The organism is Marasmitruncus massiliensis, from assembly GCF_900186535.1.
Taxonomy (GTDB): Bacteria; Bacillota; Clostridia; order Oscillospirales; family Ruminococcaceae; genus Anaerotruncus; species Anaerotruncus massiliensis_A.
The window spans coordinates 858,665-916,335 of sequence record NZ_FYDE01000005.1; the positions used below are offsets into that span (position 1 = coordinate 858,665).

General features: G+C 53.2%; 51 protein-coding genes (2 of these 51 running past the window's edge). 35 read left to right on the top strand and 16 right to left on the bottom strand.

From position 1 onward, the window contains the following. A protein-coding gene (locus tag C1A10_RS12215) for a fructose-1,6-bisphosphatase (RefSeq protein WP_101911653.1) crosses the window boundary here: on the top strand, positions 1 to 1,439 show its 3' portion. 544 nt of this gene lie to the left of the window's left edge; 1,439 of the gene's 1,983 nt are visible here — the last part of the coding sequence; its start codon lies off the left edge, out of view; it ends in the stop codon at positions 1,437 to 1,439. 48 nt (positions 1,440 to 1,487) lie between these two features. On the opposite strand, the gene C1A10_RS12220 is transcribed toward C1A10_RS12215, so the two are convergent. Next, a complete protein-coding gene (locus C1A10_RS12220) occupies positions 1,488 to 2,318 on the bottom strand; it encodes a DegV family protein (RefSeq protein ID WP_101910524.1) in 831 nt (276 codons plus the stop codon). 274 nt (positions 2,319 to 2,592) lie between these two features. On the opposite strand from C1A10_RS12220, the gene C1A10_RS12225 reads away from it, so the two are divergent. Beyond that, entirely contained in the window at positions 2,593 to 2,820 is a 228-nt protein-coding gene (locus tag C1A10_RS12225; RefSeq protein ID WP_101910525.1) for a FeoA family protein, read from the top strand. Further along, positions 2,820 to 4,826, top strand: a complete 2,007-nt coding sequence (gene feoB / locus C1A10_RS12230) for a ferrous iron transport protein B (RefSeq protein ID WP_101910526.1) — start codon at positions 2,820 to 2,822, stop codon at positions 4,824 to 4,826. The genes C1A10_RS12225 and feoB overlap by 1 nt, the downstream gene beginning before the upstream one ends. Before the next feature lie 221 nt (positions 4,827 to 5,047). Here feoB and C1A10_RS12240 read toward each other — a convergent pair whose 3' ends face one another. The 7 genes from C1A10_RS12240 to C1A10_RS12270 form a co-directional block, all read right to left on the bottom strand. Then, the gene (locus C1A10_RS12240; RefSeq protein ID WP_101910528.1) at positions 5,048 to 5,617 is read right to left on the bottom strand and encodes an ANTAR domain-containing response regulator; all 570 of its coding nucleotides are present in this window, start codon (positions 5,615 to 5,617) and stop codon (positions 5,048 to 5,050) included. A gap of 72 nt (positions 5,618 to 5,689) precedes the next feature. Beyond that, entirely contained in the window at positions 5,690 to 7,009 is a 1,320-nt protein-coding gene (locus C1A10_RS12245) for a glutamine synthetase family protein (RefSeq protein ID WP_101910529.1), read from the bottom strand. 73 nt (positions 7,010 to 7,082) lie between these two features. Next, positions 7,083 to 7,808 (bottom strand): GltB/FmdC/FwdC-like GXGXG domain-containing protein, encoded by a 726-nt coding sequence (locus tag C1A10_RS12250; protein WP_101910530.1) that lies wholly within the window; start codon positions 7,806 to 7,808, stop codon positions 7,083 to 7,085. Further along, positions 7,805 to 9,037: an NAD(P)/FAD-dependent oxidoreductase gene (locus C1A10_RS12255; RefSeq protein ID WP_101910531.1), complete on the bottom strand. Its 1,233-nt coding sequence runs from the start codon at positions 9,035 to 9,037 to the stop codon at positions 7,805 to 7,807. The genes C1A10_RS12250 and C1A10_RS12255 overlap by 4 nt, the downstream gene beginning before the upstream one ends. After that, on the bottom strand, positions 9,034 to 9,480 hold the full coding sequence (locus tag C1A10_RS12260; RefSeq protein WP_101910532.1) for a 4Fe-4S dicluster domain-containing protein: 447 nt from the start codon (positions 9,478 to 9,480) through the stop codon (positions 9,034 to 9,036). The genes C1A10_RS12255 and C1A10_RS12260 overlap by 4 nt, the downstream gene beginning before the upstream one ends. A gap of 14 nt (positions 9,481 to 9,494) precedes the next feature. Further along, positions 9,495 to 11,003 carry a glutamate synthase-related protein gene (locus C1A10_RS12265; protein ID WP_101910533.1) on the bottom strand — a complete coding sequence of 503 codons (1,509 nt, stop codon included), beginning with the start codon at positions 11,001 to 11,003 and terminating at the stop codon, positions 9,495 to 9,497. Then, on the bottom strand, positions 11,003 to 12,124 hold the full coding sequence (locus C1A10_RS12270) for a class II glutamine amidotransferase (protein ID WP_101910534.1): 1,122 nt from the start codon (positions 12,122 to 12,124) through the stop codon (positions 11,003 to 11,005). Before C1A10_RS12270 ends, C1A10_RS12265 begins: the two co-directional genes overlap by 1 nt. 370 nt (positions 12,125 to 12,494) lie before the next feature. Between C1A10_RS12270 and C1A10_RS12275 the strand changes: the two genes are divergently transcribed. The 3 genes from C1A10_RS12275 (at position 12,495) to rbr (ending at position 17,154) form a co-directional block, all read left to right on the top strand. Continuing rightward, a complete protein-coding gene (locus C1A10_RS12275) occupies positions 12,495 to 14,588 on the top strand; it encodes a glutamine synthetase III family protein (RefSeq protein WP_101910535.1) in 2,094 nt (697 codons plus the stop codon). A gap of 146 nt (positions 14,589 to 14,734) precedes the next feature. Beyond that, positions 14,735 to 16,447, top strand: a complete 1,713-nt coding sequence (locus tag C1A10_RS12280) for an ammonium transporter (protein ID WP_101910536.1) — start codon at positions 14,735 to 14,737, stop codon at positions 16,445 to 16,447. A 167-nt stretch (positions 16,448 to 16,614) separates the two neighbouring features. Next, positions 16,615 to 17,154: a rubrerythrin gene (gene rbr, locus C1A10_RS12285; protein ID WP_101910537.1), complete on the top strand. Its 540-nt coding sequence runs from the start codon at positions 16,615 to 16,617 to the stop codon at positions 17,152 to 17,154. Positions 17,155 to 17,203: 49 nt separating this feature from the next. Here the strand turns inward: rbr and C1A10_RS12290 are convergent, their stop codons facing one another. After that, a complete protein-coding gene (locus C1A10_RS12290) occupies positions 17,204 to 18,031 on the bottom strand; it encodes an Mrp/NBP35 family ATP-binding protein (RefSeq protein WP_101910538.1) in 828 nt (275 codons plus the stop codon). Between the two features lie 136 nt (positions 18,032 to 18,167). Here C1A10_RS12290 and hemW point away from each other — a divergent pair, with 136 nt between their 5' ends. The 12 genes from hemW (at position 18,168) to C1A10_RS12350 (ending at position 30,600) form a co-directional block, all read left to right on the top strand. Next, positions 18,168 to 19,277 (top strand): radical SAM family heme chaperone HemW, encoded by a 1,110-nt coding sequence (gene hemW / locus C1A10_RS12295; RefSeq protein ID WP_180951124.1) that lies wholly within the window; start codon positions 18,168 to 18,170, stop codon positions 19,275 to 19,277. Between the two features lie 30 nt (positions 19,278 to 19,307). Continuing rightward, on the top strand, positions 19,308 to 20,549 hold the full coding sequence (dinB, locus tag C1A10_RS12300) for a DNA polymerase IV (protein ID WP_101910540.1): 1,242 nt from the start codon (positions 19,308 to 19,310) through the stop codon (positions 20,547 to 20,549). Between the two features lie 154 nt (positions 20,550 to 20,703). Then, positions 20,704 to 21,264 carry a DUF3793 family protein gene (locus C1A10_RS12305; protein WP_101910541.1) on the top strand — a complete coding sequence of 187 codons (561 nt, stop codon included), beginning with the start codon at positions 20,704 to 20,706 and terminating at the stop codon, positions 21,262 to 21,264. 26 nt (positions 21,265 to 21,290) lie between these two features. Next, positions 21,291 to 21,722 (top strand): flavodoxin, encoded by a 432-nt coding sequence (locus C1A10_RS12310; protein ID WP_101910542.1) that lies wholly within the window; start codon positions 21,291 to 21,293, stop codon positions 21,720 to 21,722. Between the two features lie 467 nt (positions 21,723 to 22,189). Next, positions 22,190 to 23,140 (top strand): substrate-binding domain-containing protein, encoded by a 951-nt coding sequence (locus C1A10_RS12315; protein ID WP_101910543.1) that lies wholly within the window; start codon positions 22,190 to 22,192, stop codon positions 23,138 to 23,140. A 104-nt stretch (positions 23,141 to 23,244) separates the two neighbouring features. Further along, on the top strand, positions 23,245 to 24,123 hold the full coding sequence (gene pstC / locus C1A10_RS12320) for a phosphate ABC transporter permease subunit PstC (RefSeq protein ID WP_101910544.1): 879 nt from the start codon (positions 23,245 to 23,247) through the stop codon (positions 24,121 to 24,123). Continuing rightward, complete coding sequence (pstA, locus tag C1A10_RS12325; RefSeq protein ID WP_101910545.1) at positions 24,124 to 25,008, top strand: phosphate ABC transporter permease PstA; 885 nt, start codon at positions 24,124 to 24,126, stop codon at positions 25,006 to 25,008. It abuts the gene before it with no gap. 1 nt (position 25,009) lies between these two features. Further along, a complete protein-coding gene (gene pstB, locus C1A10_RS12330) occupies positions 25,010 to 25,762 on the top strand; it encodes a phosphate ABC transporter ATP-binding protein PstB (protein WP_101910546.1) in 753 nt (250 codons plus the stop codon). Between the two features lie 13 nt (positions 25,763 to 25,775). After that, the gene (gene phoU / locus C1A10_RS12335) at positions 25,776 to 26,432 is read left to right on the top strand and encodes a phosphate signaling complex protein PhoU (protein WP_101910547.1); all 657 of its coding nucleotides are present in this window, start codon (positions 25,776 to 25,778) and stop codon (positions 26,430 to 26,432) included. A 37-nt stretch (positions 26,433 to 26,469) separates the two neighbouring features. Next, positions 26,470 to 27,144 (top strand): response regulator transcription factor, encoded by a 675-nt coding sequence (locus tag C1A10_RS12340; protein WP_101910548.1) that lies wholly within the window; start codon positions 26,470 to 26,472, stop codon positions 27,142 to 27,144. A gap of 6 nt (positions 27,145 to 27,150) precedes the next feature. After that, on the top strand, positions 27,151 to 28,833 hold the full coding sequence (locus C1A10_RS12345; RefSeq protein ID WP_101910549.1) for a sensor histidine kinase: 1,683 nt from the start codon (positions 27,151 to 27,153) through the stop codon (positions 28,831 to 28,833). A 150-nt stretch (positions 28,834 to 28,983) separates the two neighbouring features. Beyond that, positions 28,984 to 30,600 (top strand): SulP family inorganic anion transporter, encoded by a 1,617-nt coding sequence (locus C1A10_RS12350; protein ID WP_101910550.1) that lies wholly within the window; start codon positions 28,984 to 28,986, stop codon positions 30,598 to 30,600. A 19-nt stretch (positions 30,601 to 30,619) separates the two neighbouring features. On the opposite strand, the gene C1A10_RS12355 is transcribed toward C1A10_RS12350, so the two are convergent. From C1A10_RS12355 to C1A10_RS12380, 6 genes are all read right to left on the bottom strand, one after another. After that, positions 30,620 to 33,181, bottom strand: coding sequence for a 3'-5' exonuclease (locus tag C1A10_RS12355; RefSeq protein ID WP_101910551.1), 2,562 nt, complete (start codon positions 33,179 to 33,181; stop codon positions 30,620 to 30,622). A gap of 195 nt (positions 33,182 to 33,376) precedes the next feature. Then, positions 33,377 to 34,342 (bottom strand): ABC transporter permease, encoded by a 966-nt coding sequence (locus C1A10_RS12360; protein ID WP_101910552.1) that lies wholly within the window; start codon positions 34,340 to 34,342, stop codon positions 33,377 to 33,379. Beyond that, on the bottom strand, positions 34,343 to 35,407 hold the full coding sequence (locus tag C1A10_RS12365; protein ID WP_101910553.1) for an ABC transporter permease: 1,065 nt from the start codon (positions 35,405 to 35,407) through the stop codon (positions 34,343 to 34,345). Beyond that, the gene (locus tag C1A10_RS12370; RefSeq protein ID WP_101910554.1) at positions 35,404 to 36,933 is read right to left on the bottom strand and encodes an ABC transporter ATP-binding protein; all 1,530 of its coding nucleotides are present in this window, start codon (positions 36,931 to 36,933) and stop codon (positions 35,404 to 35,406) included. The genes C1A10_RS12365 and C1A10_RS12370 overlap by 4 nt, the downstream gene beginning before the upstream one ends. Before the next feature lie 198 nt (positions 36,934 to 37,131). Beyond that, a complete protein-coding gene (locus C1A10_RS12375) occupies positions 37,132 to 38,349 on the bottom strand; it encodes a BMP family ABC transporter substrate-binding protein (RefSeq protein ID WP_101910555.1) in 1,218 nt (405 codons plus the stop codon). Positions 38,350 to 38,477: 128 nt separating this feature from the next. Then, the gene (locus C1A10_RS12380) at positions 38,478 to 39,056 is read right to left on the bottom strand and encodes a xanthine phosphoribosyltransferase (protein ID WP_101910556.1); all 579 of its coding nucleotides are present in this window, start codon (positions 39,054 to 39,056) and stop codon (positions 38,478 to 38,480) included. Positions 39,057 to 39,461: 405 nt separating this feature from the next. On the opposite strand from C1A10_RS12380, the gene C1A10_RS12385 reads away from it, so the two are divergent. The 17 genes from C1A10_RS12385 to C1A10_RS12465 all read left to right on the top strand — a co-directional run bounded on the left by C1A10_RS12385 (position 39,462) and on the right by C1A10_RS12465 (position 57,276). Beyond that, a complete protein-coding gene (locus tag C1A10_RS12385) occupies positions 39,462 to 40,010 on the top strand; it encodes a helix-turn-helix domain-containing protein (RefSeq protein ID WP_101910557.1) in 549 nt (182 codons plus the stop codon). A 47-nt stretch (positions 40,011 to 40,057) separates the two neighbouring features. Then, on the top strand, positions 40,058 to 41,737 hold the full coding sequence (locus C1A10_RS12390; RefSeq protein WP_101910558.1) for an AMP-binding protein: 1,680 nt from the start codon (positions 40,058 to 40,060) through the stop codon (positions 41,735 to 41,737). Between the two features lie 184 nt (positions 41,738 to 41,921). Next, entirely contained in the window at positions 41,922 to 42,410 is a 489-nt protein-coding gene (locus C1A10_RS12395; RefSeq protein ID WP_101910559.1) for a ribosome maturation factor RimP, read from the top strand. 47 nt (positions 42,411 to 42,457) lie between these two features. After that, complete coding sequence (nusA, locus tag C1A10_RS12400; protein WP_101910560.1) at positions 42,458 to 43,549, top strand: transcription termination factor NusA; 1,092 nt, start codon at positions 42,458 to 42,460, stop codon at positions 43,547 to 43,549. 24 nt (positions 43,550 to 43,573) lie between these two features. After that, complete coding sequence (gene rnpM, locus C1A10_RS12405) at positions 43,574 to 43,849, top strand: RNase P modulator RnpM (RefSeq protein WP_101910561.1); 276 nt, start codon at positions 43,574 to 43,576, stop codon at positions 43,847 to 43,849. Continuing rightward, positions 43,842 to 44,147 (top strand): L7Ae/L30e/S12e/Gadd45 family ribosomal protein, encoded by a 306-nt coding sequence (locus tag C1A10_RS12410; protein ID WP_180951126.1) that lies wholly within the window; start codon positions 43,842 to 43,844, stop codon positions 44,145 to 44,147. The genes rnpM and C1A10_RS12410 overlap by 8 nt, the downstream gene beginning before the upstream one ends. A 98-nt stretch (positions 44,148 to 44,245) precedes the next feature. Further along, the gene (gene infB, locus C1A10_RS12415; protein ID WP_101911654.1) at positions 44,246 to 46,717 is read left to right on the top strand and encodes a translation initiation factor IF-2; all 2,472 of its coding nucleotides are present in this window, start codon (positions 44,246 to 44,248) and stop codon (positions 46,715 to 46,717) included. Positions 46,718 to 46,780: 63 nt separating this feature from the next. Beyond that, complete coding sequence (gene rbfA, locus C1A10_RS12420) at positions 46,781 to 47,119, top strand: 30S ribosome-binding factor RbfA (RefSeq protein WP_101910563.1); 339 nt, start codon at positions 46,781 to 46,783, stop codon at positions 47,117 to 47,119. Positions 47,120 to 47,232: 113 nt separating this feature from the next. Beyond that, a complete protein-coding gene (locus C1A10_RS12425) occupies positions 47,233 to 48,204 on the top strand; it encodes a DHH family phosphoesterase (RefSeq protein WP_101910564.1) in 972 nt (323 codons plus the stop codon). Positions 48,205 to 48,259: 55 nt separating this feature from the next. After that, positions 48,260 to 49,159, top strand: a complete 900-nt coding sequence (truB, locus tag C1A10_RS12430) for a tRNA pseudouridine(55) synthase TruB (protein ID WP_101910565.1) — start codon at positions 48,260 to 48,262, stop codon at positions 49,157 to 49,159. Between the two features lie 5 nt (positions 49,160 to 49,164). Then, on the top strand, positions 49,165 to 50,151 hold the full coding sequence (ribF, locus tag C1A10_RS12435; RefSeq protein ID WP_101910566.1) for a riboflavin biosynthesis protein RibF: 987 nt from the start codon (positions 49,165 to 49,167) through the stop codon (positions 50,149 to 50,151). Between the two features lie 116 nt (positions 50,152 to 50,267). Further along, the gene (gene rpsO / locus C1A10_RS12440) at positions 50,268 to 50,534 is read left to right on the top strand and encodes a 30S ribosomal protein S15 (RefSeq protein WP_101910567.1); all 267 of its coding nucleotides are present in this window, start codon (positions 50,268 to 50,270) and stop codon (positions 50,532 to 50,534) included. Between the two features lie 189 nt (positions 50,535 to 50,723). Continuing rightward, positions 50,724 to 52,841, top strand: a complete 2,118-nt coding sequence (locus C1A10_RS12445; protein ID WP_101910568.1) for a polyribonucleotide nucleotidyltransferase — start codon at positions 50,724 to 50,726, stop codon at positions 52,839 to 52,841. Between the two features lie 221 nt (positions 52,842 to 53,062). Next, complete coding sequence (locus tag C1A10_RS12450) at positions 53,063 to 54,334, top strand: hemolysin family protein (RefSeq protein ID WP_101910569.1); 1,272 nt, start codon at positions 53,063 to 53,065, stop codon at positions 54,332 to 54,334. A gap of 10 nt (positions 54,335 to 54,344) precedes the next feature. Further along, on the top strand, positions 54,345 to 55,157 hold the full coding sequence (proB, locus tag C1A10_RS12455; RefSeq protein ID WP_101910570.1) for a glutamate 5-kinase: 813 nt from the start codon (positions 54,345 to 54,347) through the stop codon (positions 55,155 to 55,157). Positions 55,158 to 55,186: 29 nt separating this feature from the next. Further along, complete coding sequence (locus C1A10_RS12460) at positions 55,187 to 56,431, top strand: glutamate-5-semialdehyde dehydrogenase (protein ID WP_101910571.1); 1,245 nt, start codon at positions 55,187 to 55,189, stop codon at positions 56,429 to 56,431. Between the two features lie 17 nt (positions 56,432 to 56,448). Then, the gene (locus C1A10_RS12465; protein ID WP_145997737.1) at positions 56,449 to 57,276 is read left to right on the top strand and encodes a hypothetical protein; all 828 of its coding nucleotides are present in this window, start codon (positions 56,449 to 56,451) and stop codon (positions 57,274 to 57,276) included. A 174-nt stretch (positions 57,277 to 57,450) separates the two neighbouring features. Here the strand turns inward: C1A10_RS12465 and C1A10_RS12470 are convergent, their stop codons facing one another. Next, positions 57,451 to 57,671, bottom strand: the 3' portion of a protein-coding gene (locus C1A10_RS12470) for a hypothetical protein (RefSeq protein ID WP_145997738.1). The gene runs 616 nt beyond the window's last position; only the last 221 of its 837 coding nucleotides appear in the window; its start codon lies off the right edge, out of view; it ends in the stop codon at positions 57,451 to 57,453.

Genomic DNA, 57,671 nt, shown 5'->3' on the forward strand with positions numbered 1-57,671 from the left:
TTGTGAAATCCCTGTGCGGCGTTATTAAGCGGCTGGTGGTTGACCACCTGCATATTGTCGGTGATATTTTTGACAGGGGGCCGCGCGCCGATATCATCATGGACCTGCTGATGAAGCATCATTCGGTGGACATTCAGTGGGGAAACCACGACGTACTCTGGATGGGCGCGGCTACCGGCAGCCGGACGTGCATTGCGGCGGTGCTCAACAATTCGATCACCTATAACAATCTGGAGGTGATTGAGACCGGTTATGGCATCAGCCTGCGTCCGCTGGCCCTGTTTGCAAATGAGGTCTACCGCGATGTGGATACCTCCTGTTTTGCTCCCAAGATGTTTGGCGACGCTGTAATCTATAATGCCAAAGATCTCGAACTGGCGGCCAGAATGCATAAAGCGATCGCGGTCATCCTTCAGAAGCTTGAAGGGCAGGTGCTCCTGCGCAATCCGCAGTTTGGCATGGAGGATCGCCTGCTGCTGGATAAAATGGACCTTGAAAAGGGGAGCGTACGGATCGGGGAAGGCGAATATCCGTTGCTGGATACGGCTTTCCCGACGATAGACCGGGAAAATCCCTATGCGCTTTCCGATGAGGAAGCCGCTGTCATGGAGCAGCTGAAATTTGCCTTTCTGCGCAGTGAAAAGCTGCAGAGACATGCGAAGTTTCTCTATTCCAAGGGCGGTCTGTATAAATGCTTTAACGGGAACCTGCTGTTCCATGGATGCATCCCGATGAACCCCGACGGGTCCTTTATGAAGTTCGATATCGGATGCAGGGGGCTTTCGGGTAAGTCGTTTATGGACCGGGCGGAGGCAATCGCGCGGCAGGGCTATTATGCAAAGCCGGGAACGAAGGAAAAACAGTTTGGCAAAGATTTTTTGTGGTTTCTCTGGTGCGGGCGCAATTCCCCGCTTTTCGGGCGGGATCACATTGCAACCTTCGAGCGGATGCTGATTGCCGATGAATCCAGTTGGGCGGAGGAAAAAAACCCTTATTATTCCTATTATAACGATGAGGGTGTCTGCGAGCGCATTCTGGAGGAATTTGGCCTCAGGGGCCCCCACTGCCATATCATCAACGGGCACGTGCCGGTCAAATCCAAAGACGGCGAAAATCCGGTCAAGGCGCACGGCCGCTTAATTGTAATTGACGGGGGCTTCTGCCGCGCCTATCAGCCAACCACAGGAATCGCCGGCTACACGCTGATTTACAATTCCTGGGGTATCCGGATCGCGGCGCATGAGCCGTTTTCCACCACAAAAGATGCCATTGAGCACAATAAGGATATCTTTTCCGCGACAGTCGTGTTTGACCGCATGGAATCCCGCATCAAAATCAAGGAAACAGATAATGGTGCGCGTCTGCAGCGCAATATTGATGATCTGAAATGCCTGCTGCAGGCCTATAAATCCGGCAGCATCAAGGAAGACCACGCATAAAAAAAGCAGCCGCCCCCGGGCGGCTGCTTTTTTTATATAAGTATGATGTCAGAACGCGATGATGACGCCGCCTTCGTTGGCGTACATGGTGCTGAGCCCGCCGGTGGAAGTCACTTTGATATCTTTAAAATGAAACCGGCGCTGTGCTTCCGCTTTAATGAAGTGCGCCTGCCGCTCGTTGTTGCAGTGGGTAATCACCAGTGTGCGGTCGGCAAAATTGGTGCAGCTTTCCCCGATCAGGTCCACTAAACGGGTGAAAGCGCGTACGGAACCGCGCGCCTTTTCATACAGCCTGATCATGCCGTTATCAGCACACATGATTGGCCGCAGCGACATGACGGAAGCGGCATAGCCGGCAATGCGGCTCACGCGTCCGGCTTTGATCAACGTCTCCAATGTGTCAAGGATAAAAAAGGTCTTCATTCCGTCAATAAATTCGGTTACGGTTTTGACGATGGAATCGAAATCCATCTTTAAATCCACGCACTCTTTGATTTTGAGGCTAACGGCAATCTCGCCCGCGGATGCGGAGAGGGAATCGAACACATGGATTCTGCGCTCCGGGCCGCCTTCCATTACCATTTTCGCCCCGACAAGGGCGCTGTTATAGGAACCGCTGAGCTTTGAGGAAATGGTAACGGCGAAAACATTCATCCCTTTGCAGAATTTTTCCGCGAAGACCTCCGGTGAAGGGCAGGCCGACTTTGGGGTGTTTTTGCTGGAACGCATGGCGCTGATGAAATGATTGATGTTCAAAAGTTCATCGTCGATATAGTTGACGCCGTCCAGCAGCATCGAAAGGGGGGCAGATTCGGGGTTCAGGCTTCGGAGCTCCGGTATCAGCTCGCAGCAGCTGTCAACAACCAGTTTGTATTCCATTTTCGTCAATTCCTTTCTTACGGCATCTCCAAAAAGGAATTGCCGACTATACTTTTTCTAGTGTATCGCAAGTTGTCATATAAAGTCAATGAAAACCGATCAATACGGGATAAAATTTCTGTGAACCAATCCTATGCCGCATACCGGCGGGTTGATTCCCGGCCTTGCTTTGTTTGCTTGACAAAGCAGAGGAAAAAAGGTAATATGTATGCCGCGGCTAACGGAGATTTTATGTTTGAAAAACCTCCGTAAAAATGTTGGGGGCGTAGTTCGAATGACTTTGGATACTTTAAAAATCGGGCATGAGGCGGTCATTGTTGAAGTGGGAGGCAGCGGCGCACTGCGTCGCCGTCTGCTGGATATGGGGCTTACCCCCAAGACGAAGGTGATGGTGCGCAAAGTGGCCCCGATGGGGGATCCCATTGAGCTGCATCTGCGCGGGTACGAACTGACGATTCGGCTGGAAGATGCCCGTGAAATTGAAGTGAAGGAGGTTGTTTGATGGTTTTTGCACTGGCCGGAAACCAAAATTGCGGCAAAACAACCTTATTTAATCAGCTTACCGGTTCCAATCAGCATGTGGGAAATTTCCCCGGGGTAACCGTTGAGCGCAAAGACGGCATGATCCGCGGACACAAAGACGTGACCGTCGTGGACCTGCCGGGGATATATTCGCTGTCTCCTTACACAAACGAGGAAATTGTAACGCGGGATTTTCTGCTCAATAATCATCCGGATGGAGTGATCAATATTGTGGATGCCACGAATATTGAGCGCAACCTCTATCTTAGCATGCAAATTATTGAACTGAATATTCCGATGATCATTGCGCTGAATATGATGGATGAGGTGCGGGGCAACGGCGGGACCATTAAAATCAGGAAGATGCAGCAGGAACTTGGAGTGCCCGTAATCCCCATATCGGCGGCGAAAAACGAGGGCATCGACGAGCTCATCGATACGGCCATCACTGTGGCCCGGGAACGGCAGGTGCCCAAGCGGATGGATTTCTGTTCAGGTGCTGTGCACCGCGCAATCCACGCAATTGCGCACCTTGTGGAAGACCATGCCGACCGGATTCATGTACCTTCCCGGTTTGCCGCCACCAAACTGGTGGAGGGGGACAGCCCCATGCTCCGGCAGCTGAACCTTTCGGAAAATGAAAAGGACATGGTGGAGCACAGTGTAAAGGAAATGGAACTCGAACTGGGGACCGACCGCGAGGCGGCTCTCGCGGACATGCGGTATACGTTTATCGGCCAGCTCTGCGAGGAATGCGTGGTGAAATGCGGCGAAAGCAAGGAACACGCGCGCAGCGTCCGCATCGACGGCCTGCTGACCCACAAATATCTGGCGATCCCCATATTCCTTGCGGTAATGCTTCTGGTATTCTGGCTCACGTTCGGCGTGATCGGAAGCTTTTTAAGCGATCTGCTCTCTTATGATATTGATCTGATTACGGATGCCGTTTCCCGCGCTCTCATCGCTTACGGCATTAATCCGGTGGTACATAGCCTGGTCATTGACGGCATATTTGCAGGCGTCGGCAGCGTGCTTTCTTTTTTGCCCACCATTGTGACACTGTTCTTTTTTCTCTCGATGCTTGAGGACAGCGGCTATATGGCGCGCGTGGCCTTTGTAATGGATAAGCTGCTGCGTAAAATCGGTCTTTCGGGACGCTCGTTTGTTCCGATGCTGATCGGATTCGGCTGTTCGGTTCCCGCAATTATGGCTACCCGTACGCTTGCTTCGGAGCGGGACCGCCAGATGACGATACTGCTTACGCCGTTTATGTCATGCAGCGCCAAGCTTCCAATCTATGGGATGTTTACCATGGCCTTTTTCCCGCGCTATCGGGCGCTTGTCATGATTTTGCTTTACGCCGGGGGAATGCTGATCGGCATTCTGGTCGGACTTTTACTGAAAAGCACGCTTTTTCACGGCAAACCGGTTCCGTTTGTGATGGAGCTTCCGAATTACCGCATGCCAAGCTCAAAAAGCGTTGGTCTGCTGATTTGGGACAAGGCCAAAGACTTTTTGACGCGCGCGTTTACGATTATCTTTATGGCGACCATTCTGATCTGGTTTTTACAGACCTTTGACAGCCGGTTTAATGTTGTGGCTTCCAGCGCCGACAGCATGCTTGCATCCATCGGGCGCTGGATATCCCCGCTGTTTGCTCCGCTCGGTTTTGGGGACTGGCGCGCGTCTACCGCGCTGATTACCGGCTTTACCGCGAAAGAAGCGGTTGTCAGCACGCTCGCCGTGCTGACAGGCAGTTCTACCGCGGAACTGCCTGCGGCGCTGTCACAAATGTTTACGCCGCTTGCGGCGGGGGCCTTTTTGGTTTTTACACTGCTTTATACACCCTGCGTGGCGGCGATTGCGGCTGTGAAACGCGAGCTGGGCGGCGTATGGGCGGCATTGCAGGTGGCATTCTGCCAGTCCGCGATTGCCTGGCTGGCGGCGTATGCGTTTTACCGTGCGGCAGGCTTTTTGGTTCGATAGGGGGCGGCTGATATGGGAATCGGTGACTGGTTGATTTTAGGCTTTCTTGCGGTACTTGCGGTTCTTGCGATACGGCATGCAGTTCGGCATAGGGGCAGCTGTGGGGGCTACCGGGGATGTGACGGCTGCAACAAAAGCTGCAGTCAGCGTCGAAATTCGGATGAGCAGGAAAAAAAGAATATATGAAACCTGAAAAGCGTCCCGCCTTGGCGGGACGCTTTTCAGGTTTCATAGGTCTGCAAAATATTCTGGGCGATATTTTTGCGGGTAGTGCGCAGATCCATCGCCTGCTTTTCAATATAGCGGTGCGCCTGCTGCTCGGTCATATCGAGGTATTGAATCAAAGCGCATTTTGCCCGGTCCACCAGACGGATTTCCTCAATTTTGGACTGCAGCCGGGTATTTTCCGACTGCAATCCCATCAGACGCTTGCGGGAAGCCTCCGCGAGTTTAAGCGCCTGATAAAAGAGCGGCCGTCCGATCGGCTTTGAGACGACAAGAACCCCGTAATCCTCCACCCGGGCGGAAACATCATCCGCCAGTTCGCTCTTTACCAGTAAGATGATACCGGCGGAGCTGCGATGGGTGACCGCAATGGCCAGCTCATGCCCAAATTCGTCAGACAAAGGCGTATTGATGATGATGAGTTCAAATTCCTGATCCACAAGCATCCGCCGAGCCTCATTGCCGGATGAAGCACAAACAGGCGCGGTGTTTCCGGCAACTTTCAGCAAATCGGCAAGCAGGTTCTGCCCCTGCGTGGAACTGGATACTACAAGGTTGCTGCCCACAACGTCACCCCCTGTTAACCTTATTATTTTTCTGATGCCACGCAGATGGCGGCTATCAGCCGGAGCGCATTGTTATAAACGCGAAAAATAGCGGACATGCTCATATTCAACCCGGTCTCCGACATATTCACAGTTCAGCCATTCGCTGCGCTTGGACGCAATCATCTTTTCAATTGTCTTTTGAGGCAGATACCGCGCCACAAAAGTGCTGGATGCGGCGGCTTCCACCGCCTCTCCCAGATCTTTCGGCAGAACGTCAAACTTGGACAGCGTTTCCGCATCGGCAGTGAACAGGTTGAAATCTGCGGGCGGGCAAAGTTCAAGCTTGTTGTGAATGCCCTCGATTCCTGCGCCGAGCAGCAGCGTGAAGGCCAGATAAGGATTGCACAACGGGTCGGGGGAACGCAGCTCCATGCGGGAATAGTCCCCGCTCGCAGCCGGAATACGGATCAGGGGCGAGCGGTTTTCACGCGACCAGGTAATATATTTGGGCGCTTCGTAGCTTCCAAATCTTGCGTAGGAATTTGTCGTGGAATTTAAGAAAAGGGTCATTTCGGAAATGTGCGACAGGATGCCTGCGATAAAGCTGTGAAAAGCAGAGCTGTGATGCTCTTTGTCACGAACGAACAGGTTGCGGCCGTCTTTATAAAGCGACATGTTGATATGCAGCCCGCTCCCGCTTTTATCGGCAATCGGTTTGGGCATAAAGGTGGCAAACAGCCCGTTACGCGCCGCAATCGTACGGACCACCGATTTAAAGGTGATCAGATTGTCCGCGCAGGTAAGCGGGTCGGAAAACTTAAAATCAATTTCGTTCTGCCCCGGTCCCTGCTCATGGTGGGAGGTCTCGGGAGAAATCCCCATTTCTTCAAGCGTCAGGCAGATTTCCCGCCGCACATTTTCTCCTTTGTCGAGCGGCGCGATATCGCAGTATCCCGCGCTGTCGTGCGGGACATTGGTCGGGCAGCCTTTTTCATCCATTTCAAACAGATAAAATTCACATTCCGCGCCGAACTTGCACTCAAATCCGGTGGCTGAGACCTGCTGCACTGCCTGCCGGAGAAGATGACGGCAGTCGCCCTCAAACGGGCGTCCGTCCGGGTGCCGGATATCACAATACAGGCGCACCACCCGTCCCTGCGCGGGCCGCCAGGGCAATACTGCCAGCGTCGTGGGGTCGGGGAAAAGCAGCAGGTCGGATTCCTCCACATTCATAAAGCCGTCCACAGCCGAAGCGTCAAAGCAGATGCCCTGCGCGAAAGCCCTGGCGAGCTCGCTGGAAAGGATGGAGATGTTTTTTGGCGTACCGAAGATGTCACAAAACGCCAGACGGATAAACTTTACGTCATTTTCCGCAACGTATTGCAGGACTTCGCTAACCGTATAATCCATGGCTGAACCTTCTTTCACAACACGTTTCCGCAGTATCGCGGGCAACGATAGGATTGCCTATATGATATCATAATCAGTAGATGGTATAAAGCTGTTTGTATGGGTTTTTGCTGTTCGGGGTCAGCATATAGAACCTGGAGGAAAGAATTTCAGTCTTATCTTCCCCAAAATGCTGACAGAATTCATCGAGATAACCGTCTATCTCCGCAAGATCGGAAGCAGTGGCCTCCGAGACGACAATCTGTTTAGGCAGGCCGGTGGGTTCCGTTTCACTGCGGAGGAAGATCTTTCCGCCGTGCATGCCTGTGCCGCAGAAATAACCTGTGACCGGGGCAGATTCCGGCTTGTGAAGACCAAGGACAATGATGATGCCTCCGGCCTGGTATTCGCCGAGAAAACTGCCGGCGCAGCCGCCGATGACCATGACGGGAAGTTTTTCCTGATAGGCTTTCATGTGAATGCCCGCTCGGTAGCCGATATTGCCGCGGATAAACATTTTCCCGCCGCGCATGCCGTAGCCCGCCCCGTCGCCGCAGGAACCGTTCACGATGATGGTGCCGTCATTCATGGTGTCGCCCGTTGCGTCCTGCGCGTTGCCCTCGGTGACAATGCTGCCGCCCCCGAGATAGGCACCCAGAGCATTGCCGGCGATCCCGTTGATCCGGATATCCTTATTGCTCAGCCCGCTTCCGATATAGCGCTGCCCGATGCAGTTTTCGAGCAGGATCTCCTTGTCGGCGCAGGCGCGGATTTCGTCGTTCAGCTTTTGAAAGTGCATGTTTCCGACCGTCAGTTTCATTGTTTGATCCCTCCCAGCTGCCGCAGGCGTTCCACCTTGGAGAAGGCCATCAGCTGCGGCTTTTCCTTGATCAGTTCAAAGTCGATGGTGTCGAGCGGCGTCTTGTTGCGGATCAGGGAGGTATAAATACCCGCCCGCTCCACCGCCCCGATCAGAATGTAGCCGACCAGCCGGTTGTCATCGACGACCAGGCGTTTGTAGGTGGCCTCGCCCTCTGTAACGGTGCTGACGCCCATGTAGCTGCCGGCGGTTATGATGTGCAGGTCAAAGAAGCCGATCGCGTTCATGGGGATGGCATGGTCGTACAGCTTTTCACCGCCCGCCATGTTGATGCCGGCGCATTCCCCCTGCATATAAGCGTTTGGCAGAAGCGCGAGAATGCGTTCCTGGCCGGTGGTAATGTCGAGGCTTTCGGTACAGTCACCCGCCGCCCAGACGTCAGGCAGGGTGGTCGCGCAGTGCAGGTCGGTCACGATCCCGCGCCGCACTTCGCCGCCCGCTTCTTTGACCAGCTCTGTGTTGGGACGCACGCCCACCGCGATGACAAGGATGTCAAAACCGATGACCTCGCCGCTTTGCAGCGTTGCGGTATCCGGTGTGAAAGCCTTGACGCTGTCGGAGAGCCGGAAGGCAATCCCGTGCGACTCGATATGGGACTGCATCATAGCGGAGCCGGCTTCGTCAAGAATAGAGGGCAGAATGCGATCCGCCAGATCGACGACCGTAATCGAACCGACCTTATCGGCAATCCCTTCCGCACATTTTAAGCCGATCAGCCCCGCGCCGATAATTAATACACGCGCCTGCGGGCCGAGCGCCTGTTCCAGCGCGTGCGCATCGTCGAGCGACATAAAGGTGAAGCGGTTAGGGACGTCCTCCAGACCGCTCATCGGCGGGACAAACGGCTTGCTTCCGGTTGCGACCAGCAGCTTGTCATACGGGATTGTTTTTCCGTCAGCAGTAGAAACTTCTTTTTTCCTGGGGTCGATTGCCGAAACGGTCGTATTCAGCATTGCTTCCACGCCGTTCTTTTCATAAAAATCGTCGCCGCGATATTTCATACGCTGCTCGTCTGTCCTGCCCTGCAGCAGATAGGAGATCAGCGGGCGCGAATAGGTGTGATAGGCCTCGCTGGAGATCAGCGTGATGGAGCCCTCGGTATCCAGTTTGCGGATTGCTTCCACAGCGCCCACAGCGGCGGCGGAATTTCCGATGATGACATACTTCATGCCTCTTCACTCCTTTCCTCAAATACGATTGCGCGGTTGGGGCAGCCTTTTACACAGGCAGGTTCCCCGCCGGCATTGTTGATACACAGTTCACATTTCTGAATGGCGTGACCCGTGCTCGACGGCATGATTGCACCGTACGGGCAGGAAAGGATGCAGGTGAAGCAGCCGACACATTTGTCCTGGTTGATCGTGATGACACCGTCTTGATCGACGGTGAGCGCACCGGTGATGCAGCCCTTGACGCAGAGTGGTTCGTCACAGTGGCGGCAGGAAACGGCAAAGCTGACATTCCCTTTTTCTTCGATGCGGATGCGGGGATTGATGGTGATGTTTTTCAAGGCCTTCACCATGTCATCGCAGCCGGAATTGGCAAACGCGCAGTTATATTCGCACAGATGGCACCCGAGGCACCATTTTTCATTGACATAGACACGTTTCATAATGATGCCCCTCCTTATTCGCCGGCGTGCTTGATGCCGAGGATTTCAAGCTCTTTTTCGGATAGCCCGATGCCGCGCAGCATCAGGCGGTTGCCGCGCAGTGCTTCAATCGAGTTGATTCCCATGCCGCCCATCATTTCCTTGATCTCATGATCCCAAGCGGTCACAAGGTTGACCAGCCGCTGGGAACCGATATCCGGATTCAGGCGTTTGACTAACTCGGGACGCTGGGTCGCGATTCCCCAGTTGCATTTGCCGGCCTGACAGCTGCGGCAGAGATGGCAGCCAATCGCAATCAGAGCGGAGGTAGCGATGTAAACGGCGTCCGCGCCGAGCGCGATTGCCTTGATGATATCGGAAGAAGAACGGACGGAGCCGCCCACGACGATCGAAACATTGCCGCGGATGCCCTCGTCGCGCAGACGGGAATCGACAGCCGCAAGCGCAAGCTCAATCGGGATGCCCACATTGTCGCGGATACGGGTCGGCGCTGCGCCGGTGCCGCCGCGGAATCCGTCAATGGCGATGATGTCCGCGCCGGAGCGGGCGATGCCGCTGGCGATGGCCGCGACATTGTGCACTGCCGCGATCTTGACGATCACGGGTTTTTTATAAGCGGTGGCTTCTTTCAGCGAGTAGACCAGCTGGCGCAGGTCTTCAATAGAATAAATATCGTGATGAGGCGCGGGGGAGATGGCGTCGCTTCCCTCCGGAATCATGCGGGTGCGGGAAACGTCGCCGACAATTTTGGCGCCCGGAAGATGGCCGCCGATGCCGGGTTTCGCACCCTGACCCATTTTGATCTCGATTGCGGCGCCGGCCTCCAGATAGTCCTTATGCACTCCGAACCGGCCGGAAGCGACCTGTACGATGGTGTTAGGGCCGTATTTGTAGAAATCCTCATGCAGGCCGCCTTCGCCCGTATTATAATAGATGCCCAGCTCGGTGGCCGCACGCGCGAGGGATTCGTGCGCGTTGTAGGAAATGGAGCCGTAGGACATGGCGGAGAACATGATGGGAACGGAAAGCTCAAGCTGCGGGGTCAGATTGTTGACGATCTTCCCGTCGGCGTCCCGTTCAATTTTAGTCGGCTTGGAACCAAGGAAGGTCTTGGTTTCCATCGGCTCGCGCAGCGGGTCGATGGAGGGGTTCGTGACCTGGGAAGCGTTGATCAGCATTTTGTCCCAGTAGACCGGGAAGTTCTCCGGGTTGCCCATCGAGGAAAGCAGGACGCCGCCTGTCCCGGCCTGGCGGATGATCGAAGAAATCGTGTTGGACGACCAGTTGCCGTTTAATTTATAAGTATCATCGCTCTTCACGATTTTGATGGAGCGGGTGGGGCAGAGGGAAACACAGCGGTGGCAGTTGACACATTTGCTGCTGTCGCTGATCATGAGGTTGCGCTCCTCGTCATAGCGCGTGACCTCATTGGCGCACTGACGCTCACACACACGACAGGTGATACAGGTATCGTTATTGCGTACCAGTTCATATTCCGGGTAGATGAAATCATTTGCGAACATCAGCAAACACCTCCTTTGTCCAGTGTCACAATGACAGGCTCGCCGCCGCGCGGGGCCCACAGTTTATCCAGGTCGGGCTGGATCACACGGATGGCGCATTCCTCGCTGGCAACATAAACGGTCTTGTCTTTTTCCCCGATGACCATGGAGCGCAGCTTCAGGCGGTCGTTCAGCGCCATCATGCCGCCGCTGAATCCAAGGAGAATGGAAAACGGCCCGGTGATCAGCAGGCTGGAGAACGCGTTGCGCAGATAGGTGAACCGTTCGCGCTTTTCAGGCGGGTAGTTTTCGATGGTTTTCCAGAACGGCGCCGCGATTACGCTGGCGGCTTCCTCCATGGAAAGGCCCTGGCGGCGCACAAGATAATCGATCATATAGGTAATGACTTCCGTGTCGGTGAGCAGTGTGCAGCGGTAACCGAACATCTCCATGTAACGGCGGTTTGCGTCGTAGGAAGAGATCTCGCCGTTATGCACGATAGAATAATCGAGCATCGCGAAAGGATGCGCGCCGCCCCACCAGCCGGGTGTGTTGGTGGGATAACGGCCGTGCGCCGTCCAGCAGTATCCTTCATATTCATCAGCAAGGCGGTAATATTCGCCGACGTCCTCGGGAAACCCGACCGCTTTGAAAACGCCCATGTTTTTCCCGGAGGAAAAGACGTAAGCTCCGTTAATGGTAGTATTGATACGAACGACGCAGCGCGCGGTATATTCCCGCTCATCAAGCTGGCTCTCTTCTAAACGTGTATGATGGGGCTTCACAAAATATCGCCAGATCAGCGGCTCGTTCGTAATTTGCGGCATACGTTTGACCGGAATTTTTGACAGATTTACAATGTCAAAATGCTTGTCGAGAAATACTTCGCAGGCATTTTTTGCCGCCTGTGTGTCATAGAATACATGGAACGCATACAGGTCTTTGTACTGCGGGTAGATACCGTAGCCGGCAAAGCCGCCGCCAAGCCCGTTGGAACGGTCGTGCATGGTTGCAATCGAATCAATGATAGCGCGCCCTGAAATGCGTTTTCCATCCCGGTTGAAAATTCCGGAGATTGCGCAGCCGGAGGGGATGCGTATATTCCCCTCACGCTGTCGCGGGTTGAAATCTTCCTGTAACATAGTTGAAACCCCCATTCAAGATAAACGGTCAAAAAAATGAGGCGTTCATAAAAAGCATTTCGTTGTGACAACAAAATGCTTTTTATGAACGCCTTTGTTCAGTACGTCCATCATACTAAATAAGAGAGTATTTTGTCAAGGAAAATGCATGGCAAAATGCATATCCTGCTGCATTCTTGTTGAATTCCACCACAAGTAAAAAAAATTACCCTTTAATATGCAGGACATATTCACAAAACTTGCAAAATGTATTGACAAATTTATTTTCCGGGAATATACTAGGACTATCGAAAGCAAAGGCGCTTGCGAATCTTGTGATTCGCGGGTGTCTTTTTTGTTTTGTAAAATCATAAAAAGGAGTTGTGTTTTTATGAACAGCATACCGGAACTTTTCGGCAGCATGGTGTTTAACGATGTTGTTATGAAAGAACGCCTTCCCAAAGAGACCTACAAGGAATTGAAGAAAACAATTCAGGATGGCAAAGCGCTTGACATTTCTGTCGCCAACATTGTGGCAAACGCCATGAAGGACTGGGCGATCGAGAAAGGGGCAACTCATTTTACCCATTGGTTCCAGCCGATGACCGGTATCACTGCTGAAAAACACGACAGCTTTATCTCGCCTGTTGGTGACAGCAGCATCATCATGGAATTTTCCGGCAAAGAGCTGATTCAAGGTGAGCCTGATGCCTCTTCTTTCCCGTCCGGCGGACTGCGCGCCACTTTTGAAGCGCGCGGCTATACCGCATGGGACCCTACATCTTACGCGTTTATCAAGGAAGATGTACTGTGCATTCCGACAGCGTTCTGTTCCTACAGCGGAGAAGTGCTGGATAAGAAAACCCCCTTGCTGCGTTCCATGGAAGCGATCAATACACAGGCACTCAGAATTCTTCGTCTGTTCGGCAACACGGAAGCTACCCGCGTGGTGACTACTGTCGGCCCGGAGCAGGAATATTTTCTGATAGACAAAGAGGTTTACGATAAGCGCAAGGACCTGATTTATACCGGCAGAACACTGTTCGGCGCGAAGCCTCCCAAAGGGCAGGAGCTGGAAGACCATTATTTCGGCGCGATCAAGCCCCGCGTCAAAGCGTTTATGGAGGATTTGGACAAAGAACTGTGGAAGCTGGGCATTCTGGCGAAAACAGAACATAACGAGGTGGCCCCCGCTCAGCACGAGCTGGCACCCATCTTTACCAATACCAACGTTGCCACCGACCACAACCAGCTTACAATGGAACTGATGAAAAAGGTAGCTTCCAGACATGATTTGGTCTGTCTGCTGCATGAAAAACCCTTTGCTGGCGTAAACGGCTCCGGCAAACACAACAACTGGTCAATTTCCACCACCAACGGTGTAAACCTTCTCGACCCCGGCAAAACACCGTATGAGAATGCACAGTTCCTGCTGTTCTTGACCGCAGTGATCAAGGCTGTCGACGAGTATCAGGATCTGCTGCGCGTATCGGTTGCCACCGCCGGCAACGATCACCGTCTCGGTGCAAACGAGGCGCCTCCCGCAGTTGTTTCCATGTTCCTCGGCACAGAACTGACGGAAGTTCTGCAAGCGATCGATACGGACAGCGCCTATAACGGTCAGGGCAAGACGGAAATGGAAATCGGCGTTGACGTTCTTCCGCATTTCCCGAAAGACACGACCGACCGTAACAGGACTTCGCCGTTTGCGTTTACCGGAAATAAATTCGAATTCCGTATGCTGGGTTCTTCTCTTTCCATTTCGGGCCCCAACATTGTGCTGAACACGATTGTGGCGGAAGAACTCGACCAGTTTGCGGACATTCTGGAAAAAGCCGATGATTTTACCACTGCTTTGAATAAGCTGATTAAGGATACCATTAAAGACCATAAGCGCATCATCTTTAACGGAAACGGTTACGACGATGCGTGGATCCAGGAAGCGGAGAAGCGCGGCCTTTTGAATCTGCATTCTTCCGCGGAAGCACTGCCCTATTTCTGCGCGGAGAAAAACATCAAGCTGTTCACCAAGCATCACATTTTCAGTGAGGCGGAGGTTCGTTCCCGCTGTGACATCATGCTTGAAAACTACTGCAAGGTGATTTCCATCGAGGCGCTCACCATGCTGGAAATGGTGCACAAGGACATTCTCCCGGCTGTTTATACTTATATTAAACGCCTGAGTGAAACCGCGCTTGCCACCCGCCAGCTCTGCCCGGACATCACCTGCGAAAGCGAAATCAAACTGGTATCCCGCCTTTCTTCGCTTTGCAACAGCCTGTCCAATAAAGCGGATAACCTGGATAAAGCGGTTCTCGATGCGAAAATGCACACCGAAGCGGCGGAATCCGCAACTTTTTACCGCGATTATGTCTTTGGCGCTATGCAGGAGCTGCGCGCGGTAGCCGATGAAATCGAAGGGCTTGTCGGCGAAAAATATTGGCCTTATCCGACCTACGGCGCAATGCTGTTCAGCGTGCGGTAAGTCTCTGATACAATCACAGATACAATTGAAAATTGGGCCAGCTGTGTCAAGCAGCGGCCCGCCCGCACAATGGCGTGCGTTTCCGGTTTTGCGGCAGCCGGAGACGTACGCTATATTTTTTTAAAATTTTTGAGGAGGGTCTTTTTATGTATTCATCTGTTGATACGATTTGGGTATTGTTGGGCGCTTTGCTGGTCTTCTTCATGCAGGCAGGTTTCGCAATGGTAGAGACCGGTTTTACAAGGGCAAAAAACGCCGGCAATATCATCATGAAAAACCTTATGGATTTCAGCATCGGAACCCCGGTCTACTGGATTTTGGGCTTCGGCATCATGTTTGCCGGCGACGGCCTGTTTTTTGGCGGCTTTGATTTCCTGATCCGCGGAAATTACGACGGCACTTTCCCGACCGCAGCGTTTGTCATTTTCCAGACGGTATTCTGCGCGACGGCCGCAACGATTGTTTCCGGCGCCATGGCTGAAAGAACAAAATTTATCTCCTACTGTATCTATTCCGCTATCATCAGCGCGGTGATTTATCCGGTTTCCGGACATTGGATCTGGGGCGGCGGCTGGCTCGCACAAATGGGATTCCATGACTTTGCGGGATCCACGGCAGTGCATATGGTTGGCGGCGTGGCCGCGCTTGTCGGCGCCACGATCCTTGGGCCCCGTATCGGCAAGTATGACAAAAACGGCAATCCGAAGGCGATCCCCGGCCACAGCCTGACGCTCGGCGCGCTCGGCGTCTTCATCCTCTGGTTCTGCTGGTTTGGATTTAACGGCGGTTCTACCGTTTCGATGACCGGAGACGATACGTTGCTTTCTGCTTCCAATATCTTCGTTACAACCAACCTTGCGGCGGCTGTCGCTACCTGCACGGTTATGATTATCACCTGGGTCCGCTATAAAAAGCCGGATGTATCCATGACCCTGAACGGCTCTCTGGCCGGACTGGTTGCCATCACAGCGGGCTGCGATGCGGTAACTCCTGTCGGCGCGTTCTGGATTGGCCTGATCGCTGGATTTATTGTAGTATTCGGTATTGAATTTATTGACAAAAAGCTCAAGATTGACGACCCTGTCGGCGCAATCGGTGTACATGGTCTGTGCGGCGCAGGCGGCACAATTCTTACCGGACTTTTTGCCTACCATCTGACAGACGACGCCGGTAATCCGCTTGGACTTTTCTATGGCGGTGGCTTTAAGCTTGTCGGCATCCAAATTCTTGGTGTTATCGCCGTAATAATCTGGGTTGCCGTGACCATGACGATTGTATTCCAGCTTCTGAAACATACGGTTGGCCTGCGCGTTTCAAAACATGAAGAAATCGTCGGCCTTGACATCGAAGAACATGGACTGGTCAGCAGCTATGCAGACTTTATGCCCAATGTTGAAGCAATCGCGGAGGACGACACGGAAGAAGTGAGCGGCAAAGCACCGATGGCTGCCGCAGTTCCGGTTCAGCTTGTGGAAGACAAGGCCGCGACCCCTGCTTCCGATGTCAAGATTACCAAAATTGTGATTCTTGCAAAACAGAGCCGTTTCGAGGCCCTGAAAGCCGCCATGAACGAGATCGGCGTTACCGGTATGACGGTAACCAATGTGCTCGGATGCGGCATGCAGAAAGGCTCAACAGAATATTACCGCGGCGTTCCGCTGGAAATGAATCTGCTGCCTAAGATTAAAGTGGAGATTGTCGTCTGCAAAGTCCCTGCCCGTACGGTCATCGAAACCGCGAAACGGGTTCTCTATACCGGTCATATTGGCGACGGCAAGATCTTTGTCTACAACATTGAAAATGTCATCAAGGTTCGTACCGGCGAAGAAGGCTATGATGCCTTGCAGGATGTTGAATAGCAGCACCCCTTATATTAATTCGCTTGACTCCTCATTCTTGATAAACACAACACGGCAAAAGGCTCTCGTCGAAAGACGGGGGCTTTTTGCTTTGCCTACAGCTGTTCTTTGCATAGGTTTCCAGAACAGGGAAATACTATCAATAACGATTGGAAAGGGGACAAACCATGAAAATACTCAAAGGCTCCAAAACAGAAGCAAATCTAATGGCTGCGTTTGCGGGAGAATCGCAGGCGCGCAACAAATATACCTATTATGCTGCCAAAGCAAAGCAGGACGGCTATGAGCAGATTGGGAACATCTTCACAGAGACGGCGAACAACGAGAAGGAACATGCGGAAATCTGGTTTAAGCTTCTGCATGAGGGGATGCCTGAAACCCAGGCAAATCTGAAGGATGCCGCGGACGGGGAACGCTATGAATGGGAAACTATGTACGCGAATTTCGCGAAAGAGGCAAGGGAAGAAGGTTTCGAGAAAATTGCGGCACTGTTTACGCTCATAGGCAATATTGAAAAGGAGCACATGCAGCGGTACGAAAAGCTGTCGCAGAACGTTGCGGAGCAAAAGGTCTTCCGAAGGGAACCGACAGCGATATGGATTTGTCTCAACTGTGGACATATCTATCAGGGCGCTGAACCTCCGAAAGTTTGTCCGGTGTGTGAAAAGCCGCAGGCATGGTTCCAGCTGAAAGTGGAAAACTACTGAATAAGACACGAAAAAAGCGGATGCTTCTGCATCCGCTTTTCTTGCAATCTTAGATTTTTTCCACAGCATCTGCGGCCGTGTCCATCCAATCGCCTTCAAATAATTCCACAACGCCTTTGTCCACAACCTTTGCCAGCGCGGGATCAATCGGCAGCTTGGCCAGAACGGGAATTTCATATTTTTCGCCGATTGCGTCGATATGGCTTTCTCCAAAGACCTGAATCTTCCTGCCGCAGTCGGGACACTGCACGTAGCTCATGTTTTCAACCAGCCCGATGATGGGAATGTTCATCATATTTGCCATTTTTACCGCTTTTTCAACGATCAGTTCGACCAGTTCCTGCGGCGATGCCACCACGATTATTCCGTCGAGCGGGACGGACTGGAACACAGTCAGAGGCACATCGCCTGTCCCGGGAGGCATATCGACGAACAGGAAGTCCACGTCGTTCCAGACGACATCAGTCCAGAACTGCTTGACAACACCGGCAATCACAGGCCCGCGCCAAACGACAGGATCAGTCTCGTCCTGCAAAAGCAGATTGATCGAAATAATGTCAATTCCGGTTTTGCTTCTGACCGGAATGATGCTGGTTTCATCGCCGGTCGCCTTGGAATGGATGCCAAAGGCCTTCGGAATGGATGGGCCGGTAATGTCGGCGTCCATAATGGCGGTTTTAAATCCGCGGCGGTTGAGCAGGACAGCGAGCATGGAGGTGACTAATGATTTGCCGACGCCGCCCTTTCCGCTGACGACTCCGATTACCTTTCGGACACAGCTCAGTTCATGCGGTTTTTCTAAAAAATCCTCTGGGTTCGTCTTCCGTTCGGAACAGGATTCCCCGCAGGATTCACAATTGTGCGTACATTCGCTCATTGGGGCAGCATCTCCTTTGAAAAGATAGGTTTATATAGGTTACAGTATATTGCCTGACGATGTTTTTGTCAAATGAATGTGCTATAATCTAAGGGGGAAAAGAAACGGCTGTCCCGCCCCCAAAAGGAGAGAGCGCATGCCTTGTGATGCACTTTATATTCATGTCCCATTCTGCGAGCGAAAATGCCCGTATTGTGATTTTTATTCGGTCGCTGCTGAGGATGCGGCGATGGATGCGTACACCGGCGCAGTGATTCGCGCACTGAACAGCATTCCTTTTGCAATAGTGCGGCTGGATACGGTTTATTTCGGCGGCGGCACGCCGTCAATCCTCGGCGGCAGGAGGTTGGCGGCGCTTCTGGAGGCGGCGGAGAAGCAATTCGGCATAGCGCCAAATGCGGAGATTACTGCTGAATGTAATCCGCACTCCACGCTGAAAGACACTCTGACGCAGATGCGATCCGCCGGTTTCAACCGGATTTCTCTGGGAATGCAGAGTGCGGTTGACGCACAACTGCATTCTCTTGGACGCCTCCACACCGTCAGCGATGTTGCATCGGCCGTTCATTCGGCACAGGACTGCGGCTTTAAACATCTTTCGCTGGACTTGATGCTGGCAACCCCGGGCCAGATTCCGGCAGACATTGATGAAGCAGTACGGCTGTTTGACCGACTGGGCGTGGAACACGTTTCGGCCTATCTGCTCAAAATCGAGGAAGGTACGCCGTTTGCAAGGCAGAATATTGCGGAAAGCTGTCCGGATGAAGACGGGCAGGTACTTTTGTACCGGCATGCGGTATGCGCGTTGGAACAGGCCAATTACCGCCAGTATGAAATCAGTAATTTTGCGCGCGGCGGGCGTGTCGCGCGGCACAACCTGAAATATTGGAACTGTGCGGAATATCTTGGCATAGGCCCTTCCGCGCATTCCTTCATCACGGGACGCCGGCGTTTTTTCCCGCGTGACCTGGCGGGATTTTTATCGGCGGAGAATCCGTGGACGCTGCTTTGCGATGACGGCGCGGGCGGAAGCCCCGAAGAATATCTGATGCTTCGCCTTCGCTTGAATGAAGGAATTCGCTGGACGGATTTTACCTCCCGATATCCGGATTTTGAGATAAACGGACTGTACGAAAAAGCAGAGCCGATGCGCGGGGCAGGCCTGCTAAAACTGGATGATACCGGTTTGCGGCTGACGGTGGACGGTTTTCTGCTTTCCAACGCCGTCATTTCGGAATTGATCTGATGATCTGCCCGGCTGAAAGGGGAGTGGCTGATGGGCGACCGAACAATCCTGCACTGTGACTGCAACGGGTTTTACGCTTCCGTGGAATGCATCCTGCGGCCCGAGCTGAAGAACGTACCGATGGCGGTTTGCGGAGACCCGGACAGCCGTCATGGCATTATTCTGGCCAAAAATGAACTGGCAAAGCGCTGTCATGTGCAGACGGCCGAAACGATCTGGCAGGCCAAACGCAAATGCCCTGAACTTACGCTGGTACCGCCTCATCATGAACAGTATCAAAAATATTCCCGGATCGTCAACCTGATCTACCAGCAATATACTGATTTAGTAGAGCCGTTCGGCATCGATGAATCGTGGCTGGATATTACCGGGAGCGAAAAGCTGTTTGGGGACGGCAGAACAATCGCGGATACGCTGCGCAGGCGTATCCGCGAGGAAGTAGGGCTGACCATTTCGGTAGGAGTCAGCTTTAATAAGGTATTTGCGAAGCTGGGCAGCGATTATAAAAAACCCGACGCCACAACAGTCATTGACCGGGAGCATTTCCGCGGGCTTGTCTGGAAGCTGCCGGTTTCCGACCTGCTGTTTGTCGGAAAATCGGTTGGCACTGAGCTGCAGAAGATGGCCATTACCACAATTGGCGAACTTGCAGCCGCCGACCGGGACTGGCTTGTCCGGCGGCTGGGCAAAATCGGCGAAACCCTCCACGACTATGCAAACGGGCTGGACAACAGCCCTGTGCGTTCCATTTATGAGGAACGGGAAGTCAAATCGGTGGGCAACGGAATGACCTTTAAGCGGAATCTTGTGGGGTTGGAGGACATCCGGCTGGGAGTTCTTTCTCTGACAGACCAGGTCGGCGCACGGCTGCGCAGGCGCGGGGTGCAGTGCCTGACGGTGCAGGTTACCATCCGCGATCCCAATTTTAAAACTATTTCCCGCCAGCGTACGCTCGAATCGCCTACCAGCCTTGCGAAAGAACTCGCGGAAATCTCACTCGATATTATTCAGCATGAGTGGGATCTGCGCAAGCCTATCCGGATGCTTACCATTACGGCGAATAATCTGGTAACCGCAGAGGAAACCGGAGAACAGATGACGCTGTTTAACGGGGAAAGCAGACTGCGCAAAAAAGAAAAACAGGAGAAGCTCGAGGCTGCTTTGGATTCCATCCGCGGGAAATACGGCAAAGAGGCAATCGGGGCGGCGGGAATTCTGGGAAATGATATCGGAATCGGATTTTTGCCAGAAGATAAGGAGGAAAACTCGTGAAGCGGCTGTTCCTGTTATTGACAATTTAGTTAGCGTATGCTAATATAAAATCGGTAAGCGAATGCTAACTTGCGAAAGCTCCGCTGTGGTCGGAGTTTTTCTTTTCGCACATGGTTAGCATAGGATAACTATATACTGGGGAAGGGGGAAACGGATGAACTGCTCTTTAGAAAAAACGATCGCGTTCCATTGCGCCCCCGCGCTTGTGGGGATTAAGCCGGCAAACCTCATCTCCTGCGACCTGAAACAGCATCCAAAGCTGGAAGAGGAGGTTTGTGCACTGAACCGTTCTTTAAACGTCAGGGGCCTGTATTTCAGAATTGTCTGCCGGATGGGAGGCCGCGTACTGATGCTGGTTTACCGGGTCCAGGTGCTCAGGAAGCACCTGGAAGACGCGCAGGTACTCGCTTTCCTGAAAAAAGCAGGCTATGCGGGCGGCGATATGGAGGCGATGATCCTGCAATTGCAAAAGCGGCTTTCCGCTTCTCGTGAATTCCCCCACGAAACGGGTGTATTCCTCGGCTATCCGGTTGAGGATGTGGAAGGCTTCCTCAGGGACGGCGGAAAACACTGCAGACTCAGCGGCTACTGGAAAGTTTATGTGAACGAAGATCAGACGAGGGATTTATTTAAAAAATTTACACTGTGCAGGAAGACGCTGTACCTGCTGGTGTCAAATGGGGTATCCATTGTGCAGCTGTTTCAGGCCGCATAATCAATTTATATCAGGAGGTCTTTAGGATGGATAAACTGGCGGTAATTTATTGGAGCCAGACAGGTAACACGGAGAGTATGGCCAACGCAATTTTGGAAGGAGCTAAAGAAGCGGGCGCGGACGCGACGCTGTTCACTGTCTCTGAAATTACGGCGGAAGAAGCCGCACAGTACCCGAAGCTCGTGCTTGGCTGCCCGGCCATGGGGGCAGAGGTCCTGGAGGAAGGCGAATTTGAACCGTTTTTTACAGAGCTGTCAGGCAGGCTGAACGGCAAAAAAGTGGCCCTGTTCGGTTCGTACGGATGGGGGGACGGCGAATGGATGCGGGACTGGCAGACCCGTGTGACGGATGCGGGGGCCCAGCTTTTTTCGGGGGAGGGGCTGATCATCAATGAAGCCCCGGACGATGACGGGATTGTATCCTGCAAAAAGTTTGGCAAGGAATTTGCGGCAAATTGACAGAACCTAACACAGGCTGAAATTGTGTAAAATTTTAAGCGGCGCATCCGTGAGGATGCGCCGCTTTTTATATAAAAGATTCTGAAAAACAGAATCGTTTTCTTGGTCTGTCATGCCCTCGAACCGGTATTCCGACCATCCGCGGGCTGACAGTATGATGAAGAGTATGAAGAGGAGGAGAGTAGACTTTTGATTTGTTTTATCCCTGTCTTTTAAGTACGAGCTTAGTATAACGGATGAATATGACATGCATTTGAAAAAATTATAACGATTAATCGGTGAATTTCTAACGAAATTGTTTCCAAAATGTAATCGCGGGATTTAGATCATAAAAAAAGTGAAACTATTCATAAAACAGAAGATTTTACACAGTCTTTACATATAGCCGCTGTCGGTTTTACAAAGACATTTTATAATTCGAAGCATACCAAAGAGTAAGATTTGTATATGGAGAAAGGTGAAATTAAATGAAAAGAGTATTAGCTGCCGCGTTTGCGGTTATGATGACAGCAAGCCTGTTTGCCGGATGCGGAACAACCTCCGGTAATTCCGAAGTGTCTCAGCCAGCGGAATCCGCCGTAGTTTCCTCCTCGGCGGAATCCGCTGAACCTGAGGACAAATCCTCTGATTTTGACAGCAGCAGCCCGATCAACGTGGTTTCCCGCGAAGAAGGCTCCGGTACCCGCGGCGCATTCATTGAGCTGACAGGGATCGAAGAGAAAGCAGCCGACGGCACCAAAGTGGACAATACCACCAAGGAAGCGATTATTGCGAACAAGACCGATGTGGTGCTCACAAACGTGGCTGGAGACGACTATGCAATCGGATACATCTCTCTGGGCTCGCTCAACGAGACAGTGAAAGCGCTCGACATTGACGGGGTACCGGCAACCGCGGAAAATGTCAAGGACGGCAGCTATAAAATTGCCCGCCCCTTCAATATTGCCACAAAGGGCGACCCCACCGGACTGGCTGCGGACTTTATCGCCTATATTATGAGCGCTGAGGGACAGGATGTCATTGAGAAAAACGGTTACATCAAAGTGGATGATGCTGCCGCTCCCTATGCGGGTTCGAAACCGGAAGGCAAAATCGTAATCGCCGGTTCCTCCTCTGTGACGCCGGTTATGGAAAAACTGGTGGAAGCCTATAAGGCACTGAACGCCGCCGCCACGATTGAGGTACAGCAGTCGGATTCCACCGCCGGTATGACCGCCGCGATAGACGGCACCTGCGATATCGGTATGGCGTCCCGTGAACTGAAAGACTCCGAAACCGCCGAGCTGACAGCGACCGCGATCGCCAACGACGGAATCGCCGTAATCACTTCTGTCAACAATCCGGCAACCGCTTTGACCATCGAAAATGTGAAAGACATCTTCACCGGTGCAATCACGGCTTGGGCTGACGTTCAGTAAACGGAAATAAACGAAAAAAGAGATTTGAACAAAAGCAGGCCGGTAGCTCCCGCTGTGGGGGATCGGCCTGCTTTGCCGATGAAAACTGTGAATGAGGTGTCTGGATGCGTCTTGTCGTAAACCCGAAACCCCGGCGGCTTTTGAAAAAGGGGATGGAGCTTCTTTTCCTGCTCTGCGCGATGGCTTCAATCTTAGCCGTTGTGCTGATCTGCCTGTTTTTGTTTGCGAATGGAATACCGGCCATGAAGGAAATTGGTCTGGGTTCGTTCCTGCTGGGCAGAGACTGGTCGCCCTCCAATGTTCCGCCCTCTTTTGGCATTTTCCCAATGATCCTGGGAAGCATCTATGTGACAGGCGGTGCGGTGCTGGTTGGTGTGCCGGTCGGAATTCTCACGGCGATTTTTCTTGCAAGATTCTGCCCGAAAGCCCCATACCAAGTGCTGAAGCCGGCGGTGGAACTGCTGGCCGGGATTCCGTCCGTGGTATACGGCTTCTTTGGATTGGTGGTGATTGTACCGCTGGTACGTAAATTGCTGGGGGGCACCGGCAGCAGCATCCTGACCGCGTCCATCCTGCTGGGCGTGATGATTCTGCCTACTGTGATCGGTGTTTCCGAATCGGCGCTCCGGGCAGTACCGGACAGCTATTATGAGGGGGCGCTCGCGCTGGGTGCCACACACGAACGGGCGGTGTTTTTCGCGGTGCTGCCCGCCGCGAAATCGGGAATCCTCGCCGGAGTGGTGCTCGGCATCGGACGCGCGATCGGCGAAACAATGGCGGTCGTCATGGTAGCGGGCAATCAGGCGCGCATGCCTGCCGGTATTCTGAAAGGAATTCGCACGCTGACGGCAAATATTGTGATTGAAATGGGCTATGCGGCGGATCTGCACAGGGAAGCGCTGATTGCGACCGGGGTTGTGCTGTTTGCATTTATACTGCTCATCAATGCCGCATTCTCGGCGCTGAAAAGGAGGATGCACTAAATGCCGGAAAAGATTCGGGCGATTAACAAAACCTCCACACTGCAAAAGGCCAAAAACTATCTGCGCCAGCCGCTTTCGCTTTCGCTGTTCCTGCTGGTGTCACTGGCGGCGCTTCTGACTGTTGCCGTCCTGTTTTTCATCATTGTATATATTCTGATAAAGGGCGTACCCTATCTGACCCCATCGCTGTTTGAATTGGCATATACGACTGAAAATGTATCGCTGTTTCCTGCGATTATCAATACAGTATACATGACATTGGGTTCCCTGCTGATTGCCGCTCCGCTCGGTATTTTTACCGCAGTCTATCTGGTGGAATACGCAAAGCGCGGCAACCGCGCGGTAGCGCTGATCCGGCTGACCTCTGAAACGCTTTCGGGGATTCCATCCATTGTATACGGCCTTTTCGGCCTGCTGCTCTTTGTCACAGCCCTGCATTGGGGGTTCTCGATGCTTGCCGGTATGTTTACATTGGCAATTATGATTCTGCCGCTGATTATGCGCACGACGGAAGAAGCGCTCAAGGCCGTTCCGGATGCGTATCGTGAAGCCAGCTTCGGGCTTGGCGCGGGGAAACTGCGCACAGTGTTCCGGGTTGTGCTGCCCTCTGCCGTGCCGGGAATATTGGCGGGTATCATTCTTGCAATCGGACGTATTGTTGGGGAAACGGCTGCGCTGATTTATACAGCGGGAACCGTGGCGAAAATTCCCGGAACGCCTATGGAATCCGGCCGGACACTGGCCATCCATATGTATGCCCTTTCCAGTGAAGGACTTCACACCGACCAGGCGTACGCAACAGCGGTAGTCCTGCTGGTGACGGTGCTGCTGATCAACATGCTTTCGGCTGTCATCGCCAAACGACTCACGAAAGGACAAACCTGATATGAATACAAAACTATCGATACAGAACGTCGACCTGTTTTATGGGGACTTCCAGGCGCTCAAGGATGTTAATCTGAACTTGAAGGAGAAAACCATCACCGCCTTTATCGGGCCTTCCGGCTGCGGAAAATCCACACTGCTTAAATCGCTGAACCGGATGAACGATCTGATCGAGGGCTGCAAAATTACCGGACAAATTTCACTCGACGGCGAGGATATTTATAGCGGAATGGATGTGAACCTGCTGCGCCGCAGGGTGGGGATGGTGTTCCAGAAACCAAACCCGTTCCCTATGAGCGTTTACGATAATATCGCCTACGGGCCCCGGACGCATGGAATCCGCAGTAAAGCGAAGCTGGATGAGATGGTGGAAAATTCACTGCGCAGCGCGGCTATCTGGGACGAGATGAAAGACCGCCTGAAAAAGAGCGCGCTGGGCCTTTCCGGTGGCCAGCAGCAGCGCTTGTGCATTGCACGTGCGCTTGCGGTGGAACCGGAAGTCCTTTTGATGGATGAACCGACCTCTGCGCTTGACCCGATCTCCACTTCTAAAATAGAGGATCTTGTGCTAGAATTAAAACAGAATTATACGATCATTATTGTTACCCACAATATGCAGCAGGCCACGCGTATTTCCGACGATACAGCATTTTTTCTGCTCGGCGAAATAGTCGAATTCGGGAAAACGGAAGAATTGTTCTCAATGCCAAAGGAGAAGCGTACGGAAGACTATATTACCGGCAGGTTCGGATGAGAGGAGTGTTCGGATGAGAAACAAATTTGATAAGGAATTACAGCTGCTCAACAACGAGCTGATTGAAATGGGTGCCCTGGTAGAGACTGCAATCAGCGAAGCTGCCAAGGCGCTGCTTGAGCAGGACAGGGCGCTTGCTGAAAAAGCGGTCAACTCCGACAGCGAGGTCAATGAGAAAGAAAAAGACATTGAGCGCCGCTGCTTCCGGCTTTTGCTCCAGCAGCAGCCGGTTGCCGCCGATCTGCGCGCAATCTCCACCGCCCTGAAAATGATTACCGATATGGAGCGTATCGGCGACCAGGCACAGGATATTTCCGAAATCACCATCCGCCTCTGCCAGGAGACCTATGTGGGGTCAATGGAACATATCCCTCCGATGGCGGAGGCCACCATTAAGATGGTTACGCGCGCAGTGGATGCATTTGTCGCCAAGGACCTTGAGATGGCGCACGCGGTCATTGCTTACGACGACGTGGTGGATAACCTGTTTATAAAAGTGAAGGACGATTTGATTGCGCTGATCCGTGAGGATCCGAAAAACGGGGAGCAGGCTATTGATCTGTTGATGGTGGCCAAATATTTTGAACGCATTGGTGACCACGCTACCAATATTGCCGAATGGGTGGTTTTTTCGATCACCGGGGAACATGAGAATTACAAAGTATTCTGAAAGACGCAGAGGCAACAAAGGGTAAAGGAGTTTTGGCATGGCTAAAATCTATCTGGTGGAGGACGATGAAAGTATCCGGGAGTTGATCCTCTATGCATTGGAGAGCAGCGGCTTTGAGGCAAAGGGCTTTGAACGCGGCGAACAGTTCTGGGCGGCTGTCGGCAGCGCAACCCCTTCTCTGTGTATTCTTGACATCATGCTGCCGGGAGACGACGGCCTGCAGATTCTGCGCCGGCTGAAGGGGAATACCGCGACAGAGGGGATTCCCGTCATCATGCTTACGGCCAAAGCAACCGAATATGACAAGGTGAAGGGACTTGACCTGGGCGCGGATGATTACATTACCAAGCCGTTCGGTGTCTTGGAATTGATCTCCCGTGTCCGGGCGGTGCTCAGACGTGTAAAACCGGACGATGAAACGGCCCCGCTTTCCTATGGGGGCATTATTCTGGATAATGACCGGCGCACGGTAACGGTGGATGGAACGCCTGTCGTGCTGACATTCAAGGAATTTGAGCTGCTGGCTTTTCTCCTCAAAAACCTTGGCATCGTACTGACCCGTGAAAAAATCATGGAACGTGTATGGGGATTCGATTATGAGGGCGAGAGCCGTACGGTGGATATGCATATCAAGTCGCTGCGCCAGAAGCTTGGCACCAGCGGGGAGGCGATCCAGACAGTGCGGGGCGTAGGGTATAAGATTGGAGGCTGACGGCTTGTGAAGAAAAGAATGTATTGGAGCCAGTGCATCACCGCCATCCTCGTGGCGCTGGTAACAGCGGCACTTACCCTGTGGCCTGTCTATGGGCTGCTGGTACGGCAGGCACGCGGTGCCCTTGCAAACGAATGGAAGCTGATCGCCCAGTCCATCGCTTACGCCGGGCCGGACAGTGGCAGCTATCTTTCGTCTTTGAACGTCCGTTCGGATTCATTCCGCATTACGCTGATTGCCCCTGACGGAAAGGTGCTTTATGATTCGGACAGCGAGCTTGCCTATCAGGAGAACCATCTGGACCGTCCGGAGATCGCCGCCGCGTTCTCGGAAGGCAAGGGCGAAAATATGCGGCATTCGGATACGCTCGGGCTGGATTTGTACTACTATGCCCAAAAATTGCCGGACGGCAATGTGCTTCGTGTTTCCAACCAGGCGCGCAGCATTGGGGCGGTTTTTGTCACGATCATTCCAATCATGCTTTTCATTGTGCTGCTGATTTTTATCGTATCCATGTTGGCGGCTTCACGGATGACGCGCCGCTTTATCCTTCCCATTCAAAAGCTGGCGGAAAATATCAATGATCCGGTTGAACCTGAGGGCTATGAAGAACTGGAACCGTTCATTGTCAAGATTCGCAGGCAGAACAGGCTGATTCATGAACAGGTTGAACGATTGCGCGCCGAGCGCGATACCATCAGTGTCATTACGCACAACATGAACGAAGGGCTGATCCTTTTAGACCAGTCGCATAACGTCCTGTCCGTCAACAGCAGCGCGCTGTCGCTGCTGGGCGCGCGGCCGGGCGAGTATGAGGGGAAAAATATCCTGATGATTTCCCGCAATACCGATCTGACTGCCTGCATCGCGGACGCTACTGAAAAAGGGGAAAGCGGCAGCCTCCTTCTGGAAAAAGACGGGCGAAGCTGCCGGGTCTCCGTCAGCGCGGTTTACCGGGGAGAGGAAATCTGCGGCGCAATCGTCCTGCTTCTCGATGTGACGGAGCAGCAGCGCGCCGAGAAAATTCGCCGCGATTTTACCGCGAATGTATCCCACGAGCTGAAAACGCCGCTCACTTCGATTTCCGGATTTGCGGAGATGATAGAGAACGGGATGGTAAAAGGGGAGACGGATATCCAAAAATTTGCGGGACGGATCTATCAGGAGGCAAATCGCCTCATCGTCCTGACCGACGATATCATCCGCCTGTCCCGCATTGAGCAGGATGGTACCCCCGCCAAGGAGCCGGTAGAACTGCGGGAGCTGTGTGACAATGTAATCCGGTCGCTGCGGTTCGTGTCCGACCGAAAACAAGTGGAGCTTTCCGTGACAGGGGAGCCGCTGACAATCAATGGAAATCCCCGTATGCTGGAAGAACTGGTGCAGAACCTCTGCGACAATGCCGTAAAATACAACCTGCCGGGCGGCCGCGTCGATGTCTCTGTGCGCCAGGACGGAAGTAATGCGGTGCTGACCGTATCGGATACCGGTATCGGCATCCCAAGGGAGTATCAGAAACGCATCTTCGAACGGTTCTACCGGGTGGATAAATCCCGCTCCAAGCAGACCGGCGGAACGGGACTGGGACTTTCGATTGTGAAGCATATCGTGGAATGTCACGGAGGCAGCATCCGGCTGGAGTCCACAGAAAACGTCGGAACTACAATTACGGTCTGTCTGCCGCAATAAATGAGAAAAACCGGGCAAATATGTCCGGTTTTTTTGATGCGGTGAAAAGTTTTTTATAAAATTTCTGCCTTTCAATTTTCCGTGTTTATGGTATACTATACCGGTTGGCATGTTTTAGGACGACAAAACCAGAATAAATGAGGTAGCATCATGGGTTCGCAGTATCTTCGCTCTTTGAAAAATGAGTTTCACGGTTATAACGCAGGAAAATTGATGAAAGACATCCTTGCGGGGTTGACTGTAACGGCGGTGGCCCTTCCACTGGCGCTGGCATTCGGGGTATCCAGCGGCGCCGACGCGGCTTCCGGCCTGATAACGGCAATTGTCGCGGGTCTGGTGATGAGTATGCTGGCCGGCGCCTTTTATCAGATTTCCGGCCCAACCGGGGCTATGGCGGCCGTTTTGATGTCTATCGTCGCGCGCTATCAGATGCAGGGGGTATTTATAGCGACGTTTATGGCGGGCGTCATGCTCCTGCTGGCCGGATTTTTACATTTGGGAAGGCTTACTGCCTGTATCCCGGCGCCGGTCATCACCGGATTTACTTCCGGTATTTCCATCATTATTGCGCTGGGGCAGGTCGATCATTTTTTCGGCGTGACGTCGAAAGGCGAAACTGCGGTTCAGAAGCTGCTCAGCTACGGGGAGCTGGGCTTTTTCCCCAATTTCGCCGCCTGTGGAATCGGGCTGTTTGTGGTGCTGTTCATGTGCTTTTTCCCAAAGAAATGGAATTCCGTTGTGCCTGCTTCACTGCTCGGCATTATATTGGCGACGGTCCTGTCGGCGGCTTTGCGGCTTGACGTGGCGGTGGTCGGTACGATCCCGCAGACGCTGTTTCCGGAAAGCCGGCTGACTTTGTCCGGTATCAGCTGGGAGCAGATAAAAGGTCTGTTCAGCCCCGCCGTCAGCATCGCAATGCTCGGCATGATCGAGAGCCTGCTTTGCGGCGCGTCCGCGGGACGGATGGCGGGGGTAACGTTAAACAGCGACCAGGAGCTGATTTCGCAGGGAGTTGGAAATCTGCTGGTTCCGTTTTTCGGAGGGATTCCCGCAACGGCCGCGATTGCCCGCACCAGCGTCGCGATTAAGTCCGGCGCGCAGACCCGCCTGACCGGCGTGTTCCACGCGGTGGGGCTTTTGATCTCCATGTTTGTGCTTGCGCCGGTCATGTCGCAGATTCCGCTTTCTGCGCTGGCGGGTGTGCTGATGGTCACGGCGTGGAGGATGAATGAATGGCATGCAATCCGCTATATCTTCTCCCACAAATTTAAAGGGGCCACGTTGAAGTTTGTTCTGACAATGTCGGCGACCGTCATCTTTGACCTCACAATGGCGATCGTAATCGGCGTGATCGCAGGCCTTGTGCTGTTCATTTTAAAAAGTGCTGTGATTGAAGTAGCTGTTGAGGACGTGGACCTCGCCAGAATCGGCGTAGAGAGCACGCGGCTGGATCAGAACTGGGCGGTCGTTTATGTGACTGGGCCGCTGTTTTTCATGACCGCGGAAACGGTTCGGGAGCGTCTTGCCGAGCTGTCGGACCGGGATATGATCATTTTTTCACTGCGTGGAGTACCTTCCATTGATATTACCGCGGTCGGAATCCTGACGGACTTCTATGAACGCGCCTCCGCCGAGGGGAGGCAGGTCATCTTTTCTTCCGTCCAACCAGCGGTGATGCGGGTGCTGGAGCGCTCCGGCCTGATGGAGATTGCCGGAGAGAAGGCGTTTTATTTCTCGGTTGACAAGGTGCTCAAAGAGCTGATATAAAGGCTCCCCGCCGTCCGGTTTACGGGCGGCGGGGAGTTTCCTGTTCCAGCATGGGAAGAAACCGGCTGGGTTTTGCGCTGTAAGCATTCAGCGTGTAGTGTGACCACGAGAGATAAAGCTTTCGCTTTGCGCGGGTGATGGAAACATAGAAAACCCGCTTTTCCTCTTCCACATTGCTGTCGCGCACCGCCTGATAGGAAGGAAAAACGCCTTCCTGCAAAACCGGCAGGAACACATAGTCAAATTCGCAGCCTTTAGCTTGGTGAGCGGTAATCACCGCCACCTGATTGGTCGAAGCGGTCATGCGGTCAAGCTCGCTCGCGGAAAGCGCGGTCAGTTCTAGAATGTCCACAAGCTGCTGCCGCACCGGTTTGCCGCGGTCTGCAAAATCGGAGATAAAGTCCTCGAACAATAACAGGTTTGACAACCGTTCCGACTCTTCCGCATACTTTTCCCGCAGACCGAAAGCGTCTGATAATTGAGATGCGAGCTGTGGCGCATCCATGGCGTCCATATCGGCGGCAAGCCCGGATAAAATCGAAGCGGTATGTGTAAACTTTGCGAGGAATTTTTGATAGCAGGCTGTACGCTCCCCGGTTTTGGGGCGCAGGAACCGGTCTGTCAGGGCCACCAGCACATCGGCGGTTGCCATAATATCGTCCATGGCATTATGGGACGGGTCGTTTGCGGCATCCAGAGCCGCGGCAACGGTAGAAAGCTTATGGTTCTCCAGTTTCTTTAAAAATCTGCGGCTGATATCCAACGTATCGTAATATAAATTGTCGAATTTACGGTTTGTATTGTATTTTCTGAGATTTTGCGCCGTAATGGTCATGTCGAAAGCCACATTATGCCCGACGATGACGTCTGTTCCGGCAAAGTCCAAAAACTCCGCGAACGCCTGTACGGGCTCAATTCCATTTTCAGCGAGGAATACGTCGGAAAAACCATGAACCTTTTCCGAATTTCCCACCGGGCGCGACGGCTTCAAGAATCGTTCAAAACGCGCCAACACATTTCCGTTTGCATCGATACGCGCCGCCGCCATCTGCACGATATCGTCGGTGAACACATCGGTTCCAGTGGACTCCACATCGAATACCACCACATGCCCGCTGTCCAGCGCATCCAGCAGCGCGCTGAAATAATCTCCGGTATTGGTGCGCGCGTCTACAAAATCGGTGAGCGCGACGCCAAGGCCGGACTGGTAAAGCGAGAGGATGGCGTTGATCGTTCCCGTGCCTACGCCTTTTGCAAGGCGGGTCAGGACGCGTTTGAGGCTCTCGCTGTCCTGCGGGTTTGCCAGAAGATTCAGGCAGGCAATAGCATCCTTGATTTCAGGGCGTTTAAACAGGCGGAATTCGTCCGCCAGCATAAAGCGGATGGGCTTTCGCGCAGAAAGGCGGCAGGCTTTCAGCAGCCCGCAGACCTCCATGCAGGCGCGGTTGTTGCGCGTAATAATCGCCACGCGGGAGTAATCGGTGACAGGCAGTTCTTCGATCGTCCGATAAATCCAGCTCACCTCTTCCGGCATGGTGTCAAACTCCCGGATGACCAGGTCATCCCCGGCAGGGCCGCCGGTAACCGGGGCGTCAAACGCGTTGCACAGAAAGTTTCTGGAGGCGGCCAGAAGCCCGGGGCTGCTGCGGTAGTTTTCCACAAACTCCACTGTAACCGGGTGAAAATCCGACCGGAAACGTACCGTGAGCGCTTCGGGATTCGATCCCCGCCACTGATAGATAGTTTGGTTAAAGTCGCCGCAGAACAGTAGTTTTGCGCCCGCGCAGAGCTTCACGATCAGTCCGTATTCCGCGAGGCTGACGTCCTGCACCTCGTCTACGTGCACAAATTTATAACGTCCCTTCCAAAGCCCTGTCAGTTGCGGGTCGGAAAGCGCGGCGTTTGCGCGCAGGAGCAAATCGGAAAAATCCAGCAGGTTATTGGACAAGAGCTTCTCATCATAGAGTCTGACAATGGAAGCGCCGTATTTCGCGAGGAAATGAAAAAACTTCCCGTCGAACCGGTACTGCCGGTCGATACAAATCCGCTCAATTTCCGCTTTCCGGTGCAGAAACGCGAATGTGCAGGCACCCGCGCGTCCTCCCTCGGGATGTTCGAGCCAGCAGTCTTTGACCAGCCCGATAAAATTCTGAAGGATTGTTGCGGGAAATTCCTCAATTTCGCGCCCGGTCACCTGAAAGACCACTTCCCGGATGACCTCCAGCCCGTCAGACTGGTCACAGACGGCGAAATCATGGCGCAGGTCGGTATCGTCAGGCGGGATCTGGCGCAGAAGCCAGACACAAAAGCTGTGAACCGTGCGGATCAGTAGCTCCTGCGCGGTTTCGCCCGCAATCTGCGCAATCCGTTCGGACATCTCCCGGCAGGCGCGGTTAGTGAAGGTCAGGCAGAGAATTTCCTCCGGACGCGCGGCGCCGCTTTCCAGCAGATAAGCGACCCGCCGTGCAAGGGTGGTGGTCTTGCCTGTCCCCGCGCCAGCGAGCAGCAGGATACTGTCGGAGGTATTTTCCACAACCGACTGCTGCTCTTTACTCAGCGCGCCTGCAGCCACCACGCTCATTGCCAGCCCTCCCCGCTTGTAACCCGGATTACGCTAAAACGAGTTGGTTTGATATCCGGCAGCTTTGTAGATGGAATCATCAGTTCGCTCTGTATCATCGGTATCTCCTCCAAACAGGAAAGGGCGGGCCAATGCCCGCCCTTTTGGTTCTTATCATACCAGCCGCTTAGAAAGCTGTCAAATCGTTTACAGGAATCAGCGTTCTTCCCTGAAATACGGATTCCCTAAAGCGTGGGGAGGCTGGTTTTCCCGCCGCTTGCCCTGTACGATCAGCACGAGGACGATGATCGTCATCAGGTAGGGAATCATATCCAGCAGTTGGGAAGAGATCTGAATCTGTCTGCCGAACAGGCTCATATCCGCGTTTTGCAGCTTATAACCGATGCCGCGCAGAATGCCGAAAAAGTAGGCACCGCCGATTGCTTTCAGGGGGTTCCAGGTGGAGAAGATAACGAGCGCGACCGCGATCCAGCCGATCCCCGCGGTGATGTTGTCCTGCCAGTGGGGGACGAACACAATGGACAGATAGGCGCCGCCCATGCCGCACAGAAATCCGCCGGCAACGATATGAAGGTATTTATACAGGTTCACTTTAATGCCGGAGGCATCCGCCGCGCCCGGGTTTTCACCGATGGCGCGCAGGTTCAGCCCGACATAGGTTTTGTTCAGGTAGAGGTAGAGCAGAACCGCGCAGACCGGCGCAATCTGTACATAGATGCTCTGCTGGAAAAACATCTCGCCGAGGACGGGGATTTTGGAAAGCCCCGGCACAGAATAAGCCGCAAACGAGGCAATCACATGTTCCGGCTGTGCCATACCGGTGAGCTGTTTTCCGAGCAGCCCCGCCACGCCGGAGCCGAAGATGGTCAGCGCAAGCCCGGTCACGGTGTGGTTTCCGCGCAGAGAAACAGTGATCACCGCGTAAATCAGCGCGCCGAAAGCGCCCGCGATACCGGCGGCGAGCACGGCAAACGCCGGATTTCCGGTAGCAACGGATGCCATAAAACCGAAAACAGCACCCATCAGCATCATGCCTTCCACGCCGAGGTTGATATGCCCGACTTTTTCACAAAGGATGCCGCCCAGCGTACCGAACAGGATCGGGGTACCCATCTGGACAGAGACCTGCAAAAACAGGGAAAGCTGTGTCAGACCGTCCATTTATGCTGCCTCCTTTGCGTTTTTATGAAACACCAGTTTGTAATTCAGGAAGAATTCACTGCCCAGCACAAAGAACAGGATAATTCCCTGCAGTACCTCCGCAACAGCGGTGGGAATCTGCATGGCCGTCTGGATGTAGGCACTGCCCTGCAAAAGCGCGGCAAACAGGAAAGAAACCACGATAATTGCCGGGGCGGAGAGGCGTGCCAGCCAGGCGGTGATCACCGAGGTGAAACCAAGGCCCGCGGAAAGCTGGTCGGTCAGCGAGTGTTCAATGGCGGATGCCTGCATAAAGCCCGCGACGCCGCAAAGGCCGCCGCCGATAATCACAGCGATCAGCGTGATTTTGGCGACAGAAATCCCTGCATAACGGGCGGTATATTCGCTCTCGCCGATGACAGAAACCTGATAGCCGAATTTTGTCTTATTCAGCAGGATATGCACGAGAACCGCCAGCACAAGCACGATGATCCAGCCGATATGCACGCCGAACACCTTCGGCAGAACCGCAGCGTTGACAAATTTCGGCATCTTCGCGAACCCGGCTGCTTTTGGGTCCTTCCAGGGGCCGTACTGAAGATAGGTAATCCATTTCACGGCGACATAGTTGAGCATCAGCGTAACGAGAATTTCGCTGGTTTTGAATTTTGATTTCAGAAAAGCAGGAATCAGCGCCCATAGCCCGCCGCACAGCATCGCCGCACAGAACATGAACGGCAGCATCAGAATCATTGGCAGGCGGTTAAAGTTGAACGCTACCCAGGCGGCGGCCATCGCGCCCATATAGAACTGACCCTCCGCGCCGATATTCCAGAACTTCATTTTAAATGCCACAGCTACGCCCAGCGAAAGCGCGGCGAGGGGAATCGTCTTGATGATCGTCTCACGGATGCGGTGGAGCGTTCCGGTGGAACCGATAAAAATGTTGCCGAACACTTTAAACGGATTATATCCAAGAGCCGCCATCAGCAGAGAAGCACAAACAAGCGCGCAAAGCACCGCAAACAAGCGCGTTAATAAATCCTGCGTTTTAGACGGGTCGGGACGTTTTACAATCTGTATCATGCCACTACCTCCCCGTGGGACTGCCCAAGCATCATCAGGCCGATTGCTTCCTTGGTAACATTGCGGGGGTTTACAATCCCCATAATTTCGCCGTCATGAATGACCATAAGGCGGTCCGAAATCTCCATCAGCACGTCCAGGTCCTCGCCGATAAACAGAATCCCGACCCCTTTTTTCTTCTGCTCATTCAGAGTGTCGTAGATAAAGTAGGAAGCGCCGATGTCAAGGCCGCGAACGGGGTATGCGGTAATCAGCAGGGTGGGGTTCTGGTCGATTTCACGTCCCAGAAGGACTTTTTGAATGTTGCCGCCCGACAGCTTTTTGACGATGTGGCTCACCGAGGGGGTGTCAACGGAAAAGCGCTCCACAATGCGCTGGGCATCCTTTTTTCCGCCTGCACGGTCAATAAACGGCCCCTTGCCACGCCGGAAAGATTTGAGAAGCACATTGTCCACAATATCCATGCCGGCCACAAGCCCCATGCCAAGCCGGTCTTCCGGAATAAAGCTCATTTGAATGCCCTTGCGCATAATATCGGCGGGTTTGTTGCCGACAATTGATTCGCCCTGAAACAGAATATCGCCTTCGGAAGCCTTGTAAAGGCCGGCGATGATTTCACAGAGCTCTTTCTGCCCGCTACCGGCAATTCCGGCCACCCCGAGAATTTCGCCGGACGACAGGGAAAAGTTCATGTTTTTCAAAACCGGAAGGCCGTTCAATCCCACGGCCGATAGCCCCTGCACGTCGAGCAGGGGCTTCTTCTGTTCCGGCGGAACTTCGGCACAGCCGATTTCAAGGGAAATCGCGCGGCCTACCATCATTTCTGTTAACGAATGGGCATCCGCCTCACTGGTTACTACCGTTCCAATGGCTTCGCCTTTCCGGAGCACAGTGACCCGGTCGGAAATATCCAGCACCTCGTGCATCTTGTGCGTGATGATAATAATTGCGCAGCCCTCTTTTTTCATGTTGCGCAGGATATCAAACAGGGATTTGGTCTCCTGCGGTGTCAAAACGGCAGTCGGCTCGTCCAGAATCAGCACATTGGCGCCGCGGTAAAGCACCTTGAGGATCTCCACCGTCTGTTTTTCGCCGATAGACATATTGTAAATCTTTTTATCGGGATCAACAGACAGCCCGTATTTCTGACTAAGGGAGGATATCTTTCGGGTCAGTTCCTTCTCCCTGATCACAAGGCCGCAGCCCTGCTGCCCGAGCACCATGTTTTCCTTGGCCGTCAAAACATCCACCAGCTTGAAATGCTGGTGTACCATGCCGATTCCGGCGGCAATGGCATCGCGCGGGGAAGAAAAGTGCGTGGCCTTTCCGTCAATCAGGATTTCACCGCCGTCGGGAGCATAGATGCCGGAGAGCATATTCACCAACGTGCTCTTTCCCGACCCGTTTTCCCCCAGCAGCGCGTGAATTTCACCTTTTTCAACCGATAAACTGACGCCGTGATTCGCGGCAACACTGCCGAATGATTTGCAGATATCCTTCATTTGGATATAGGGCGCTCCGCTCATAGTATCTCACTCCTTAAAATGATGGTGGCCGCCGCCGTCTTGAAGAAGCGTAAGCAGACGGCGGGGAAATGGCAGCAGGCTCCAAAACACACAAAATCCGCGAAGGGGCAGAGTAGTTCCTACTTTGCCCCTTCGCTGTCCGCTGTCATTTTTTAATTTTAACCGGGCTCTGAATGAGCCGATAAGATTCCGGACAGATTATTCGAGTGCGGTGCCAACCACATTTTCGACAAACCAAGGCATAGTCCACATTTCCTCATCGGTCATTTCGGAACCGGCGGGAACACGCTCGACACCTTTGTTGTCCTTGAGCGGGCCGGCAAATATTTTCAGTTCGCCGGAATCCAGCTTCGCTTTGGCGGCATCCACTGCTTCCTGTGTTCCGGGTTCGCAGTTGTCGGAAAGCTTGTCAAGATAAACAATGCCGGTGCTGGCTTCCGCCCAGACCTTCGCGGAGGTCCAGGTGCCGTCGATCATCTTCTGGACTTCAGCAGTATAATATTTGCCCCAGTCCCAGATCGGGGAAGTCAGGTATGCTTTCGGAGCGGCATCAAGAGTGGAAGCGTTGTATCCGACCGCAAAAGCGCCCTTTTCCTGAGCGGCGACCTGCGGGGCGGTTGTGTCACAGTGCTGTCCGATTACGTCGCAGCCGCTGTTGAGCAGGTCGATGGCCAGATTCTTTTCAGCTGCGGGATCGTACCAGCTGTTGAGCCATTTGACCTCAACGGTGACATCCGGGTTGACGGATTTTGCGCCCAGCGCGAAAGCATTGGCGCCGCGGATGACCTCGGGAACAGGCATGGCGGCGACATAGCCTAGCTTGTTCGTTTTGGTCTTCATACCGGCAACGATACCGGAAAGATACCGTTCCTCATACATCCTGCCGAAATAGGTGGACATGTTTTCACCTGTGGTGGAACCTGTGGCATGCTCAAAAATAACATCCGGGAACTCGCGCGCAACGTTTGCGGTCCAGTCCATATGGCCGAGGCTGGTTGTGAAAATAACGTTGCAGCCCTGGTCGATCAGGTTGCGGATTGCGGTTTCGCAGTCGGATGTTTCGGGAACGTTTTCCACGATCATCGTCTGGTCTTCGCCCAGGCCAAGCGCTTCGACCATGGATTTTCTGCCGTTGTCGTGAGCCATGGAATAGCCGCCGTCATCCGCCGGCCCGACATAGACAAAGCCGATTTTCAGGTCTTCCTTGGCAATGGCAGGGAAAGTTTTGGCGCCGGTTTTGGAGGCCCAGTCATCGGTTTCGCCGGAAGCGGCTTCGGAAGAAGCGGCCTCGGAGGATGCCGCCTCACTTGCGGCGGATTCGCTGGAAGAGGTCACTGGTTCTTTCTGCGTGCAGGCGGAAGCAAAAAGCATTGCTCCGGCCAGCAGCATGGCTAAAATCTTTTTGTTCATTTTCATTTTTTTCCTCCCAAATTCGAAATCCAGGGTTTGGGGATTGCGGGGAACAATCCGCAGTCCCGTTTATCTTGTAAACGCCGCGACTCCAGAACAGCATAGCTGCAGTTGCGGCATTGACAACGCAAAATTTAATCGCGGAAGAAAACTTCGCCGGTCTGGTCATTCATGCTGTCAACAATTGCAAGGGACTCCACACGCACGCCATGGCTGCGCACACGTTCGCCGCCTTCCTGAAACCCCTTTTCAATGACGATCCCGGCTCCGATCAAAGTCGCTCCGGAATCACCCACCAGTTTGCACAAGCCCTCAAGCGCAGACCCTTTCGCGAGGAAATCGTCGATAATCAGCACACGGTCGTTGGGGCCGAGGAATTTTTTGGATACAATAATGTCATAAACACGTCCGTGGGTAAAGGATTCAACGCGCGAAGTAAATACCTCGCCGTCGATATTTTTGCTCTGTGACTTTTTTGCAAATACAACGGGAACATTAAAAAACTGCGCTGTGACGCAGGCAATACCGATGCCGGAGGCTTCGATCGTCAAAATTTTGGTCACATCGCAGTCTGCAAACAGACGTTTGAATTCCTTTCCGATTTCGGAAAAAAGGCCGATATCCATTTGATGGTTCAGGAAACTGTCCACCTTCAGCACATTTCCGGCTTTTACATGTCCGTCTTTGATAATTCGCTGTTTAAGCAGTTCCATAAGCAGCAGGTACCTCCAACTCATTCTTTCACACAACGCGCCGTTAAAAAGGCGGATAAAAACCAAATGTCGAACCCTTATCAGAAAGCGTTCGACATTGAATCCGTTTCTATGCCTTACAGTTTATCGTAAATAGGCTGTTTGTTCAAGGGTGAAACCGTAAAAATTCTGCTCAACATTACAGCGGTTTGTTGGGCAGATTCACGATTAGTATACAGAAAAATTGTGAGCATTGCTTAAAAAAATTTTCCTGTTTAAAGCTTCAAACAGCTGGTGAGCGGCTTTTTAAGCCGGATCGTCCGAAACTATAAAAAATACTTGCAATTTAACCAATTAAATTATAAAATAAAATACAATGCCGTTTAGGCATGGCAAAGATAAAATGTTGGAAAAAGGAGGAGCAGTATGAACGAACAGATCAGACAGATCGCCGAGCGTATCAAAGAACTTCGCACCATTCTAGAAGTCGAGGCAGCGGACCTCGCAAAACAGGTGAACGTATCCGTAGAAACCTATGAGCAGTATGAAAATGCAGAAACGGATATCCCGATAGGGGTAATTTATGGAGTAGCGGCGGCGCTGAATGTCGACCCTACCGTGCTCCTCACTGGGGAAGCCCCCCGTATGAGCAACTACACGATTGTCCGCCAGGGCAACGGCGTGTCCGTGGAACGGTATAAGGGCTACAAATTCAGTTCTCTGGCTTTTAACTATATCGGGCGCTCTTTTGACCCGATGATCGTTGACCTGGAACCGATGGAAAAGGGCCCGGAACTTGTTACCCACGGCGGGCAGGAGTTCAATTATGTCCTGAAAGGCACCGTACAGCTGGTAATCGGCAACAAGGAGTTTTTTCTTGAGGCCGGCGACAGCGCGTTCTTCAATCCCATGACCCCTCACGGCCAGCGTGCCGTAGGCGGCCCCGTACGCTTTCTTACCATCATTAACGAGTAAGAAAGCGGCCCGATTTTTAAATTTGAAGAAGGAACGGTGTATTTCCCATGTTAGAAAACTATCTGCCCCGTGAGAGCTTTACTTCTTACGAGGATTTTAAAGCAAACTATCGTTTGAATATTCCCGCTGATTTTAACTTTGCCTATGACGTGATTGACGAATGGGCAAAACAGGACCCCGGCAAGCCCGCGCTTGTGCGCGTCGATGACTTCGACGCGGAGGAGCGCCTGACCTTTCACGACCTGATGGAACGTTCGATGCAGGCGGCCAACTATTATAAATCCCTGGGTGTGAAAAAGGGAGATTTTGTCCTGCTGATTCTGCGCCAGCGGGTGGAAGCGTGGGTCTGCATGCTCGCGCTGCACCGTATCGGCGCTATCGTGATTCCGGCAACCTTTCAGCTGATGCCGCACGACATCGAATACCGCTGCAACAAGGCCGGCGTAAAGGTGATTACCTGTGTGGACGACCCGGAACTGCTCGCCAGCATCGCGCAGGTACGCGCTCAGTGCTCCGCTTTGGAACATGTGACCGTTGTGGGAAACCATATTCCCGTTCCCGGCGGCTGCAATGATTTCCGCGAGGAAGTGGCTGCTTTTCCGCCGGAGTTCCCCCGCCCGCAGGGCGCGGAGTCTACCGACGTTAACGACCTGATGCTGGGGTATTTTACGTCCGGAACAACCGGTATGCCGAAGCTGATTGTGCATAATTACAGCTATCCGCTCGGGCATATCACCACGGCGCACTACTGGCATCAGGTGGAGGACGGCGGCCTGCATTTCGTTTCCGCGGATTCGGGCTGGGCGAAATTCGGCTGGGGCAAAATCTATGGGCAGTGGATCTGCGGCGCAGTGATTGTCGCCTATGACACGGAGGGAAAATTTGACCCGCACCACATGCTGGAGACCATCCAGCGGCTGCGCCCCACGACCTTCTGCGCGCCGCCTACGGTCTACCGGTTTTTGATTAAAGAGGATCTTTCCAAATATGACCTGTCTTCCCTGAAGAAATGCACGATCGCCGGCGAACCGCTCAATCCGGAAGTGTTCAACAAATTTAAGGCGGCAACCGGTCTGGAATTGACCGAGGGCTTCGGCCAGTCGGAAACCACGGTGATCATTGCGAATTTTCCCTGGTTCCCGATCAAACCGGGCTCCACGGGGAAGTTCTCACCTCTTTATGATCTGGATATTGTGGATGAAAACGGCAACAGCTGCGAAGACGGTATCGTCGGCACTATTGTGGTGAAAAATCTGGACAGGCAGCGTCCGGCCGGACTGCTGGTGGAATATTATCAGGACAAGGCAGCGAATGACGCCGCGTTTTTCAACAACCTCTATTCGACGGGGGATACAGCGTGGAGAGACAGTGACGGTTATATCTGGTTTGTGGGGCGCAATGATGACGTGATCAAGTGCTCCGGCTACCGGATTGGGCCTTTTGAGGTCGAATCTGCGCTGATGACCCATCCGTCTGTGCTGGAGTGCGCGGTTACAGCGGCGCCTGATCCCGTGCGCGGTCAGGTGGTCAAGGCGACTGTGGTGCTGGCAAAAGGATATGCCGCTTCGGACGCGCTGAAAAAAGAGCTTCAGAACCACGTGAAAAAGGAAACGGCTCCTTATAAATATCCGCGTATTATTGAGTTTGTGGACGAGCTTCCCAAGACCATCAGCGGAAAAATCAAACGAAAGCAAATTCGTATGGATGACCATGCCAAACAGCAGTAAAACGCGTAAATGATGAAGACAGAGGCAAAATTGCAGACGTAATTTTAATGTCTCACGGATAAAACCCGCATAAATAGCTTGCATTTGACAAAAAACTATGATAAACTTACTACTGTAAGAATAGAAACGAACGTGAAAGAGTGAGGTTGACCTCACTCTTTCGTTTATGTATGGAGGGATTTGCTTGACCCAGCCGAAAGGCAGGAAAAACACCGCCGCCGTTTGCGCGGAGCTGGCGGCTCCCATAGCGGAAAAACTGGGCGTTTATATTTGGGACACTGTATTTGAAAAAGAAGGCGCGGGCTGGTATCTGCGCTATTTTATCGATAAGGATGCCGACGGGGGCGTTACCATTGACGAATGCGAATCGTTTTCCCGTGCTGTGAGCGATCTTCTGGATGAAACCGACCCGATTGAACAGAGCTATTGCCTGGAGGTCGGTTCGCCGGGAATTGAGCGGAAGTTGACGAAAGACTGGCATTTTCAGAAATATATGGGAAGCGCCGTGCTGATTCGGCTGATCAGGCCCGTTGACGGGCAGAGGGAATTCTGCGGCCTGCTTACCGGATTTAACCCCGAGACCCGCACGGCTGTAATTGAACTGGACGAGGAATCCCAAATGGAGGTCACTTTAGACGAGGCGGCATACATCCGCCTTTCCGTGGAGATTTAAATCAAAATCAGAGATACTATTATAGAATAACTGGAGGAATCCGAAAAATGGCTACCAGCAAAAAAGACACCTCATCGAAGGAAAAAGACAACAGCGAATTTTTCGAAGCGCTTTCACTTTTGGAAAAGGAAAAGGGGATTCCTGCCAGGATGCTGGCGGAAAAGATTGCCACCGCGATCGGCAATGCAATCCGGCGTGATATGGGTGCGTCCGACGACAGTCTGGTCGAGATTGACCCTGTGACCAGACGTTTTTATGTTGCCATGCGTAAAGAGGTCGTGGAGGAAATATCCAATCCTGCGCAGGAGATTCTGGCGGAGGAAGCGAAAAAATACGACAGTTCCGCCACGCTGGGCGATATGGTTGAGGTGCCGCTGGATACAAAACAATTTGGAAGAATTGCCGCACAGACCGCCAAGCACGTCATCCGTCAGGGAATCCGCGAGGTCGAGCGCGGGCAGCTGTTTGAAGAATATTCCAGCCGCCAGCATGACATTGTAACGGCGACGGTGATCAAGACCGACCCCAAAAAAGGAAATGTGACGCTGGAAATCGGCAAATCCGAGGCAATCCTGCCGAAAAGCGAGCAGGTTCCCGGGGAGGAACTGCCCGACAATGCGCGCATTAAAGTCTATGTGGTCGACGTCGTGAACGGAGAAAAAGGGCCGCGCATCATGATTTCCCGCACCCATCCGGGTTTGGTGAAACGGCTGTTTGAAATGGAAGTGCCGGAAATTTTCGACGGCACAATCGAAGTAAAATCCATCTCCCGCGAGGCAGGTTCCCGCACCAAAATCGCGGTATGGAGCAATGACGAAAATGTCGACCCGGTCGGCGCCTGCATCGGGCCGAAAGGCCAGCGGGTCTCCGCGATCGTGGATGAACTCGGCGGGGAAAAGATTGATGTCGTGAAATACTCCAATGACCCGGCTGAATTTATTGCCGCCGCGCTTTCGCCGGCGACTGTGGTCAGCGTGGAAATAGATCCCGAAGGAGCCAAGAGCTGCCGTGTCACCGTTCCGGATCATCAGCTGTCGCTTGCAATCGGAAACAAGGGGCAGAATGTCCGCCTTGCCGCCAAACTGACCGGCTGGAAGATTGATATCAAGCCGGAATCCGGATTTTACGGCGAAGAATAAGAACCTGACCTAAGGAGGTTTTTCATGGTACAAAAGAAACTGCCGGTGCGTATGTGCTCCGGATGCTCCGAGCATAAACTGAAAAAGGAGCTTGTGCGTGTGGTGCGCACGCCGGAAGGGGAAATTTTGCTGGATCTTACCGGCAAAAAATCGGGAAGGGGAGCCTATGTCTGCCCCAACCTGGAATGCCTGAAAAAAGCGCGCAAAGCACACCGTTTTGAACGCGCGCTTGACTGTAAAATTCCGGATGAGGTCTATGATCGTCTGGAAGCGGAAATGAGGGATGCGGGCAATGGATAAGCTGATGAACGCAATTTCCCTCTGCCGCAAGGCAGGCAAGCTCAAAATGGGCACAGACGTTGTTATGGAGCAGATTCAGGGAGGAACTGCCAAGTTGGTGCTGACGGCATCCGACATCGCAGACCGTTCCCGCCGGCAGATCGATTTTGCGTGTGCCCGGCACAAGGCACCTGTGAAAACGATTCCTTATACGATGGAAAGCCTCTCGATGGTTACTGGAAAAAAATATGGCATCCTTGCTGTTTGTGACAAGGGATTCGCTGAAATGATAGGGGGGCTTGTCCCGCCCGCGGGGTAGTATCCGCAATGATGAAAAAGTACAGCCGCGGCGCAGTCTGTGGTTGTTTTGCGCAATAGCTGCAGACAAACGGACAAGAGGAGGATTTTTTGAATATGATGATAGAAAAATACAGGGTACATGAGGTCGCGAAGGATTTGAATCTGCCGACAAAGGAAGTCGTGGATTTGCTTGCTGCGAATTTTGAGGGTGAGCGTAAAAGTATGACGGCTTTAAATGAAGAAGAACTGAGCGTCGTTTTCAACCATTATACCAATGAAACACAGGTTGAAAATTTTGATGAATATTTCGCTGCGGGAGAAGCAAAGAAGCAGGCTGCCAAAGAAGCGGCTAAGGCTCAGTCACGCCCAACCCAGCCCCAGCAGCAGGGCGGTCAGCGTCCGGTTCAGCAGAACAGGCCGCAGCAGAATAACACGCAGCAGAACCGTCCTCAGCAGGGCGGCCAGCGTCCGGTTCAGCAGAACAGGCCGCAGCAGAATAATCCACAGCAGAACCGTCCTCAGCAAGGCGGTCAGCAGCGTCCGGTTCAGCAGAACAGGCCGCAGCAGAATAATCCTCAGCAGCCTGCCAGGCCGCGTACAGCGCATCCGGCTACCACTGTGGATATGCGCGCCGGTTCCACTCAGGTGGAAATGGAGAAATATAACGAAAAATATGATAACCTTGCTCAGACGAAGCTTGGCAACAAGGATGTCAGTGTGCAAAAGCAGAAACTGACTCAGAAGAGTGCGCAGCGCCGTGCGGGTAAACCGGTAATGTCCCGCAAGGAAAAAGAGGATGCTAAAATGCGCAAGCTGGAGCTTGAGCGTCAGCGCCGCAAAAACCTGGAAATTACCCTGCCGGAAGAAATCCTCGTGGGGGACCTTGCGGCGCGTCTGCATGTAACCTCCTCCGAGATTATCAAACGCCTGATGACTCTGGGCGTTATGGCTTCTGTCAACGAGGTGATCGATTTCGATACAGCTTCCATGGTGGCAATGGAAATCGGCGCTAAGGTCGAAAAAGAAGTGGTTGTCACCATTGAGGACCGTTTGTTTGAGATGGAAGAGGATACGGATGAAAACTTGTCCGAACGACCGCCCATCGTTGTGGTCATGGGCCATGTAGACCACGGCAAAACCTCAATTCTGGATGCTATCCGCCACGCCAACGTTACCGAAGGCGAGGCCGGCGGTATCACCCAGCATATTGGCGCTTATCAGGTGGTGGTGAACGACCGACCAATCACCTTCCTCGATACCCCCGGACACGCTGCATTTACCGCGATGCGCGCGCGCGGCGCGCAGGTAACGGATATTGCCGTTATTGTTGTCGCGGCGGATGACGGCATCATGCCCCAGACAGTCGAAGCGATCAACCATGCGAAAGCGGCCGGCGTTTCGATCATCGTGGCAATCAACAAGATGGATAAGCCCCATGCAAACCCGGATAAGGTGATGCAGGAACTGACCGAGTATGAACTGGTTCCCGAAGCGTGGGGCGGCGACGTCCCCTGCATCCCTGTTTCCGCAAAGAGCAAACAGGGCATCGGAGATCTGCTCGAGATGATTCAGCTGGTTGCGGATACCAGCGAGCTCAAGGCCAACCCAAACAAGCTGGCAAAGGGCACAGTCATCGAAGCGAAGCTCGACAAGGGCCGCGGGCCGGTTGCAACCGTGCTTGTTCAGAGCGGAACCCTCCATGCGGGCGATGTGGTTATCGCCGGTACTTCAGTGGGCCGTGTGCGTGTCATGCTCAGCGACAAGGGCGAAAAAGTGGAAGTTGCGGGGCCGGCTATGCCGGTTGAGATCACCGGCCTTGACAGTGTGCCGGATGCGGGAGATATCTTTAATGCGGTTGAGGACGAGCGTCTGGCGAAAGAACTGGTTGACAAGCGCAAGTTTGAAAATAAACAGGAACAGTTCAGCGCTTATGAAAAGGTAACGCTAGATAACCTCTTCAGCCATATTTCCCAGGGAGATATTAAGGAACTGCCCATCATTGTCAAGGCGGATGTGCAGGGTTCCGTGGAAGCGGTGAAACAGTCGCTCGAGAAGCTGTCCAATGATGAGGTCCGGGTCAAGGTGATCCATGGCGCGGTCGGCGCGGTATCCGAAAGCGACGTTATGCTCGCTGACGCTTCCAACGCAATCATCGTCGGATTCAATGTGCGCCCGGACCCCGTAGCGAAAGAGAACGCCGACCGTGACGGTGTAGAGCTTCGCCTTTACAGAATTATTTACGATGCCATTAATGATGTTGAAACGGCGATGAAGGGCATGTTGGCTCCCAAGACGCGCGAAGTCGACCTCGGACGGGCGGAAGTGCGCCAGGTATATAAAATTACCGGCGTGGGCGCTGTGGCGGGCTGCTATGTGCTGGAAGGCAAAATTGCCCGCAACGCGGAAATCCGTGTGGTGCGCGACGGCATCATCATTGCCGACGATAAGCTGGCCAGCCTCAAGCGGTTCAAGGACGATGCCAAAGAGGTCGCCAAGGGATATGAGTGCGGCATGAGTCTGAATAAGTTCAACGATATCAAAGAGGGCGATATCTTTGAAGCTTATGAAATCGAAGAGTATCGGGAATAATCATACAGGGGGGCGGGCGTTCTGCCTGCCCTTTACCTTTCTGAGCATAAAGGAGGAACCGCCATGGCATCGTACAGGGCGTCGCGCACGGAGGAAGATATCAAGCGGGAACTGACAGACATTATGCGTTCGCTGAAAGACCCGCGCGTTTCGGGGCTGATCAGTATTGTAAAAATGGACCTTTCAGGCGACATGTCGCACTGCAAGGTTTATGTCAGTTCGATGGACGGCATCAAAAACGCGGAAAATGCGGTAAAGGGGCTTTCCAGCGCAGCTGGTTTTATCAAGCGGGAACTTAACTCCCGAATGAAGCTGCGCAAGCTTCCTGAATTTCATTTCATTGCGGATGATTCGATCGCGCACAGCGCGGACATCGTGCGTATGCTGGAAGATCTGAAATAACGGGAAACTATCCTGTGGCCGGCTTTCCTTCCGGGAAATCCAGCTGCAGGACAGATAGATTTTTTACTCCGTCCCAATGCGGGTCATGCATGCAGGGCTGAAAGGGTGATCCTATGAACAGCAGAGATGTTACAACACAAGAAGCGGCCGAATTGCTGTCCGCCGCGGACCGGATTTTGATTTTATGCCATATGAAGCCGGACGGGGACACGTTTGGCTGTGGGTTTGCCATGCTGTACGGCCTGCGCGCACTGGGGAAAACAGTCCGCATCGCCTGTTCCGACGGTTTTGGCCCCCGGTACAGTTTCTTATATCCGGAAAATTTTGACGAGAGCGCGCAGCCGGATTTCGAACCGGACTTCGTACTGGCGGTAGACATTGCGGATACGCAGCTGCTCGGCCCCCGGACGGCCTGCTGGAAGGACCGGGTGGATCTTTGCATTGACCACCATCCGTCCAATTCGCGGTATGCGACACATCTGAGGCTGAACACTGAAGCCGCCGCCACGGCGGAAGAAACCTATGCGGTTCTGGAAGCGCTTGGTGCGCCTCTCGACGCCCGGACTGCCACCTGCATCTATACCGGCCTTTCGACCGATACCGGATGTTTCCGCTATTCGAATGTGACCGCCAACACCCACCGTCTCGCCGCCAAAATGATTGAAGAGGGAATCGATCATTTTATGGTCAATAAGCGGATGTTCGAAACACGGTCGGTCGCACGCATGGAAATTGAGCGGCTGGTGATGGATACCCTCGAATATTATTATGGGAACCGGTTTGCCATTATTGTGATTTCGCAGAAAAACGTTGAAAAAACCGGCGTCCCTGAGGATGACCTGGAGGGGATTTCCGCGATACCGCGCACGATTGAAGGGGTGGAGGTTTCCGCGACCCTGCGGGAAAAGGGCGATAAGAAGTACCGCGTCTCCATCCGCAGCAATGAAAAGGTGAACGCTTCCCAGGTCTGCGGTTTATTCGGCGGCGGCGGGCACGAAAGGGCGGCAGGCTGCATGATAGAGGGCCCCCTTGAGGAGATCAAGGCAAAGCTGGTGGAAGTCCTCGCTCCGTGGCTTCAGGATTGATGCGGGCGGTTAACAGAACAGTGGCCTTTGCGCCAAAAGAAAGGCGGGAATCAGTTTGCCGGATTTCACCGGGATTCTTTGTATTGACAAGCCGTCCGGCTTTACATCTTTCGACGTAGTGGCTAAAATGCGCGGCATTGCGCGGGAGCGCCGCATCGGGCACGCGGGTACGCTTGACCCGATGGCGACCGGCGTATTGCCGCTGTTTTTCGGGCGGGCGACAAAGGCCTGCGATATTCTGCCCCTGCAGGATAAACGCTATACGGCGACGTTTCGGCTGGGTATTACAACCGATACGCAGGATATTACAGGCGCCGTGTTGTCGCAAAGCCCTGTGAATGCGGACAGAAAAGCCGTCGAAGCTGCTGCTGCGCAGTTTGTGGGCGCCATCCAACAGGTTCCGCCCATGTATTCCGCGGTCAAGGTAAACGGACAGCGGCTCTACGATCTTGCCCGCAGGGGTGTGGAAGTGGAGCGTCAGGCGCGGGAAATCACGATCTACAGCATTGAATTTCTGGATTGTGATGAGGAGAACACCTATTCCATCGATGTTTTTTGCTCCAAAGGGACCTATATCCGCACGCTGGTCGCGGATATAGGGGAAGCGCTTGGCTGCGGGGCTGCTCTGACCGCCCTGCGCCGGACGATGGCGGCAGGCTTTACGCTGGATCAGTGCATAACGCTTGAACAGGCGCAGCAGCTTGCGGGCGAGCGGCGGCTGCCTGCGGCGGGTGTGCCGGTCGAATATGCGTTTGAGCCGCTGCCCAAGGCACAGCTTACTGAAATGCAGACCAAGATGGCGTTGAACGGCGTCAGCCTGGATCCGTCCCGTGTCAGCGGTGTCGGCGTGGCGGAGCGGTATTCCGTCTATTCGGATAAAGGAATTTTTATCGGTATCGCCGCCGTTGCCGGCGGGAATTTCAAAATGACAAAACTGTTCACACTGGAGGTTTGAAACGGATGCCCATTCGGATTTACACTTCGCTCGAGGAGCTGCTGCCCTGCGGAAAGAGCGCAGTAGCGCTCGGCTATTTTGACGGGCTTCATGCCGGCCACGCGGCAGTTATTTCGCGGGCTGTCGCGAAAGCGGAGGAGGGGTTTTGCCCCTGTGTATTTACGTTTACAGTCAAAGGGGGACATCCCAAAGCCAAACCGCAGGACAGCGAAATTACAGCCGAAAGCCAGAAGCGTTCCCTTTTGGAGCAATGGGGCGTCCACCTCGTTCTGGAACCGGACTTCAGCGAATTTCAGCAGATGCCTCCGGAAAAATTTGTGGATGAAGTGCTGCTGCACAGGATGCATGCGGCGGTTGTCTGTTGCGGAACTGATTTCCGCTTCGGCCACCGTGCGTCGGCGGGAGTCAATGAGCTGGCAGCTCTTTGCAGGGACCGGAAGATCGCGCTGGAAGTTGTGCCGCCCGTTACCTATGAGGGGGAGCGTGTCAGCTCTACCCGTATCCGCGCGCTGCTGGAAGCCGGTAACGTGGAACAGGCCGCTGTTTTGCTGGGGAGGCCGTTCGCTTATGACTTTCCTGTCGCCCACGGCAGGCAGCTAGGCCGGAAACTGGATTTTCCTACGATTAATCAGGCTATTCCCGGGGAGTTCGTAAAGCTGCGCCGGGGCGTCTATGCGTCTGTAACCTGCGCAAAAGGCAGTTTCTACCCGTCGGTTACCAATATCGGCGTCAGGCCGACGGTGGACGATCATCAGCCGGTAACATCCGAAACCAGTATTTTCGGCTTTTCGGGGGACCTTTACGGACAGAAGGTGGAAGTGCGTCTGCTGAAATTTCTGCGTGCGGAAAAGAGTTTTCCCTCGGTACAGGCGCTGCGGGAACAGATTGTAATTGACAGCGCCGCGGCGCTTCCGATCAGCCGCAGTTATCTGGATGGAGAGGCAAATTACGGGCGCATAGGGACTTTACAATCTGCCCATACTATGTTATAATCAGCAATTAAGCGACCTTTTCCCGGAGACAGGGATACACGCCTGTTATACACAGGATTGTTCACCCGCCTGTCCCTGAGATACAGGACGAAAATTTATGATGAGGTGAAACAGTTATGTTGCGCAAAGAAGAAAAACAAGAAGTCATCCAGTCCAACAAACAGCATGAAAATGACACTGGTTCTCCCGAGGTACAGATTGCAATTCTGACCAAGCGGATTAATGATCTGACCGAGCATGTCAAAATTCATGCAAAAGACCACCACAGCCGCCGCGGCTTGCTGAAAATGGTCGGTAAAAGAAGAAATATGCTCAATTACCTTGCCAAGAAAGATATCGAACGCTATCGTGCGCTGATTGCAAAACTCGGCCTGCGTAAGTAAGTATCCACCGGGAAGGCAGGCGGAAGGAATCCGCCTGCCTTTCAAGGCATTTTTAACCCCGCGGAGCTGTGGAAAGCACTTTTAGCAGTTACTTGAGCGCTCGAGGTCCCCCTTTGAACGCTGAAATACTTGCTAAAAAGTACGCAGCTCCGTATCAGAAACAGCTAAATTTGAAACGGAGGAACTGCAATGTTTGAAAATTACAAAGTATTCGAAACTGAATTGGCCGGCAAAAAAATTATTTTTGAAACCGGCAAAATGTGCTGCCTGTCCAACGCGTCTGTTCTTGTCCGCTATGGCGAGACGGTCGTTCTGGTCAATGTGACCGCTTCTCAGAAGCCCCGTGAGGGCGTCGACTTTTTCCCTCTCTCTGTTGATTTTGAAGAAAAATTATATTCTGTGGGAAAGATTCCGGGCTCGTTCATCAAACGCGAATCCCGTCCGTCCGATAAGGCAATTCTCTGCTCCCGCCTGGTTGACCGCCCCATCCGCCCGCTGTTCCCGAAGGATATGCGCAACGACTGCTCGGTTGTCATGACGGTGATGTCGGTCGATCCTGACTGCCTGCCTGAAATCGCGGGCATGATCGGTACTTCATTTGCGCTGTCCATTTCGGATATTCCCTGGAACGGGCCGATTGCCGGCGTCAACGTTGGCCTTGTGGATGGCGAAGTCGTCGTCTGCCCGGACGCCGCGCAGCGTGAGAAAAGCGGCCTGAACCTGACAGTTGCCGCCAATGAAGATGTGATCTGCATGATTGAAGCGGGCGCAAACGAGGTGTCCAACGATGTCATGCTGGATGCCATCATCAAGGGCCACCAGGAAATCAAGAAGATGGTGCAGTTCATCAAACATGTCCAGGCACAGATTGGCAAACCGAAATTCAGCTTTGAATCGATGGAAGTGCCTCACGACCTGTTCGACGCGGTGGAGGCTTTTGCCGCGGAAGATGTGAAATATGCGCTTGATACCGACAACAAGCTGATTCGTGATGAACGTCTGGCTCCGATCGTGGAAAAAATCCATGAAAAATTCGACGAGCAGGTCGGTGACAAAACCGCTGTGCTCGATGAAGTTGTTTATAAGCTGCAGAAGAAAATTGTCCGCCGCTGGCTGCTTGATGAGCAGAAGCGTGTGGACGGGCGCGGCATGGATGAAATCCGCCCGCTGGCTGCCGAGGTGGGAATCCTGCCCCGCGTGCATGGTTCCGGTATGTTTACCCGCGGCCAGACACAGGTGCTGACCGTTGCAACGCTTGGTACGATCGGCGAGGCGCAGAAGTTGGACGGCATTGACGACCAGGAAGAGAAACGCTATATTCATCACTATAACTTCCCGTCCTACTCGGTGGGCGAAACCCGCCCGAGCCGCGGACCTGGCCGCCGTGAAATTGGTCACGGCGCACTTGCGGAACGGGCGCTGGAACCGGTGATTCCTTCCGTTGAGGAGTTCCCCTACACGATCCGCCTTGTGTCCGAGGTGCTTTCTTCCAATGGTTCTACCTCACAGGGCTCCATCTGCGGTTCCACACTGGCACTGATGGATGCGGGCGTGCCCATTAAGGCCCCGGTTGCCGGTATTTCCTGCGGCCTGATCACTGAGGGCGACCGTTGGATGACCATGGTGGATATTCAGGGCTTGGAAGATTTCTTCGGCGATATGGACTTTAAGGTGGGCGGCACCAAGAACGGTATCACCGCCATCCAGATGGATCTGAAGATTACCGGTCTGACTTATGACATGATCAAAGAAGCGTTTGAAAAAACCTACAAAGCCCGGATGTATATCTTGAACGATATCATGCTGCCGGTCATTCCGGAGCCGCGTGCGGAGCTTTCCAAGTATGCGCCGAAGATGAAGACGATGAAGATCCATCCCGACAAGATCCGCGAAGTCATCGGTTCGGGCGGCAAGGTGATTCAGAAAATCTGCGCTGACTGCAATGTGAAAATTGATATTGATGACGATGGAAATGTATTTGTTTCTTCTACCGATGCGGATGGCCTGCGCCGCGCGATTTCGATTATCGAAACCATTGTGAATGACCCGGAAGTGGGCGCGATTTATAAAGGTAAAGTAACCCGGCTGATGAATTTCGGCGCGTTTGTGGAACTGGCTCCTGGAAAAGAGGGTCTGGTTCATATTTCCAAGCTGGATATGGGCAGGGTCGAGAAGGTTGAGGATGTTGTCGCGGTCGGCGACGAAGTGATTGTAAAAGTGACTGAAATCGACCAGCAGGGCAGAATTAATCTGTCTCGCCGCGATGCGCTCCTTGCGATGGAAGCAAAGAAAGGCGCTGCCAAATAAGGATGACATGCACAGCAGCCGGACGGTTTGTCCGGCTGTTTTCGCATATTGGGTGCTTTCTGCGGGGAAACAGGCACCAAATGGAAATTGAATTTTCGGTAAACATATGCTAAAATGAGTTGTTACGGAATGAAATATTTGCTATGATAAATAACGGAAATGATCCGTTTGGCTGGTTTCACAGATCCTGTGAAATCTGAATTTTGGAGGCTGAATTTTTTTTGGACGATACAAATGGTTTATCCTATCTGTTTCTGTTGGTTCTGCTGGCGTTGTCCGCATTTTTCTCCGCGAGTGAGACGGCGTTTTCTTCTCTGAATAAAATCCGTTTAAAAAACTATGCGGATGAAGGAAACCGGAAAGCAAAACGCGCGCTGCGCATCGCAGAAAATTTCGACAAGATGCTTTCCACGATCCTTGTGGGAAACAATGTAGTCAATATGGCCAGCGCTTCGCTTGCCACTCTGCTTGCGACTGCTGTATTCGGCGCGTCCGGTGCCGCGATTGCCACAGCAGCCATAACGGTTTTGGTTCTGATTTTCGGCGAAATCCTGCCGAAATCGCTTGCAAAAGAAAACAGTGAGAATGTGGCCATGGCTTTCGGCGGTCTGCTTTCTATGCTGATGAAGTTGCTGACCCCGATTGTTTTTGTGTTTGTCAAAATCAAGGAGTTTTCAATGCGCTTGATTCATCATGGAAAAACCCAGCCGTCTGTCACCGAGGAAGAACTCAAATATATTGTTAACTCTATTGAGCAGGAAGGTGTGCTGGAGGAGCAGGAAAGTGACCTTGTGCGCTCCGCGCTGGAGTTTGACGAGATTATGGTGCAGGAGATTCTGACGCCCCGGGTGGATCTGACCGCAATCAATGTGGATACCAGCCTGCAGGAAGCGCTGAAAGTTGTTTTAGACGCTCATTTTTCCCGTATCCCTGTCTATCGGGGAACGATTGACAACATCATCGGCGTTTTGCAGGTGCGCGATCTGCTCAAAGCGGTTGTTACCGGCGAAGAAACGCGGCTGTCCCATCTGGTCACTGATTGTATTTATATACATAAGACCATGAGGATTTCAAAGCTGCTGACAGAGCTGAAGTCAAAGAAAATGCATCTCGCGGTCGTTACCGACGACTACGGCGGAACCATGGGCATCGTTACCATGGAGGATGTGCTGGAACAGCTGGTCGGCGACATCTGGGATGAAAGCGACGAGGTGGTGGATGACCTGGTGAAGACCGGGGACGACACTTATCTGGTAAGCGGCGATATGAATGTATTTTCCCTGCTGGAGGACTTGGAAATTGACGACCGGGATTTTGACAGCGACTATAATACGGTTGGCGGCTGGGCAATGGAAATGCTGGGCCACATCCCACAGCCGGGGGAGCAATATGCCTACCGGAATCTGACTGTGACGGTTATGGTGGTCGAGGAGCAGCGGATTATCTCGCTGCGTGTGCAGAAACTGCCTTCGGCGGATGAAGAAACAGAATGAGGGAATCGACATGAGGAATTTTAACCAGGCCAAACGGATCGTGATCAAAATCGGCTCTTCTACGCTCACCCATGAGAGCGGCCTGCTCAATATCCGCAGGGTGGAAGAACTGGTGAAGGTGCTGGCTGATATCAAAAACAGCGGGAGGCAGATTGTTCTGGTCAGTTCGGGCGCAATGGCGGTCGGGGTCGGCAAGCTCGGCCTCGCCGGAAAACCCGGGGATATGCCGGGAAAGCAGGCGGTTGCCGCCGTGGGCCAGTGCGAGCTGATGTATACATATGATAAGCTGTTTTCGGAGTTTAACCACGTGACCAGCCAGATCCTGCTGACGCGCGACGTGGTTGATGAGCCGCTGCGCAAGCAGAATGTCCGCAATGTGTTCAAGCGGCTGATCGAGATGGGGACCATTCCGATTGTGAATGAAAATGACTCGGTCTCCACCGAGGAAATTGAATTCGGCGATAACGATACCCTTTCCGCGATTGTCAGCGTGATTGCCGAAGCGGATTTATTGATTGTACTCAGCGATATTGACGGCCTTTATGAAGAAGACCCCCGTATCAATCCACACGCACGGCTGATTTCGGAGGTGCACGAGATTACGCCGGAAATTGAGTCGGCTGCCGCGGGCGCCGGCAGCAACCGGGGAACCGGAGGTATGATTACGAAGATCCATGCCGCAAAAATTGCCAATGCGAATGGCGTAGATATGGTAATCCTGAACGGCGATCATCCCAGAAAGCTATATAGTTTGCTGGAAAATGAGGACATCGGTACCTATTTTTCAACGAAGTCAAGACAAAAGCATACGAATTACAAATGATAGAAGCCTGATGAAAGGGTGTGAGCGGATTGAATTCATTGACAGAGCTGGGCAAGCGCGCAAAAGCGGCCTCAAGGGGTTTATCCTGTCTGTCTACCGCACAAAAAGATGCGGCGCTGCGGGCGATAGCGGCTTCCCTGCGGGAGCATGCAAAGGAGATCATAGAAGCAAATGCCCGTGATCTCGATGCGGCGCAGGAAAGCGGGATGTCCGCATCCCTGCAGGATCGCCTCCGGCTGACGAAAGACCGGATTGATGCAATTGCCGGTGCGGTAGAAGAGATTGTCAAGCTGGAGGACCCTGTCGGTCAGGTGATCGGGGGCGGAAACCGCCCCAACGGGCTGAAAATTGAAAAAATCCGGGTGCCGCTCGGCGTCGTGGGAATGATTTTTGAAGCGCGTCCCAATGTGACTGTGGATGCCGCGAGTCTCTGTTTAAAATCCTCAAACGCATGTATCCTGCGCGGCGGCAAGGAGGCAATCCATTCCAATACCATGCTTGCCGGGCTGATGCGCGGCGCATTGGCGTCACAGGGGCTTCCGCGGGATGCTATTCAGCTGGTGGAGGACACCTCCCGGCAGAGTGCCGGCGACCTGATGAGCCTTAATGGCTATCTCGATGTGCTGATTCCCCGCGGGGGCAAGGGGCTGATCCGCGCGGTAGTGGAAAATGCCACTGTGCCTGTGATTGAAACCGGCGCGGGAAACTGCCACATTTTTGTGGATGCTTCCGCGGATGTGGATCTCGCGGTTTCGGTCTGCGACAACGCAAAAACCTCACGCCCGTCGGTATGCAACGCGGTGGAAACGATCTTGGTGCACCGTGAAATTGCACCGGCGTTTCTGCCCAAGCTGAAAGCGGCACTGGATGCCCATCAGGTGGAACTGAGGGGCTGTGCGCGGACCGCCGCGCTGATTCCCGAGGTGATACCAGCCACGGAGGAGGATTACGCGACGGAATATGACGACTATATTCTTGCGCTGCGCGTGGTGGACAGTCTGGAGGACGCGATCGTGCATATCCAGACCTACTCAACAGGACATTCCGAGGCAATCCTCACGAACGATTACCGCAACGCGCAGGAATTTACCGCGCGTATCGATTCTGCGGCGGTGTATGTCAATGCTTCCACCCGTTTTACCGACGGCGGAGAATTCGGGTTTGGCGCGGAAATCGGTATTTCCACACAGAAGCTGCATGCGCGCGGGCCGATGGGCCTTGCGGAATTGTGCTCCTGTAAATATATTGTGACCGGAAACGGACAAATCCGCTGATGGGAAAGGAAGGAACGATGGAACAGTCGAAACGCAACAGGCCGGCGCGGCTGGCCGAGGAAATGCAGTATCGCAGGAATAAGTATGCCGCGCCGGTTGGAGGCGTGTTTATCCTTCTGGCACTGGTCGGTATGGTAGCGCTGGGAGCTTTCTGTGTTCAGTTTACACGCGGGATTTTGGATAACTCCGGAGAGAAGGAAATGTTCGAAGATGTCATTACGCCGGTGCTGATGTTTGACCCGGTGCCTTTTGAAAAAGCTTCGGATGCGGACCCGGTATTCCTGTTGCAGTCCTCTCTCTGGAGCACGATGCTCGGAGAAAAGAGGGACAGCTACCAGTTCGACGCGCTGGGACGGCTGATCGTACCCGCTTCTGACGTGGATGTTGCGTGCGCCCGTCTGTTTGGATCGGAAATCAAATTACAGCATCAGACGTTCGGTGACTATGAAGTTGCTTATGTTTACGACGAATCCACAAAGACCTATTTCGCGCCGGTCACCCTGCAGGCAAACCAATATTCGCCAAACGTTGAACGCGTCGTAAAAAAGGGGAATGTATTTACCCTGACAGTCGGCTACATTCCTCCTGCGAACGCATGGACACAGGCGCAGAATGGGAAAAGCAACGAGCCTGTCCCGGAAAAGGAAATGATCTATGAGCTTTTAAAGAACAAAGATAACTATCAGCTGGTGGCTATCCGCGATCTTCCCAAATCGAGCTCTTCCAGCTCTTCCTCCAGCATCCCCTTTAATCAGACAAAGCCGGCGGTCCCGGCGGTGACGACGCCCGATCTATCGAGTTCCATGGATTTTGGAACAGATATTGACAGTTCGGACGCAGCATAACAAAGTTTCGAATAAAAAGACTGAGCATCACATGCTATTGTGATGCTCAGTCTTTTTTGTTGGCTGTTTTTCGAAAGAGTGAGAGGCCTCATCTGCACAGTAATCTTCATGTAAGAATAACGGAAAGCGCCGCCGGTACTATTTTGTACCAGCGGCGCTGAATCAATGAATCTGTTATTCACGGCGCAGTGAGAAAACCGAGGATGCCGCATAAAACCCCATGCATAAATAGAATAAGGCGGCAAAGGGAGAAAGCCCGATTTCAACAACCTTACCTGCGAATGACGCAGCCAGAACGCCCAGAGAAAGGGGCACAGCAACCAAAGAAAAGGGCAGGCCAAACATGATCAGCTGGCGGGTGCCCTTTTTTGCATCAATGCCGCCTAACATACGCC

What these genes read in the sequence shown, in the direction of transcription:
- proB (WP_101910570.1), top strand. Translation starts at nt 54,345, where the DNA reads ATGAGGAATTTTAACCAGGCCAAACGGATCGTGATCAAAATCGGCTCT.
- C1A10_RS12225 (WP_101910525.1), top strand. Translation starts at nt 2,593, where the DNA reads ATGACTTTGGATACTTTAAAAATCGGGCATGAGGCGGTCATTGTTGAA.
- pstC (WP_101910544.1), top strand. Translation starts at nt 23,245, where the DNA reads ATGCGTCTTGTCGTAAACCCGAAACCCCGGCGGCTTTTGAAAAAGGGG.
- pstB (WP_101910546.1), top strand. Translation starts at nt 25,010, where the DNA reads ATGAATACAAAACTATCGATACAGAACGTCGACCTGTTTTATGGGGAC.
- C1A10_RS12445 (WP_101910568.1), top strand. Translation starts at nt 50,724, where the DNA reads ATGTTTGAAAATTACAAAGTATTCGAAACTGAATTGGCCGGCAAAAAA.
- C1A10_RS12390 (WP_101910558.1), top strand. Translation starts at nt 40,058, where the DNA reads ATGTTAGAAAACTATCTGCCCCGTGAGAGCTTTACTTCTTACGAGGAT.
- C1A10_RS12360 (WP_101910552.1), bottom strand. Translation starts at nt 34,342, where the DNA reads ATGGACGGTCTGACACAGCTTTCCCTGTTTTTGCAGGTCTCTGTCCAG.
- C1A10_RS12280 (WP_101910536.1), top strand. Translation starts at nt 14,735, where the DNA reads ATGTATTCATCTGTTGATACGATTTGGGTATTGTTGGGCGCTTTGCTG.
- C1A10_RS12350 (WP_101910550.1), top strand. Translation starts at nt 28,984, where the DNA reads ATGGGTTCGCAGTATCTTCGCTCTTTGAAAAATGAGTTTCACGGTTAT.
- ribF (WP_101910566.1), top strand. Translation starts at nt 49,165, where the DNA reads ATGCCCATTCGGATTTACACTTCGCTCGAGGAGCTGCTGCCCTGCGGA.
- dinB (WP_101910540.1), top strand. Translation starts at nt 19,308, where the DNA reads ATGGGCGACCGAACAATCCTGCACTGTGACTGCAACGGGTTTTACGCT.
- C1A10_RS12340 (WP_101910548.1), top strand. Translation starts at nt 26,470, where the DNA reads ATGGCTAAAATCTATCTGGTGGAGGACGATGAAAGTATCCGGGAGTTG.
- C1A10_RS12425 (WP_101910564.1), top strand. Translation starts at nt 47,233, where the DNA reads ATGAACAGCAGAGATGTTACAACACAAGAAGCGGCCGAATTGCTGTCC.
- C1A10_RS12380 (WP_101910556.1), bottom strand. Translation starts at nt 39,056, where the DNA reads ATGGAACTGCTTAAACAGCGAATTATCAAAGACGGACATGTAAAAGCC.
- feoB (WP_101910526.1), top strand. Translation starts at nt 2,820, where the DNA reads ATGGTTTTTGCACTGGCCGGAAACCAAAATTGCGGCAAAACAACCTTA.
- C1A10_RS12385 (WP_101910557.1), top strand. Translation starts at nt 39,462, where the DNA reads ATGAACGAACAGATCAGACAGATCGCCGAGCGTATCAAAGAACTTCGC.
- rbfA (WP_101910563.1), top strand. Translation starts at nt 46,781, where the DNA reads ATGGCATCGTACAGGGCGTCGCGCACGGAGGAAGATATCAAGCGGGAA.
- C1A10_RS12255 (WP_101910531.1), bottom strand. Translation starts at nt 9,037, where the DNA reads ATGAAGTATGTCATCATCGGAAATTCCGCCGCCGCTGTGGGCGCTGTG.
- infB (WP_101911654.1), top strand. Translation starts at nt 44,246, where the DNA reads ATGATAGAAAAATACAGGGTACATGAGGTCGCGAAGGATTTGAATCTG.
- C1A10_RS12375 (WP_101910555.1), bottom strand. Translation starts at nt 38,349, where the DNA reads ATGAAAATGAACAAAAAGATTTTAGCCATGCTGCTGGCCGGAGCAATG.
- C1A10_RS12315 (WP_101910543.1), top strand. Translation starts at nt 22,190, where the DNA reads ATGAAAAGAGTATTAGCTGCCGCGTTTGCGGTTATGATGACAGCAAGC.
- pstA (WP_101910545.1), top strand. Translation starts at nt 24,124, where the DNA reads ATGCCGGAAAAGATTCGGGCGATTAACAAAACCTCCACACTGCAAAAG.
- C1A10_RS12290 (WP_101910538.1), bottom strand. Translation starts at nt 18,031, where the DNA reads ATGAGCGAATGTACGCACAATTGTGAATCCTGCGGGGAATCCTGTTCC.
- C1A10_RS12245 (WP_101910529.1), bottom strand. Translation starts at nt 7,009, where the DNA reads ATGGATTATACGGTTAGCGAAGTCCTGCAATACGTTGCGGAAAATGAC.
- C1A10_RS12305 (WP_101910541.1), top strand. Translation starts at nt 20,704, where the DNA reads ATGAACTGCTCTTTAGAAAAAACGATCGCGTTCCATTGCGCCCCCGCG.
- rnpM (WP_101910561.1), top strand. Translation starts at nt 43,574, where the DNA reads ATGGTACAAAAGAAACTGCCGGTGCGTATGTGCTCCGGATGCTCCGAG.
- C1A10_RS12365 (WP_101910553.1), bottom strand. Translation starts at nt 35,407, where the DNA reads ATGATACAGATTGTAAAACGTCCCGACCCGTCTAAAACGCAGGATTTA.
- C1A10_RS12465 (WP_145997737.1), top strand. Translation starts at nt 56,449, where the DNA reads ATGGAACAGTCGAAACGCAACAGGCCGGCGCGGCTGGCCGAGGAAATG.
- phoU (WP_101910547.1), top strand. Translation starts at nt 25,776, where the DNA reads ATGAGAAACAAATTTGATAAGGAATTACAGCTGCTCAACAACGAGCTG.
- C1A10_RS12310 (WP_101910542.1), top strand. Translation starts at nt 21,291, where the DNA reads ATGGATAAACTGGCGGTAATTTATTGGAGCCAGACAGGTAACACGGAG.
- rbr (WP_101910537.1), top strand. Translation starts at nt 16,615, where the DNA reads ATGAAAATACTCAAAGGCTCCAAAACAGAAGCAAATCTAATGGCTGCG.
- C1A10_RS12260 (WP_101910532.1), bottom strand. Translation starts at nt 9,480, where the DNA reads ATGAAACGTGTCTATGTCAATGAAAAATGGTGCCTCGGGTGCCATCTG.
- hemW (WP_180951124.1), top strand. Translation starts at nt 18,168, where the DNA reads ATGCCTTGTGATGCACTTTATATTCATGTCCCATTCTGCGAGCGAAAA.
- C1A10_RS12355 (WP_101910551.1), bottom strand. Translation starts at nt 33,181, where the DNA reads ATGAGCGTGGTGGCTGCAGGCGCGCTGAGTAAAGAGCAGCAGTCGGTT.
- nusA (WP_101910560.1), top strand. Translation starts at nt 42,458, where the DNA reads ATGGCTACCAGCAAAAAAGACACCTCATCGAAGGAAAAAGACAACAGC.
- C1A10_RS12265 (WP_101910533.1), bottom strand. Translation starts at nt 11,003, where the DNA reads ATGTTCGCAAATGATTTCATCTACCCGGAATATGAACTGGTACGCAAT.
- C1A10_RS12275 (WP_101910535.1), top strand. Translation starts at nt 12,495, where the DNA reads ATGAACAGCATACCGGAACTTTTCGGCAGCATGGTGTTTAACGATGTT.
- C1A10_RS12220 (WP_101910524.1), bottom strand. Translation starts at nt 2,318, where the DNA reads ATGGAATACAAACTGGTTGTTGACAGCTGCTGCGAGCTGATACCGGAG.
- C1A10_RS12270 (WP_101910534.1), bottom strand. Translation starts at nt 12,124, where the DNA reads ATGTTACAGGAAGATTTCAACCCGCGACAGCGTGAGGGGAATATACGC.
- C1A10_RS12410 (WP_180951126.1), top strand. Translation starts at nt 43,842, where the DNA reads ATGGATAAGCTGATGAACGCAATTTCCCTCTGCCGCAAGGCAGGCAAG.
- C1A10_RS12370 (WP_101910554.1), bottom strand. Translation starts at nt 36,933, where the DNA reads ATGAGCGGAGCGCCCTATATCCAAATGAAGGATATCTGCAAATCATTC.
- C1A10_RS12250 (WP_101910530.1), bottom strand. Translation starts at nt 7,808, where the DNA reads ATGAAACTGACGGTCGGAAACATGCACTTTCAAAAGCTGAACGACGAA.
- rpsO (WP_101910567.1), top strand. Translation starts at nt 50,268, where the DNA reads ATGTTGCGCAAAGAAGAAAAACAAGAAGTCATCCAGTCCAACAAACAG.